This is a genomic window from Frigoribacterium sp. PhB116, from assembly GCF_004364285.1.
In the GTDB taxonomy this organism is placed as follows: Bacteria; Actinomycetota; Actinomycetes; order Actinomycetales; family Microbacteriaceae; genus Frigoribacterium.
In genome coordinates, this window is the sequence record NZ_SOBE01000003.1 from 225,897 (window position 1) to 281,070 (window position 55,174).

Here is a 55,174-nt window from a genome sequence, read left to right on the forward strand (position 1 = left end):
GGTGCGCGTGCGCGGCCGTGCCACCGTCGCGAAGAACCGGGTGCTCGTCGACGACCAGGTGCTCATCCGGCTGGACGACGTGGAGTCGGAGCCCGCGCCGGCCGCCTCCCTCGCGCTGCTCGCCGAGGCCGCGCTGGCGCAGGCCCACGGCGCCGACGCCGAGCTCGTCTGCGACTACGCCTCCGGGTGCCTCACCGGCCTCGTGCTCGACGCCCTCGTCGCCCGGCCCGCCGCCGACCGCCCCCCGCTCGTCGTGGTCGACGCGCACGACCTCGCTCCCTGGGCGCGGCTGCGGCCCGACCTCGTCACGCCGAACGCGGGCGAGAGCGGGGCCCTCGCGGGGATCGCGATCGGCGACTCGCTGCCCACCGACGTCCGCGTCGAGCGCGTCGAGGCCGCCGCCTCCTCGTTGCTCGAGCGCTCGGGGGCGGGCGCCGTCGTCGCGACGCTCGACCACGACGGGTCGATGCTGCTCGTGCACGGCGGCGCGACGGCGGGTCAGCCCGACGTCGCCCTCGACCGCGGCGACGGCAGCCCGCAGGAGGCGCGGGTGCAGCACCGGACCTGGGCGCGCCGGGCGCGCGAGCGGCAGGCCTCCGGCGCGGGCGACTCGTTCGTCGCCGCGCTGACCGTCGGACGGGCAGCCGGCCTCCCGCTGACGACGAGCGTCGACCTGGCGCAGGCGGCGGCGGACGTCGTCGTGCGGCGCTTCGGCACCTCCGTGTGCTCGACGGACGACCTCGTCGGGCACGTCGACCGCACCGGCGACCTCATGCTGGGCCTGGACGAGCTGGCGCGCCGGCTCGACGAGGAGCGGGCGGCGGGCCGACGCGTCGTCCTCACGAACGGCTGCTTCGACGTGCTGCACCGAGGCCACACCACCTACCTGACGCAGGCGAAGCAGCTCGGGGACGTGCTCGTCGTCGCGCTCAACGACGACGACTCGACCCGGCGTCTCAAGGGCCCCGGCCGACCGATCAACGCGCTGGCCGACCGGGCCGGCGTGCTGTCCGCGCTGAGCTGCGTCGACTACGTCACGTCGTTCGCCACGGACACGCCGATCCCCCTGATCCGTCGCGTCCGACCCGACCTCTACGCGAAGGGCGGCGACTACACGCCGCAGATGCTCGAGGAGACGGCCTCGGTCGTCGAGGGAGGCGGCGAGGTGCGCATCCTCGACTACGTCGCCGACCACTCGACGACGGGCATCGTCGACCGCATCCGCCAGTCGCACGGCGCCGGCGCCGATGGCGACGGCCCGGGACGGGGACGCGCGTGAGCGGCAGCCGGCGCTGGTCGGGGGCGTGGGCGTCGGCGTCGGGATCGGTCCTCGACGCGCAGGGGGCGCCTCCTGCGCTCGTCGACGTGCTCGTGCCCACCGCCGACCGCCCGGCAGAGCTGGCGGTCACGCTCGCCGGGCTCGCCGCCCAGGACGACCCGCCGTTCTCGGTCGTGGTCAGCGACCAGTCCGAGGGCGAGCCCGACTGGGCGCACCCGGCGGCGCAGGCCATGGTGCGGGTGCTGCGCGCGCAGGGACGCTCCGTCGAGACGCACGTCCACCTGCCGCGTCGGGGCCTCGCCGAGCACCGCCAGTCGCTGCTCGAGCGGGCGACGGCACCCGAGGTGCTGTTCCTCGACGACGACGACGTCTGGCTCGAGCCCGGCGCTCTCCACCGGATGCACGACGCCCTGGACCGGCTCGGCTGCGGCTTCGTCGGCTCGGCGGTGCAGGGCCTGTCGTACCTGGACGACGTCCGGCCGCACGAACGGGAGGCCTTCGAGCTCTGGTCCGGGGAGGTGCTGCCCGAGCGCGTCCGGCGGGACACGCCCGCGTTCTCCCGCTGGCGGCTGCACAACGCCGCGAACCTCGTCCACGAGGCGGCTCGGCTCGGCGTGCCCGAGGGCGACTGGGAGGCCTACCGGGTGGCCTGGGTCGGGGGCTGCGCGCTGTACCGCAGGGACGTCCTGCTCGAGGCCGGCGGCTTCGGGTTCTGGGACGACCTGCCGCGCGACCACGCGGGCGAGGACGTCGCCGCCCAGTGGCGCGTCATGCAGGCACGAGGAGGCGCGGGCATCGTCCCCAGCGGTGCCGTCCACCTCGAGGCGCCCACCACCGTGGAGCGCCGCGACGTCGAGGCGACAGACCTGGTCGACCTCGACACCCCGGCCGGACCCGGCCGGGCCACCCCGAGATGAAGGAGGCGACCGTCATGGCCGACACCCCGAACCCCATCCAGATGCAGAAGTACCTCAGCGGCGTGGACTACCCGGTCTCGAAGGAGGACCTGATCGCCACGGCGAGGGAGCAGGGCGCGCCCGACGACGTCGTGTCGGCGCTCGAGGCGCTCGACGGAGACTCGTTCGACGCGCCGACCGACGTCAGCAAGGGCGTCTCGGAGGAGTAGCTCGCCGCCGTGGGACACGGCACGGGACCGCCCGTCGTCGGGGACGGCGGGCGGTCCCGTGCGTTCGTCGACGCGGGTCAGACCTCGTCGGGCGAGGGCGCCTGCGTCGGGACGTCGTCGCCGCCCCGGTCGCCGTCGGCGCGCTGCTCGACGTCGTCGTCGACCGAGCCGTCGGCGTCGAGGTCGTAGTCCTCGCCCTTCAGCACCTGGTCCCACTTCTGGGCGTCGTCGGGGTTCGAGTCGGGGTTCTGCGGGGTGATGGGGACGCTGCTCATGGTGACCTCCTCGGTCGGTCGTGGTCCCCTCGACGGTAGGCGCGCCTCCCCGCGCTGTCCGCCCCCGGCTACGACGAGGTGCCGACGATGCGGACGTCGATCGTCGGGGCCGGCAGCTGCTGCGCCTCGAGGTGCCCGAGGAGGCGAGCCGCGACCGCCCGCGCGACCGCCGGCCCCGAGGCGGCGTCGTCCACGGCGAGGTCGAGCACCACCCGCGTCTCGTCGTCGGTGACGGCGAGCGTCACGAGCGGCCTCGGCCGACCCGGGGTCCCGTCGGCCGCGCCGGCCGAGGCGGGCACGCCGGCCGCGGCGGCACCGGTCACGACCGCGCCGGCCGCACCGGTCACGCTGGCGACGGCTGCCCGGAGTCCGCCGAGCGCCTGGCGGGCGATCTCGACCGCACCAGGCCGGGCGTGCACGCGGGCGACGCCGTCCGTCTCCGCCGCCAGCGCCCCGAGCTCGAGCGCGAGGTCGTCGAGCCGGTCCTGCGGCACGGTCGCGACGCCGTCGGCACCCACGGCCGGGCCTGCGCCCGTACCAGCACGGTCGTCGATCGTCGGGTCGTCCATCACAGTCCTGCCTCTCGGGCCTCGAGGTGCACGTCGCGCACGGTGACGTCGAGGGACTCGACGACGATCTCGGTCTGCCGAGCGAGCGCCTCGGACACGGCCTCGCGCACGAGCTCGGCGACTCGCCGCAGGTCGGCGCCGTAGACGACGCTCACCGCCACGTCGACCCGGATCGGCGCGTCGACGACGCCCACGTCGCCGGCCAGCCCGCACGAGATGACGACGGCACCCGGCACCGCGTCGCCGGCCTCGCGGACGAGCGAGCGCACCGCGCCCTCGGTGATGTGCAGGGTGCTGCGGACGTCGGGCGACGCGAGCGGGATGTCGCGCCCCGTGCGCGACTCGAGCCGGACGCGGTCCATGACGCTCGCGATCCACGACGGGTCGGGTGCCGGAGCCGTCGCGACGTCGCTCTCGACGAGCTCGGACGACAGCGCCCGCAGCCGCTCGAGCGCGAGGAGCTGCGCCAGGCACTCGGGGTCGTCCTCGATGAGCGGGTCGTACGGCTCACGGCCGGCGTCGAGGTAGTCGGCGAGCCGCTCGGTCGGGACCGAGTCGCCCCCCGAGCCCGAGCCGCCGCCCGTCAGCGGGCCCTCGGCGGGGCCGTCGCTCGGCTGCGCGGAGGGCGAGAAGGGCGTCGGGTCGCTCATCGCCAGGCCTCCATCTCTCGGGTCAGTGACTCTCGGGCACGGGCGAGCTGGCCCCTCACGGCGGTCACGGACGAGCCGGTCCGCTCCGCGATGTCAGCGTACGACTCGCCGCCGACCTCGCGCATGGTCCACACGCGGCGCTGGGCGGCGGGCAGCCGGCCGAGCGCCTGGCGCAGCGCGACCATCGCGTCGGACGACTGCGCCCGCCGTTCGGGGTCGTCGTGGGCGCCGTCGGTCGAGGGCACCTCCAGCTCGTCGACGTCGGCGGCGGGACGGCGACGACGGATCAGGTCGAACGCCTTGCGCGACACGATCGTCATCATCCAGCCGCGGACGGCGTCGGGGGCCTGCAGGCCCGGGAGCTCACGCCAGATGGTGATCGACGCCTCCTGCACCGCGTCGGAGGCGTCGGCCCGGGACGAGGTCAGCCGCGTCGCGTAGGCGGTCATCAGCCCGAGGTGGCGCCGCAGCAGCACCTCGAAGGCCCGTTCGTCGCCCTCCGCGGCACGGGACGCGAGCGTGCCGTCGGCAGCCTCGGTGAGGTCGATCGACACGGTGCCTCCTCTGTGCGGCGAGCCCCGGCAGGGCGTTCGATGGAACGACTGGGACGGATTCCGTGACGATCAGGTCGCGGCGTGCGTCTCGTCCATGACTACACCAGCCTCTCGCAGAACGGAGCCACCATGGCCGACACCACCCCGACCACCCCCACCGCCGCCACGACGCCGACCGGCCTCGCGACGGACGGCCCGACGCCCGGCCGCACGGTCGTCGCCGACGCCGTCGTCGCCAAGGTCGCGGGCATCGCCGCCCGTGAGGTGCCCGGCGTGCACGCCCTCGGTGGCGGGGCGGCCCGCGCCTTCGGCGCCCTCCGCGACGTCGTCGGCAGCACGGACCTCGGCCAGGGAGTCCGCGTCGAGGTCGGCGAGACCCAGGTCGCGGCCGACGTCACGATCGTCGTCGAGTACCCCGTCGCCATCAGCCAGGTCGCCGACCAGGTCCGCGAGTCCGTCGCGGCCGCCATCGAGCAGCTCGTCGGCATGGACGTCGCCGAGGTCAACGTGTCAGTCACCGACGTGCACATCCCGGGCGACGACGACGAGGTCTGACGTCGACCGGGCGCACGGCCCTCAGCGCACCGCCCTCAGCGCACCGCGAGCACGATCTTGCCGAGGTGCTGCCCCGCCTCCATGCGCTTGTGGGCGGTCGCGGCGAACTCGAGCGGGTAGACGCTGTCGAGCACCGGGCGCACCGTGCCGGCGGCGACGAGCGGCCAGACGTGCTCGCGGACCTCGGCCATGATCGCGCGCCGCTCCTCGAGGGGGCGGGCACGCAGGGTCGTGCCCCAGATGCGTGCGCGCGCGGCCATCAGCCGCCCCACGTCGATCGTCGCGGCCGTGCCGCCCTGCGTCGCGATCACCATGACGCGGCCCCCGGGGGCGACCGCCTCGACGTCGCGCGCCAGGTAGTCGCCGCCGACGAGGTCGAGCACGACGTCGACGCCGCGCCCGTCGGTGAGCTCGTGGACGACCTCGACGAAGTCCTCCTGCTTGTAGTCGATGCCGCGGGCCGCGCCGAGCTGCTCGCAGAACGCGGTCTTCTCGGCCGAGCCGGCGGTCGCGTAGACGGTGGAGCCGAGGGCCACGGCGAGCTGGATCGCGATCGACCCGATGCCGCTCGACCCGCCGTGCACCAGCAGGGTCTCGCCCGGCTGCAGCCCGGCTGACATGAACACGTTCGACCACACGGTCGCGAGCGCCTCGGGCAGACCCGCCGCCTCGACCAGGTCGAGCCCCTTCGCGTAGGGCAGCAGGAGGCCCTCGTCGACGGCCACGCGGTCGGCGTAGCCGCCGCCGGACAGCAGCGCCAAGACGTAGTCGCCCAGGGAGGCGCCCGTCACCTCGCTGCCCACGCTCACGACGGTGCCGCTCACCTCGAGCCCCGGCCACGCGGGCGCCCCGGCCGGCGACGGGTAGTGCCCCTCGCGCTGCGAGACGTCGGCGCGGTTCACGCCCGCGGCGGCGACGTCGATCACGACCTCGTGGGGGCCGGCGACGGGCTCGGGGACTTCGCTGACGACGAGGGCGGAGGGCCCTCCGGGAACGGGGACGGTGACGGCGCGCATGCCTCCATCCTCCCCCTGCGGGGCGGGACCAGGCTCGCCGGCTCCGTCCCGTGGCGCGACCGGCGCCTCCTACGGCCTGTCAGGCCAGGCGGCGACGAGCACCTTGCCGCTGACCGACGAGTCCCGGGCGACGTCGAAGGCCCGGGCCGCGTCGGCACTGTCGACGACGTGCGTGACGACCGTGCCGAGCGACGGGTCGGCGTCGAGCATCCGCACGGCCTCGTCGATCTCGTCCCGGAACCGGAAGACGCCGAGCACGGTGAGCTCCTTCGAGATCGCGGGCGCGAGGTTGACCGGGCGGGCGACGTCCGGCACCATCCCGACCTGCGCGACGACGCCGAGGCGACGGGCGGCGACGAAGGCGGCGCTGACGGCCGGCGCGGCGCCCGAGCACTCGAGCACGACGTCGAACGAGTCGGCGGGGACGGCGTCCTCCCCGAGCCGGAGGACTTGGTCGGCGCCCACGGCGAGCGCCCTGGCCAGGGGCTCGGGCAGGACGTCGACGACGGTCACGTGCGCCGCACCGCGGGCACGGGCCGCGGCGGCGGCGAGCAGGCCGATCGGGCCGGCCCCGGAGATGAGGACCCGGGCGCTCCGGACGTCGCCGACCCGGCTGACGGCGTGCAGGGCGACGGCGAGCGGCTCGGCCAGGGCCGCGCGCTCGAGCGGCAGCGTGGCGGGCAGAGCCCGCAGCATGCCCGCGTCGACCACGAGGTACTCGCTGAGGGCGCCCTGCGTGTGCGGGTGCGTCGAGGCGCTGCCCAGGTAGGAGCCGCCGGGCCACAGGTGCGGCGCCTCCTCGGTGCCCTCGGTCGGGGTGCCGAACCGGGCAGGGTGCACGGTGACGGGGGTCCCGGGTGCCCACTCGCCGCTCGGGTCGAGGTCGACGCGTCCCGACAGCTCGTGGCCGGGGGCGAGGGGCTCCTCGACGACGAAGGCACCGTTGGCACCCTCGAAGTAGTAGTGCAGGTCGGAGCCGCAGATGCCGACGAAGTCGACGCGGAGGCGCACCTCGCCCTCGCCGGGCTCGGGCGTCGGGACCTCGCGCTCCGTCAGGACGGTCGCGGAGTCGATCTGGATGGTCTTCACGGTCGTTCTCCTCTGTGGGCGGGTCGGTTCTGCGTGCTCGTCGGACGACGCACGGGGACGACGCGCGTCAGACGACGCCCGTCATGCCGCCGTCGACGAAGATGTTCTGCCCCGAGACGAAGTCGCTCGCGCTCGACGCGAGGTAGATCAGCGTCCCCGTGAGCTCCTCGACGCGGCCCCAGCGACGCGCCGGCGTGCGCTGCCGCAGCCAGGAGTCGAAGGTCTCGTCCTGCCAGAGGGCCGTGTTCATCTCGGTCGCGAAGTAGCCGGGCGACAGGGTGTTCACCTGGACCCCGTGCCGGGCCACGTCGGCCGCCATGCCGCGGCTCAGCTGGGCGACCCCGCCCTTGCTCGCCGAGTACGGCGCGATGGTCTCGCGCGCCAGCATCGACTGCACGCTCGCGACGTTGACGATCTTCCCCGAGCCGCGCTCGACCATGCCGGGCGCGACGAACCGCGAGACGTAGAACACGCTCGACAGGTTGGTGGCGACGACGGCGTCCCAGTCCTCGACGGGGAACTCGGTGAACGGCGCGCGCTTCTGCACGCCGGCGTTGTTGACCAGGACGTCGGGCACGCCGTGCTCGGCCACGAGCTCCCCGACGGCCGCCTCGACGGACGCGGCCTCGGTGACGTCGAAGACCGTCGTCGCGGGCCGCGTCCCCGTGGCCGCCTCGAGGGCGTCCTGGGTCTCGCGCAGCGCACCGGCGTCGCGACCGTGCACGATCACCTCGGCCCCCGCCTCCGCCAGCGCCAGGGCGAACGAGCGACCGAGTCCGCGGGAGGAGCCGGTCACGAGGGCGAGCCGGCCGGTGAGGTCGAACAGGGACGAGGTCATGGTTCTCCTTGGTGGTTCCGGGCGGTCCGGACGGTCGGCGTGGTCGATGCGGTCGGGACGGCCCGGGCCGTCGGGACGGCCCGGGCGGTCGGTCAGACCAGCGAGCCGACGGCGAAGACGAGCAGCGCCGCGGCGAAGCCGAGCACGGACTCGACGCCCTGCTGCACGGTCCACACGCGCAGGGTGGTCTTCACGTCCATGCCCATCAGCCGGCCGACGAGCCAGAAGCCCGAGTCGTTGACGTGGCCGGCGAAGACCGAGCCCGCAGCCGTGGCGAGCACGACGGCGGCCAGCTGGACGGCGTTGAGGTCGGCCAGGGCGACGGCCGGGGCCACGAGGCCCGCGGCGGTGACGAGGGCCACGGTCGCCGAGCCCTGGGCGAGGCGGAGGATCGCGGCGATGATCCACGCGGCCACGATGACCGGCAGTCCGAGGTCGCCCAGCACGTCGGCGAGGGCGTCGCCGATGCCCGAGGCGCGGAGGACGCCGCCGAACATGCCGCCGGCGCCGGTGATGAGCACGACCGAGCAGATCGGGCCGAGCGCGCTGTCGAGCACCTTCTCGAGAGCACTGCCGCCGACGCCGCGGGCCCGGCCCAGGACGACGGCCGCGACGAGGACGGAGATGAGCAGCGCGATGCCGCTGGTGCCGATCAGGACGAGCGCCTGCACCCAGGTGGCGTCGGGGTCGACGACCCCCACGGAGCCGAGCGAGCTGAGCCCGGTGTTCAGCAGGATCAGGACGAGCGGGACGGCGAGGACGGCCATGACCGTGCCGGCCTTGGGCGGGTTCGCGGCGTGGACGTCGTCCTTCTCGCTGCCGAAGAGGGACAGCACGGGCAGCGGGATGCGCTTGTTGACGTACTTGGCCCACAGGTAGCCCGACACGTACCAGACGGGGAACACGATGACGAGGCCCGCGACGAGCACGATGCCGAGGTCGGCGCCGAGCAGCTCGGTCGCCGAGACCGGGCCGGGGTGCGGCGGCAGGAACACGTGCATGACCGAGAAGGCCGCGGCGGAGCTGATGCCGTAGAGCAGCAGCGACTTGCCGCCCATGCGGCGGGCCACGGCGAAGACGATCGGCAGCATGACGATCAGCCCGGCGTCGAAGAAGATCGGGAAGCCCATGATCAGCGAGGCGAGGCCGAGGGCGAACGGCGCGCGCTTCTCCCCGAAGACGTCGACCATGCGGTCGGCGAGCACCCGGGCGCCGCCCGACGACTCGACGAGCCGCCCGAGCATGGCCCCGAGCCCGACGAGCAGCGCGACGGAGCCGAGGGTGCTGCCGAAGCTCGTGACGAGCAGGTCGGCGATGGCGCCCGTGGGGATGCCCGTCGCGAGGGCCGTGAGCGCCGCGACGATGACGAGGGTGAGGAACGCGTGCAGCTTGAACTTGATGACGAGCACCAGGATCAAGGCGATCGCCCCCGCGGCGATCGCGAGCAGCGGTGCCGCCCCCAGGGTCTGTGTCCAGTCGTCCATGTCGATCTTCTCCGTTGAATACCGTGGGCTGCGCCCGTCGAGTCCGTGGTCGAGGCGCACAGGAGGTGCGCGACCGCGGTGAAGGCCAGGGTGCCACCAAAGGTAGTACTTTTCAAGTCGTGCCGAGCTCGCGGCCTACGACAGGATGACCCTCATGACTTCTCGCCCCGGGCCCGAGGGGACGCACGCCCGGCTCGTGCAGGCCCTCGGCGGCCGCATCGCCTCGGGCGACCTGCCCGCGGGCACCGTGCTCACCCTCGCCGCCCTCGAGCTCGAGTTCGGGGCGTCCCGGACGTCCGTGCGCGAGGCGGTGCGCGTCCTCGAGTCGCTCGACCTGATCCGGTCGCGCCGACGGGTGGGGATGACCGTGCAGCCACGGGCGTCGTGGCGGGTGCTCGACGCGCAGCTCATCCGCTGGACCCTGGCCGGCCCGCTGCGGCAGCGGCACCTCGTCGAGCTGATGGAGCTGCGCGCCGCGCTCGAGCCGGTCGCCGCCCGGCTCGCGGCCCGGAACGCCACCGACGACCAGCGGGCGGGTCTCGTGCGCCTCGCCTCCGAGCTCGACGACCTCGGCCGGGCCGGGCGGGGCGACTCGTCCGAGTACCTCGCGGTCGACGTCGCGTTCCACTCGCTGCTGCTCACCGCCAGCGGCAACCTCCTGTACGCCGAGCTCGCCGCCCCGGTCCGCGAGATCCTCGGGGGGCGCGCCGACCTCGGCCTCACACCGGCCGTCCCCTGGCCGGGCACCCTCGACGCCCACGTCGCGGCCGCGCGCGCGGTCGCCGACGGCGACGGCGACGCGGCCGAGCACCAGGTGCGCACCCACATCGCCATCGTCAGCCACGAGGTCGAGGAGGCGCCGAGCGCCGAGGCGGACCAGGCGGCTGACTAGGCTGACCGCGTGCTGCTCTCCGACCACGACATCAAGCTCGAGCTCGACGCCGGGCGCATCGGCCTCGACCCGTACGACTCCTCGCTGATCCAGCCGTCGAGCATCGACGTGCGGCTCGACCGCCTGTTCCGGCTGTTCGACAACCACAAGTACCCGTTCATCGACCCGGCTGCCGAGCAGCCCGAGCTGACGCGCCTGGTCGAGACTCCCGCCGACGAGCCGTTCATCCTGCACCCGGGCGAGTTCGTCCTCGGCAGCACCTACGAGCGCGTCACGCTGCCCGACGACGTCGCCGCCCGCCTCGAGGGGAAGAGCTCGCTGGGCCGCCTCGGCCTGCTGACGCACTCGACGGCCGGCTTCATCGACCCCGGCTTCACCGGGCACGTCACCCTCGAGCTGTCGAACGTCGCGACGCTGCCGATCAAGCTCTGGCCGGGCATGAAGATCGGGCAGCTCTGCTTCTTCCGGCTGAGCTCGCCGGCCGACCACCCCTACGGCTCGGGCGAGTACGGCTCCCGGTACCAGGGCCAGCGCGGACCGACCGCGAGCCGCTCGGCGACGAACTTCGTCCACACGGACGTGTCCGCGCGCGACTGAGCCCCGGAGGGCTCAGCCCTGCAGGAGGCGCGGCTCGGCTGAGCAGGACGCTCGGCCGAGCTGCACCGATCAGGCCCCGGGAGGCGTGAAGGGCACCGGTCCGATCTGGGCCCGGAACGCGAGCACGTGGTCCATCACGACCAGGGCGAGCATCGCCTCCACGATCGGCGTCGCACGGATGCCCACGCAGGGGTCGTGCCGCCCGAAGGTCTCGACGCTCGTCTCGTTCCCCGCGCGGTCGATCGAGCGCTGGGGCGTCCTGATCGAGCTCGTCGGCTTGATCGCGACCGAGACCCTCAGGTCCTGCCCGGTCGAGATCCCGCCGAGCACGCCGCCCGCGTCGTTCGTCTCGAAGCCGTCGGCGGTCAGGGCGTCGCCGTGCTCGCTGCCGCGCTGCGAGACGCTGTCGAAGCCCGCCCCGATCTCGACGCCCTTGACGGCGTTGATGCCCATCATCGCGGCGGCGATGTCCGCGTCGAGCTTGGAGAACAGGGGCTCGCCGAGGCCCGCGGGCACGTTGCGGGCGACCACGTCGATGCGGGCGCCGCACGAGTCGCCGGCCCGGCGCAGCTCGTCCATGCGCTCCTCGAGCCGCGGCACGATCGCCGCGTCGGGGGCGAAGAACGGGTTCTGCGAGATCTGCGACTCGTCGGTGAAGGGGACGGCGATGTCGTCGAGCTGGCTCATCCAGCCGGTGAACGAGATGCCGCCCTGCTCCTGCAGCCACTTGCGCGCGACGGCGCCGGCGGCGACCATCGGCGCGGTGAGGCGGGCGGAGGAGCGGCCGCCGCCACGAGGATCGCGCACGCCGTACTTGCGCCAGTACGTGTAGTCGGCGTGGCCGGGGCGGAACGTGTCGAGGATGTTGCCGTAGTCCTTGCTGCGCTGGTCGACGTTCCGGATCATGAGGGCGATCGGGGTGCCCGTGGTCTGCCCCTCGTAGACGCCGGACAGGATCTCGACGGCGTCGGGCTCCCTGCGCTGCGTGACGTGGCGCGAGGTGCCCGGGCGGCGGCGGTCGAGCTCCCCCTGGATGTCGGCCTCGGTCAGGGCGAGGCCCGGAGGGCACCCGTCGATGACGCAGCCGATGGCGACGCCGTGCGACTCGCCGAAGTTCGTGACGCGGAAGAGTTCACCGAAGGTGCTGCCAGACATGGGACGACCTTACGGCCCCCACGTCTCGAGCGATGGAGAGAAGGGGGTGCGAGTGGGGACCCGACGCCCTCACCCGCACCCCTCGCAGCCGCGACCGGGACCCGACGTCCCTGCGCTTGCCGCGTGTACGACTCGCGATCCTGAACCCAAATCGCGAGGCCCCCTCATTCTGCGTCGTGTCGGGCCCTCCTGGCCACCAGGTGGTCACGAAACGAAGGAGGAGGACAGGGAGCGAAGGAGGCGCCGGATCGGGTCACCTGACGCCCTCGTCCCTGCCCCCGGTCCCGTCGACCGCTCAGGACTCGAGGGTCTCGCGCGGGGTCCGGCCGAACTGCGTCGAGTAGAGCGCGGCGAACCGCCCGGGGTTCGCGAAGCCCCAGCTCAGCGCGATCCCGGCCACGGTGTGCCCGAGCGTGGGGTCGCCGAGCACGAGGTCGGCATGCGCACCGCGCAGGCGAGCCGCGCGCAGGGCCGCCATCGGGGTCGTGTCGAGGTGGCGACGGAACGCCAGCTGCAGCCCTCTCGGGGTCAGGCGGGCCGCCTCCGCGATCTCGACGATCCCGATGTCGTCGTGCGCGTGCTCCTCGACGAAGGCGAGCGCTCGACGGACGGTGGACGGCAGGGCACGCGCGTCGGAGGACCGGCCCGTCCCCACCACGTTCGTGTCGTAGGCCTCGACGAACGCCGTCACGAGCGAGCGGAACGCGGCCGACCGCACCAGCGGGCTCGCCATCGCGGCGTCGTTCGAGAGCACCCCGTCGAGCACGTGCCGGGTCGTGCTGCCCCAGTGCTCGCCCAGGGCCTCGGAGACGGGCTCCATCGCGAGGGTCTGCAGCCCCTCCGGCGGCGTCGTGAGCGACAGGCCGGCGAGCTCGCGCTCCACGGCGGCCCGGTCGAGCATCACCTGGCCGAGGTGCATGTCGTCCCAGCGGTGCTCCTTGACGCGGTCGCTGGGGAACACGAAGCGGTCGCCCGTCTGTGCCCGCAGGTCGGCCCTGCCGTCCGCGAGGCCGTAGCGGCCGCCCAGGACGCGGCTGATGCAGAAGAACTCGGGCAGCGGCTCGCTGACGGCGTGCAGCTGTCCCCTGTAGTGGATCTGGCCCATCGCGAACCGGTCGTCGCCGGAGACGACCCGGCCGAAGCTGAAGTCGGGGCCGGCCTCGGGAGTGAGGTCGCGGAGACGGTAGATGCGGCTGATGATGGAGTGCGCGACCGCGGGGTCCGAGGTCTCGACGCCGCGCACCCGAGGGTCGTCGAAGTCCGGGCGACGGGAGCCCGCGCGGGTCCAGGCCGTGGGCGTCGCAGGACTGGCCATGCGCCCCTCCAGGCGGTGCGGCGGAGCACGAGGTGCTCTCGTGGGCGACGAGGCCCGTGGTCGACGCACCTCGCACGCATCGGCCTGATCCACCGATGCCGCGATGCTACCTCGCAGGCTCGTCTCGGGCGACTCTCACCCGACCGCCTGGTATCGAGCGTCTCCCGGTGCCGGGCCGACGCCTCCTCGGGCACGGCCACGAGCTCGCGGCGTAGCGTCGGGGCATGGACTACAGGACCCTCGGGAACAGCGGTGCCTCCGTGTCGGAGCTGACACTGGGCACCATGACGTTCGGCGCAGAAGCCGACGAGACCACCTCTCACCAGATCCTCGACGCGTTCGTCGCGGCCGGCGGCACGCTCGTCGACACCGCCGACGTGTACACGGCAGGGACCTCGGAGGAGATCATCGGGCGCTGGCTCGCCTCGCACCCCACGGAGGCGGCGCAGGTCGTGCTCGCGACGAAGGGGCGGTTCCCGATGGGGGACGGCCCCAACGACGTCGGCCTCTCGCGCCGGCACCTCGCGACGGCGCTCGACGCGTCGCTCAGCCGGCTCGGCGTGGAGCACGTCGACCTCTACCAGATGCACGCCTGGGACGCCTTCACCCCGATCGACGAGACGCTGCGGTTCCTCGACGACGCGGTCACCGCGGGCAAGATCGGCTACTACGGCTTCTCGAACTACCTCGGCTGGCAGCTGACGAAGGCCGTCGCCCGGGCCCAGGCGCTCGGCTTCGCGCCGCCCGTCACGCTGCAGCCGCAGTACAACCTGCTCGTCCGCGACATCGAGCACGAGATCGTGCCGGCCTCGCTCGACGCCGGCATCGGCCTGCTGCCGTGGTCGCCCCTCGCCGGCGGCTGGCTGAGCGGCAAGTACCGTCGCGACGAGGCACCCACCGGCGCGACCCGCCTGGGCGAGGACCCGGGGCGGGGCATGGAGGCGTGGGAGGCGCGCAACGGCGACGAGCGGACCTGGTCGGCCATCGAGGCCGTCGCCTCCGTCGCGGACGCGCACGGCGCCTCCTCGTCGCAGGTGTCGCTCGCGTGGCTGCTGCGGCAGCCCGCCGTGACCTCGGTGATCCTGGGCGCGCGCACGGTCGCGCAGCTCGACGACAACCTCGGCGCCTCCGACCTCGCGAAGCTGCTCACCGACGACGAGCTGGCCCGCCTCGACGCGTCGAGCAGCCCGCGCGTCGACGACTACCCGTACGGGACCGCCGGCGTCGCGCAGCGCGACCGCAAGCTGACCGGCGGCCGCTGAGCCGCTGATCCGCTGGTCCGCGGCCGCTGAGCCGCGCAGAGCGAGGCTCAGGCGACGCGAGAACGACGAACCGACGTGGGAGACCACGTCGGTTCGTCGTCCTGGCGGAGGGACAGGGCCTCTAGGAGGCGCGCGTCGCCTCCCCGCGGGCGCGGGCCGAGCCGCTCCGCTCGGCGCGCACCCGCAGCACGAGCACGACGACCAGCACGACGGCGGCGGCGACCAGCGCGGTGACCCCCGCGGCGGTGTCGAGGGGCTGCCCCGAGAACCGACCGACGGCGACCCACGCCAGGCCCCAGACCAGCGAGAGCATCGGGGCGATCCGCCCCCGTCCGACGACGGCGACCGCGACGCCCGAGAGCCCGGCGACCGCGAGGACGACCGTCGACCAGAGCCCGCTCGGCAGCCCGAACCCGTCGAAGCCGGACTCGACGAGGGCCGCGGCGACGTTGGCGGCCGTCGCGACCGACACCCAGCCAAGGTAGAGGCCCATCGTCCCGTCGGTGACGATCGCGTCGACCCGGCTGCGGGTGGGCGTGTGGACGACGAGCAGGAAGATCCGGACCAGGACGGCGAGCAGCGCGACGATCACGACGACGCTGAGCCAGACCTGGCCGAGCTGCACGGCGGCGAACAGCCAGCCCGCGTTGAGCAACATGGAGGCGGCGACCCAGTAGCCGAGGCGACGGTGCCGGTCGACGGCCCGCTGGCCGGGCAGCGCCTGGTAGACGGCGTAGGCGACGAGGCCGGCGTAGATGACCGACCAGATCGAGAAGGCCGTCGTCGCCGGGGCGATCGGCGTCGCGTCGGCGCTGAGCGCGCCGCCCGAGGCTCCCGACACCGAGGTGCCGCCGAAGGCCCCCGAGCCGACCGCGGCCAGGACGATCGCGAGCACGGCGCCCACGACGACGACGACCTGACGGACGACGTCGGCGGACGCAGGAGGTGCGGTGGCGGAGGCGGGACGGCTCGCTGCTGTGCTCATGCCGCCGACGCTATCCCCGCCCGATCTCTTAGCAACTGAATCATCAGCGATCTCCCAGCCCGCGCCTCCCGCGCCCGCCCCTTCGACAGGCTCTTCTCCGCAAATGCCGACCGTGAGTGCGCAGATCGCCCGACAAAACGGGGATCTCCCACTACAAGAGCCCCGACGGTCGGCATGTGCGGGCCTGCGCTCAGGCGGCGGGGCGCCAGCGGCGGAGGAGCTGCGCGTTCAGCGCCACGATGACCGTCGACAGGCTCATGAGCACCGCTCCGGCGGCCGGCGACAGCACGAAGCCGACCGGCGCGAGCACGCCCGCGGCCAGCGGCACCGAGAGCACGTTGTAGCCGGCGCCCCAGACCAGGTTCTGGATCATCTTGCGGTAGCCGACCCGCGACAACGAGATCACCGAGAGCACGGCACGCGGATCGCTCGAGGCGAGCACGACGCCCGCCGACTCGACCGCGACGTCGGTGCCCGCGCCGATCGCGATCCCCACGTCGGCCCGAGCCAGCGCGGGAGCGTCGTTGACGCCGTCGCCCACCATCGCCACGCGCTGGCCGCGCTGCTGCAGCTCGGCGACGCGGGCGTCCTTCTCGTCCGGGCGCACCTCCGCGAAGACCTCGTCGATGCCGAGCTCGCGCGCGACCGAGTCTGCGACCTGCCGCGCGTCACCCGTCACCATCGCGACGCGGACCCCGGCGTCGTGCAGCCGGCGCACCGCCTCGGCCGACTCGGGCCGGACCTCGTCGCGCAGCGCGAAGGCCGCCACGACGCCGCCCGAGCGCACGAGCCACAGCACAGCCGCGCCGTCACCGCGCCACGGCTCCGTCGCGGCCGCGAGGTCGGCGGGCGCCTCGAGCGCCAGGTCGCGGAGCAGCCCGGGACCTCCGACCGCGACGTCGACCCCGTCGACGCGGGCCGAGACGCCGCTGCCGGTCAGCGAGCGGAACGACTCGACCCGCGCCTCCTGCGGGGCAGCCGCAGCCTCAGCCGCCGCGGCACGCACCAGCGCGCGGGCGACCGGGTGCTCGCTGTCGCGCTCGGCGGCCGCGGCGAGGCGCAGGGCCTCGTCGCCCGTCAGCCCCCCGGACGAGGAGGCGGTGGCCACGTCCGTCACGCCGGGCTCGCCCTTCGTGAGGGTGCCGGTCTTGTCGAACAGCACGGTGTCGACCGTGCGCATGCGCTCGAGGGCGAGGCGGTCCTTGACGAGGACGCCCGCCCGGGCGGCGCGCTCGGTCGAGATCGCGATCACCAACGGGATCGCGAGCCCGAGGGCGTGCGGGCAGGCGATGACGAGCACGGTCACGGTGCGCGTGATCGCCTGGTCGAGGTCGCCGAGGAGGAGCCACACGACGAAGGTGACCACCCCGGCACCCGAGGCGAACCAGAAGAGCAGGGCGGCGGCGCGGTCGGCGAGCGCCTGGGCGCGCGACGACGAGGCCTGGGCCTCGGCGACGAGCCGCCGGATGCCCGCGAGGGCCGTCTCGTCGCCGACCGCGGTGACCCGGACCCTCAGGGCGCCGTCGGTCGCGACGGTGCCCGCGACGACGCGGTCGCCCTCGCCGCGCGCGACGGTCCGGGACTCGCCCGTGATCATCGACTCGTCCATCTCGGCGGAGCCGTCGACCACGACGCCGTCGGCGGGCACACGGGCGCCCGAGCGCACGAGCACGACGTCGCCCGCGACGAGGTCGGCGAGCGCCACCTCGGTCGTCGCGCCGGAGCCGGTGCCGGGGCCGGTGCCGTCGCCCGAGTCCGTGCCGGAGGTGCCGTCGACACGGTCGGCCGTGTCGGGCAGCAGCGCGGCGAGGGCGTCGAGGGCACCGGAGGCGGCGCCCAGGGCCCGCATCTCGATCCAGTGCCCGAGCAGCATGATGACGACGAGGAGCGCGAGCTCCCACCAGAAGTCGAGGTCGAGGCCGCCGATGCCGAGCGTCGTCGCCCAGCTCGCGACGAACGCGACGGTGATGGCCATCGCGATGAGGAGCATCATCCCCGGCTGCTTCGCCCGTGCCTCCGCGACGCCTCCGCTGAGGAACGGCCAGCCGCCCCACGCGAAGAGGAACGTGCCGAGCACCGGCGAGATCCACTCGGAGCCGGGGAACGACGGGACGTCGTAGCCGAGCAGCCCGGCGAACATCGAGCTGAAGGCGACCACCGGCACGGCGACGACGAGGCTGACCCAGAACTTGTCGCGGAACTGCGCGGCGTGGTCGCCGTGGCCTCCGTGGCCTCCGTGGCCGTGGTGGCCGGCGTGCGCGTCCTGCCCGGCGTGCGCGTCGTGGCCGGCGTGCGGGTCGTGCCCCGCGTCGACGCCCGCGGCCTCCTGGCCGTGGTCGGCCGTCGCGAGTCCCGAGTGGTCGGTGCCGACCTGCTCGTCGTCGCCGGGGGCGTGGTGGTCGTGCGCAGCGCTCATCCCCATACCCTAGGGGGGTATCGTGCGCGACGTCCAGGACTCGGGACGACCGCCTCCTCGACCGTCAGCCCCCTCTCTGTCAGCCCCCTCGACGGATCAGCCGCCGACGGGCGGGCCGACGATCAGCAGCAGGACGAAGACGACCACGACGGCCGCGAGCAGCAGCACGACCGCGAGCGCGAGGTGCCCGAGCACCCAGCGGAGGAGGCGGTCGAGCGGCCGGCGGTCGCGCGGGTCGCCGGTCGCCTCACGCCGCCAGTCGCCGTCGAGCCCGCTGCGGCGGTCGATCCAGCGCTCGACGGGCAGCGAGGCGAACGGCACGACGGCGCTCGCGAGGGCGAGCACGGTCACCCCCGGCGACCAGCGCTGGTTCACGGCGACGACGACCCCCGCGACCAGGTAGGCGAGGAACACGAACCCGTGGATCGGCCCCGCGACGCTGACGGGCCAGTCGCCCACCTTCGCGACGTACTTCAGCAGCATCCCGCCGATCAGCAGGGCCCAGGTCACGACCTCGGCGACAGCGAACGAGCGGAAGAGGGCGCGGGGCGACATGGCGGCTCCTGGTGAGGGGGTCGGTGGGCCTCCATGGTCGCAGCACCGCCCTGGACGCCGCCTCCCCCGGTGCAGCGCCTGCACCGCCGCCCGTCCCCACGACCACGAGAGGCCCCGGACCGACCTCCGAGCACCTCCGGACGTCGCTCCGAGGCCTCTCGACCCGACCCGAGGGGCGAAGGAGGCGCGGCGTACGGTGGACGGATCGACGACGACCACGAAGGGGACTCCATGAGCGACCGCGACGCCGAGCAGCACCGCCCGCACGACCGACACGAGCGCCCCGGTGCGACGCGCCCCGCCGCCGACGGTCGGTCGCGAGGCAGGCTGCGCCTGCAGTGGCCGACCTTCCGCGGGTCGCCGTTCCTCTGGGGCGTGCTCGCGTTCCCGCTGTTCCTGCACCTGGTCACGGCCGCCGTCTCGCTCGGCCGCGGCGAGGCGCCCACGCCGTTCGGCATCGTGTTCCTGGTGCTGGTCGCGGTCGTGTTCGTCGTCTGCCTGGTCGGCGTCGTGCAGACGCTCCGGCACCCGCGGCCCTCGCGGCCGTCGTGGCTCGACGAGGGCGACCCGCGCGCCTGACCCGGCCCGCGCCTCCTCCATCGCGACGGGCGGGCCAGGCGGGCAGGTCAGGCCGCGTCGCGGGCAGGCTCGGCGGGCTCGCGCAGGGCCGGGCAGTGCTCGGGCGTCGGGTGCCGCGCGATCTCGACCATGCGGTCGAGGGCGTCGCGCGCGGCCGAGAGGTCGGCCATCGCCGCGGTGATGCGCCGACGCTCCGCCTCGAGCACGGCGAAGACCTCGGGCGAGCTCGTGCCGGAGTCGACGCAGGGCAGCAGCTGCAGGATCGTGCGGCTCGGGAGCCCCGCCGTGAAGAACTGCTGGATCAGCTGCACCCGCTCGACCGCCGCCTCCGCGTAGCTGCGCTGGCCGCTGCTCGTGCGGTCGGACTCGAGCAGGCCCTGCTCTTCGTAGTACCGCAGCGCGCGCGTGCTGACGCCCGCTCGCTCTGCCACCTCGCCGATGCGCATCCATGCCCCTGTTCTTCTTGGAAGGCGTCTCGGCCTGGTCCGCGTGTCGGACTTGCCCTTGACGTCAACGTGAAGTCCTAGCGTAGCCGACGCCGGGCCAGCCGAGACTGCCCGGCCGACCGTCCACGACCAGGAAGACACCACGCATGAACATCGACATCACCGGCCAGACCGTCCTCGTGACCGGGGCCAACCGCGGCATCGGCCGCCAGTTCGTCCTCGAGGCGCTCGAGCGCGGCGCCGCCAAGGTCTGGGCGACGGCGCGCCGGACCGAGACCCTCGACTTCGCCGACCCTCGGGTCGTGCCGCTGCAGCTCGACCTCACCGACCACGACTCCGTGGTGGCCGCCGCCGTCGCGGCCCACGACGTGACCGTGCTCGTCGACAACGCCGGCATCGCGACCGGCGCGTCGCTGATCACCGGCGACCTCGTCGACGCCCGCCGCGAGATGGACACGCACTACTGGGGCACCCTCGACGTGATCCGCGAGTTCGCCCCCGTGCTCGCGGCCAACGGGGGCGGTGCGATCGTCAACGTCCTCTCCGCTCTCTCGTGGTTCGCCGCTCCCGGCAGCGGGGCCTACGCCGCCGCCAAGGCCGCCGAGTGGAACATGACCAACGCCGTCCGGCTCGAGCTCGCCGCCCAGGGGACGCTCGTCCAGGGCGTGATGCTCGGGGCCGCGGACACCGACATCACGGCGAACTACGACGGACCGAAGATCGACCCGCGCGACGTGCCCCGCAGCTCGTTCGACGGCCTCGCCGCCGGTGCGATCGAGGTCGTCGTCGACGACTGGAGCGCGATGGTGAAGGCGTCGCTCGCCGGCGACCCCGCCGAGTTCTACGCGAAGATGCGCGAGCTGCTCGGCTAGACGCCGCCGAAGCGCTCCGTACGGACGCGGGTCGGGTCGTGGCCGGCGTCGACCAGCCAGCCTGCGACGGTCTCGACGAACGAGTTCGTGCCGCAGACGTAGACGAGCGGGTGCACGGACGCCGGCAGCACGAGGTCGAGCAGCTCGTCACGGGTGAGCCTGCCGGAGGCGCGGGTCGCCCCTGCAGGAGCCTCCCGCGTGAAGACCCAGTCGACCTGCACCTCGCCCGCCGACTCCTCGGCGAGCGCCGCCAGCTCGTCGCCGAACCAGCGGTCGGCCGGCGTCCGGACGGAGCAGAGCAGCCGCATCGGCGGCGGCCCGGCCGAGCCGGCCGCACCGGCCGCACCGGCCGCACCGGCCGCAGCAGCGTCAGCGTCAGCAGCACCAGCCCCCGCGGCCCTGGCACGCACCATCGCGACGAGCGGGGCGATGCCCGACCCTCCCCCGATCAGCTGCACCGGCGACCGGCCCGGTGCCGGAGCCCCGTCCGGCTCGGGCAGCACGGCGTGCACCGCCGAGTCGGGGTCGAACTCGGTCGGCGGCCAGACGAACCAGCCGCCGATCGGGCCGCGCACCTCGACGGGGTCGCCGACCTCGGCCGCCGAGACGAGGTACGGCGAGACCTCGCCGTCGGGGAGCTCCTCGACGGTGAGCTCGATCTGCGGTGCCCGGCCCGCGCCTCCTGCGCTCGCCCGCACGTCCGACGACGAGTCGTCCGACGGCGAGACGTCCGACAGCGTGACGTCCGACAACGAGTACGAGCGGACGGCCTGGTAGCCGTCGTCCGCGGTGAGGCGGACGTCGACGTGCTGACCAGCCCGGGCCGGTCGCAGCCCCGGCACCTCGAGCACGATCGAGCGCCCGGTCGGCGTCTGCCCTGCCGCGGCGACGATCGTCGCCGGCATCCACCTGAAGGGGTCAGCGGGCAGCGACGCCGACGAGGAGGCAGGCGCGCCGTCGTCCGACGAGCTCACGCGTAGCGCTGTTCGCGCCAGGGGTCGCCGAGCGCGTGGTAGCCCATGCTCTCCCAGAAGCCGCGGCGGTCGGAGGCCATCGTCTGGATGCCCTGCACCCACTTCGCGCTCTTCCAGAAGTAGAGGCCGGGCACGAAGAGCCGGGCCGGGCCGCCGTGCTCGGACCCCAGGGGCTCGCCCTCGTAGGTGTCGACGACCCAGGCCTTGCCGCCCAGCAGCTCGCTCAGGGGCAGGTTCGTCGTGTAGCCGCCGTAGCTCGTCGTCATCGCGAACTCGTGCGTGGTGTCGAGGCCGTCGAAGAGGGTGTCGAGCGAGACGCCCGACCAGTGCGTGCCGAGCTTCGACCAGCTCGTGACGCAGTGGATGTCGGTCTCGATCTGCTCGTGCGGCAGCGCCTGGAAGTCGGCCCAGCTGAGCGAGCGGCTGCCCTGCTCGGTGCCGAGCTGCAGCTCCCACCGCTTGATGTTCGGGGTCGGGCCGGCCGACAGCACCGGGAACCCCTTCTCGAGGTGCTGCCCCGGCGGGAGGCGCGGGTCGGCCTCGCGACGTCGGCCGAAGCCCGTGAAACCTGCCATGGTGCGCCTCCTCGTGGTCGACGCCAGGCTAGCCGTCCCGACCGACACCTGGTCGGGCCGAACGGTCGGCGGCTCAGGCCCTACGGCAGCTCGAGGGAGACGGGCTCGGCGCCCTCCTCCGCGGGGACGACGTCGACCGTGACGGGACGACCGTCCACGCCGGCGGGGAGCTCGTGCTCGGACACGGCCGGCACGTAGTCCATCGTGCACATGCCCGGGTCGGCAGGCGCGAGCCGCACGGTCACGGCGTCGGCACCGGCCGCCTCGACCGACTCGACGGCAGGCGGGCAGGTCGAGCTGCCGAAGAGGGTCAGGGAGAACGACGTCCCCTCGTCGAGCCAGGCCACCGAGGGGCCGCCCTCGGCGGCGCCGTCGTCCGTGCCGTCGCCGTCGCCGTCGTCCGCCGGCCCCGACGGGGTCGACGACCCGGTCGGCGCCGCCCCCGCGTCGGGTGCGCCGCCCGGCCCGGCCTGCGCGCAGGCGCCCAGGAGGAAGGTCGCCGCGACCGCCACGAGGGCGATGCGGGCGGCGGCAGGTCGTCGGTGGGGTGTCGTCTCGGCCATTCAGCCATGGTGCCAGGGCCGTCCACGACCGCGCGCCTCCTCCGTGCCCGGCCGCGGTCGAGGCGAGCCCAGGAGCAGGCGAGCCTCAGGAGGTGGTGGCCTGGTCGGCCTCGGAGCCCTCGTCGACCATCTGCTGCCACCAGTCGGGGTGCAGGTCGACCAGGCGGACCCAGGCGTACCCGGCGACGACGCGGTCGACGTGCCCCGTCAGCTCGGCGAGCGCCAGCTCGCGCGCGTCGCCGACGTCGGCACCGCCGTCGAGGTCGCCGTCGCCCTGGACGTCGAGCATGCCCAGCGCGTCGACCACGGCGACGGGCACGCGCCAGGCGTCCGGCCCCTCGAGGTGCCGCGGGACGTCGTCGACGACGCCGAGCAGCACCGCCACCGCCGAGGCCGCCCCCGTCTCGCCCAGCGCCGCGACGACGTCGAGGTGCTCCTCGTGCCAGTCGCCGTCCCAGAGCTCGGCGAGCAGCGGCACGTGGTCGCCGTCGAGCCCGAAGACGACGCAGACCCGCAGCGCGGCCCACAGGTCGTCCTCGGCCCGCGACAGCACGACCTCGTGCAGCAGCTCGAGCCCGAGGTCGCGTCCGTCGCGGGCGCCGAACCAGAAGAGGAAGTCGGCGGCGGCGATCGGCTCGGGCAGGCTGCGGATCAGGTGCCGCTCCTGGTCCGTCAGGCGTCCCTCGTCGCGCGGCCTCTCGACGGGCGGGTGGTCGAGCACGGACAGCAGGGCCCGCATGCCCCGGCGACGCCGACCCGTCAGGCGGACGACGACGGCGGCGATCGACCAGAACAGCACGAGCGGGACGAGGTCCCCGAGCGCACGCGACGGCGAGGGCGTCGTCACCAGGATCCCCACGGACAGCACGACGGGCAGCACGCCGAACATCGCGAGGGTGAACCACCGCGCGAACCGCTGCGTGCCGAGCTCACGCCGCAGGGCCCGACGCCACGGGTCGAGGGGCACGTTGATCGGCAGCTGCCGTCGACGGGCGGCCTCGAAGACCTCGACTCGGGTGATCGGCATGTGCACGGTCCAGATCGTTGCAGACTCTGCATGCTCGGCCGGACACCGGCCCACGAGGCTGCGTCCCTGCTGGGAGTTGCTCGACACAGCACCCCACGGGAGTCGTACGGTGGACGGAGGTCAACTGCGAAAGGACTCCCACATGGCTGAGTACACCCTCCCCGATCTCCCCTACGACTACAGCGCCCTCGCGCCGCACATCAGCGCGACGATCATGGAGCTGCACCACTCCAAGCACCACAACACCTACGTCACCGGCGCGAACACGGCCAACGCCGCCCTCGCCGAGGCCCGCGAGACCGGCGACCTGGCGAACGTGAACAAGCTCGAGAAGGACCTCGCGTTCAACCTCGGCGGCCACGTCAACCACTCGATCTTCTGGACGAACCTGACCCCCGAGACCGGCGAGCCCACCGGCGACCTGCTCGAGGCCATCGGCCGCGACTTCGGCGACCTCGAGAAGTTCAAGGCCCACTTCACCGCCACCGCGCTCGGCGTGCAGGGCTCCGGCTGGTCGGTGCTCGCCTACGACGTGATCGGTCAGCGCCTCAGCGTCTTCCAGCTCTTCGACCAGCAGGGCAACGTGCCGTTCGGCCTCGTCCCGCTGCTGATGCTCGACGTCTGGGAGCACGCTTACTACCTCGACTACCAGAACGTGCGCGCCGACTACGTCAAGGCCTTCTGGAACATCGTGAACTGGGACAACGTCGGCCAGCGCTACGCGGCCGCGACCAGCAAGACGCAGGGCCTGCTGACCTTCTAGCAGCAGCCTGTCCTCCGAGGAGGCGCGGTGCGGGATCTCCTGCACCGCGCCTCCTTCGTGTTCCTGTCCTCGATCTTCGTGATTCAGGAAGTCGTCGCCTCGGGCTCCTGAACCGTGCACGACTCAGGACGATGCGTCCCCTCCTCGCGAGGATCAGGACCGATCTTCCTGAATGAGGAGAGGCGACGACGCGTCCGACCTCGGGATGAAAACCCGGGGCAGGAGGCGCGCCGCACGCGGCCCTGCACCTAACCTGGCGCACATGGCGGACGCGAGGCGGTGGGGGCGGCACGTCGTCGCGCCGGCCGCCGCCCTCGTCTACTTCGTCTTCTGGGTCGCCAGCTCGTGGGGCCGCGGCGGCGTCGCCGACAACACGGTGGTCTTCGGCCTCTTCGCGATCGCGATCGCCCTCGCCTGGTGGATCCCGACCACGTCGCTCGCGCTCGTCGTGGTCGTCCCGGTGCTGCAGCTGCTCGGGCTCGCCGAGGCCCCGTCGCAGGACACCTGGACGGCCTACGTCGCCATCGCCCTGGTGATGGCCTTCGTGGCGGTGAAGCCGTCGCCCTGGCTCCGTCTCGCCGCGCTGCTCGTCGCCGGCGTCGCCGCCGGCCTCGCCGCGTGGCTGCTGGCCGTGCCGACCCTGACGCGGCCGCAGAGCTGGAGCACCTGGGTCGGCGCCGGCACGACGGGGCTCCGCATCGAGTTCTCGCTGCTCACCGCGGCCTTGTTCGGCGTCTTCGCCGGTGCGTGGGCGATCGGGGTCGCGTTCGCGAGCATCCGCCGGGTGCTCGTGATCCGGCAGGCCCTGGAGGCGACCGAGACACGGTTCGAGGCGACCGACCTCGAGCTGCGGCTCGCCCAGGACAGGGCGCGGATCTCCCGCGACGTGCACGACGCTCTGGCGCACTCCCTCGCGGTCGTGGTCTCGCAGGCCCAGGGCGGGCTCGCCCTGCAGGCGACCCGCCCCGAGGTCGCCGAGGAGTCGCTGCGCACCATCGCCGAGGTCGGCCGCACGGCCCTGCTCGACGTGCGGCGCCTCGTCGAGCGCATCACGCAGGACGACGACGTCACCGCTCCGCGCGAGACGCTCGCCGACGTCGACGCCCTCGTCGTCGCGATGCGCGAGGTCGGGATGGAGGTGGACGTCACGACCGAGGGAGCCCCCGGGCCCCAGGGGCCGGTCGGCGCCCTCGCCCCCTCGCAGGAGCTCGCCGTCTACCGCATCGTGCAGGAGAGCCTGACGAACGCGCTGAAGCACGCGGGCACCTCGAGCCGCGTCGCGGTGCAGCTCGACTGGCGCGGCCGCGGGCTCACGCTGCAGGTCACGTCGCGGGGCCGCGGAGCCCCGCTCGTCGCGGCCCGCACCGGGGCCGACCGCGGCGCCGGCGTCCGCGGCATGACCGAGCGTGCCCGACTCGCGGGCGGCTGGCTCACGGCGCAGCCCTCGGCGGACGGGACAGCCTTCGAGGTGACCGCGTTCGTGCCGACGACCGGCGCCTCCTCGGTCGTCGCGCCCGACGCCTCCTCCGCACCTGCACCTGCACCTGCATCTGCCTCTGCCTCTGCCCCCACCGAGAGAAGCTCCTCATGACCGACTCGCCCGCCGCCGGCACCGCCAGCCCGGCCGTCATCACCGTCGCCGTCGTCGACGACCAGCCGCTCTTCGCCTCCGGCCTGCGGATGCTGATCGAGGCGCAGCCGGACCTGCGCTGCGTCGGCACCGCCGTCGACGGGCGCGAGGCGCTGGCGCTGGTCGAGCGCGAGCACCCCGACGTGGTGCTGATGGACCTCCGCATGCCCGTGATGAACGGGCTGGAGGCGACGGCCCGAATCCTCGAGGGCGTCTCGCCCGACGACCTGCCCCGGGTGGTCGCGCTGACGACCATCCAGCGCGACGAGGCCGTGTTCGGGGCCCTCAAGGCCGGGGCCTACGCGTTCCTCACGAAGGACGCGACGCCCGACGAGGTGCTCACGACGATCCGCGCGGCGTGGGCGGGCGACCCCGTGCCGACCGCCGCGGCCGCGCTCGACGTCGTGCACGAGTTCGCCGTGCCGACGACCCCGGCTCCCCGCGTCGACCCGCTCGAGCCGCTGTCGCCGCGCGAACGCGAGATGTTCACCCTCGTCGCCCGGGGGCTCAGCAACATCGAGATCGCGGGCGAGGCGTACCTGAGCGAGGCGACGGTGAAGAGCCACGTCCGCTCGGTGCTGCAGAAGCTCGGCATGCGCAACCGCGTGCAGATCGTCGTCTTCGCCTACGAGAACGGCCTCGTGCCCGCCTCCGACGGCGGGCCGAGGCCGCGCCGGTGAGGGCCGGTCGCCGAGGGGCGGGCCGGTGAGGGGCCGGCCGGTGAGGGCCGGCGGCCGGGAGCGCGTCGCGAAGCGGGTCACCGTCGTCGCGGTGGCCGCGCTCGTCGCCGGGGTCGTGGCCGTCGGCATCCCCGCCAACGCCGCCTGGACCCTGCCCGACCTGCCCGAGAAGGACCAGGCGTCGTGGACGATGCCCCTCGACCAGTACGTCGGGGTCGGCGTCGTCCGCCTCAACTACGCGACCGAGCTGCTCATCCAGGACTGCATGGTCGACGCCGGCCACGACGACGCGGTCGTGCCCTGGCGCGACGTCGACGCGGCCACGAACGCCACCGAGCGCCAGCCGCTCCGCGCCTTCGACCTCGCCGCCGCCCGCGAGCGCGGCTACCACGTGCCTCCCACCGTCGACGCCGGTGCCGACGCCTGGCGGGCCTTCGAGTACCGGGAGACCTCGCCCGACGAGGCGGCCGACCGCGCGACCTGCCTCGAGCGCGCCTACCGCCAGCATCCCGAGCTGTTGACGGGCGCCTCCGCGTCGTCGACCACCGGCTCGGTGGGCGACGTCGCCATCCGGCTGAGCAACGCGGCGTTCCTCGAGGCCCGGCAGGACGCCTCCGTGCGCCGGGCTGCCGACGCGTGGCACGCCTGCATGATCGACCAGGGCGTGGGCGCCGGGCCCTGGGCCGACGACCTGCCGGACGACCCGGCGGACATGCCCACCACGCGGATGGCCCAGACCTTCACCTCGTACGACCCCGCGACCGCCGTCGGCGACGAGGAGCGCGACCTCGCCGAGACCGACGCCGCCTGCCGTGCCGCCTCGGGCTACCTCGACGCGCTCTACGAGGCCGAGTGGCAGCAGCAGCTGACTGTGCCGCACGACTACGGCGAGCGCCTCGCCCAGATCGACACGGGCCCCCTCGTCGCGGCGCAGCAGCTCGTCGACCGCACGATCGAGCGGCTCGGGCCCGAGCGGCCGAGGGGCCTGTAGGAGGCGAGGAGGGCTCGGCCCTCCGACGGGGGGTTACGAAACAGGTCGCGGAGTATGCATGATGGGGTACAGAGGAACACTGACGGGGCGGGGGCGCCTGCCGGTCGGCTGACGCTGGTCAGTCGATCGGGGGACGGTCCGTCGGCCTGATCAGCTCGGCGAGCTCGTCGGCGAGGCCGGCGGACCGCGGCGACAGGAACGACGGCAGCACGAAGCGCATCATGTCCTGCAGCCGCTCGAAGACGTCCGCGTGGCCGGTGCTGAGGGCCGAGAAGGTCTGCACCCCGCTGAAGGCGCCGACGACGAAGCGCGCCGCACGGTCGACGTCGAGGTCGTCGCGGAACGTCCCCTCCGAGACCGCGCGCGACACGTGCCCCGCGGTCTCGTCGACCCAGGCGAGCGCCGCGGGCGCCCGGCTCGGCACCTCGCCGATCGACTCGGTCGACAGCCGCAGGCCGGCCGCGACCATCGGCTCGGTCGAGAGCTGCGTCGCGAAGGAGGCGCACGCCAGCATCAGCGCACCGGCCGCAGACGGCGCACCCGCGATCGCGAGCTCGGTCCACGCCCGCGACAGGCGCTGCTGCTCGGCGACGACCGCCCCGGCCAGGTCGGCCTTCGAGCGGAAGTGGAAGTAGAGGGCACCCTTGGTGACCCCGGCCGCGTCCGTCACCTGGTCGAGCGACGTCTCGGCGTAGCCCCGGGCGAGGAACACCGAGGAGGCGCCCTGCAAGATGGCCGCCCGCGTCTCGCGGGCCCTGCGCTGCTGCGCCACGGTCGCCTCCTGCCCTCTGCTCGTCGTGTGCGTGTTGCTCGTCACGTGCGCGCTGCGGGTCGCGCGCCCGTGGTCGGCGGGCGCCGGCGTCGGCAGCCGTGACGAGGCTGACCCCAGGGTAGGGCCCCCGGGCGGTACCGTCGGGGCATGACGACCGTGCTCCGCCTCATGCCCGACGACCGGCTCGGCCCCTGGATCGCCTGCTCGCAGGCCGAGTACGAGCGGTCGCGGCTCGCGTCGGGCGAAGCGGCCGAGATCGCGGCGGAGGCGGCGCGCGCCTCGTTCGAGCGGAACTTCCCCGGGGGCCGCCCCGCGCCGGGGCACCTCGTGCACGACGTGGTGGTGACGGCGTCCGGCACCGACGGCGAAGGAACCGGAGTCGGAGACGGCGAGGACGGCGGCAGTGACGGCCGCGGCACCGTCGTGGGCGTCCTCTGGATCGGGCCGTTCGCCGGGGGCAGCGACGCGTGGTGGGTGTGGGACGTCGAGATCGACGAGCAGCACCGCGGCGCCGGCCACGGCCGTGCGGCGATGCAGCTCGCCGAGGAGGAGGCGGCCCGCCACGGCGCCGCCACCCTCGGCCTCAACGTGTTCGGCTACAACACGGCCGCCCGGGCGCTCTACGAGTCGCTCGGCTACGAGACGACGGCGGTGCAGATGCGCAAGCCGGTCGGCGCTGCTGCTGCTGCTGCCGCCGCTGTGGCTGCTGCTGAGTCGGCGCAGTGACCACCGTTGCATCACGTTCCGAGCGTCGCGTCCCGTCGCGGCGAGACGTGATGCTCGGAACCTGATGTGACCGCCCCGCTCCCGGCAGCAGCAGAGGCAGCGCGTCCCCCGAGCGGCGGGCGGCTCGCGAACAGCACCCCGGCGACGACGACGACCCCGGCGCACACCTCCACGAGGTCGGGCACCTCGTCGAAGGCGACCCACGATGCGGCCACGCCGACGACGGGCACCAGCATCGAGAAGGGGGCGACGGTGCTCGACGGGTACGCCGCGAGCAGGCGGGTCCAGAGCCCGTAGCCGAGCACGGTCGCGACCAGCACCACGTACAGCAGGCCGATCACCGACGGCAGGGCCGCGACCGTGAAGGCGCCCGCGAGGCTGTCGCCGATGCGCTCGGGACCCTCGACGACGAGCGAGAGCGCGAGCATCGGCACGGGCGGCACGACAGACATCCACAGCGTCAGGCGCAGCGGGTCGGGGGCGGCCGCACGCCGGACCGCGACGTTGCCGAGGCCCCAGCCGACCGCCGCGCAGAGCGTGAGCACCACCGGCAGCAGGGCCGCGACCTGCGACCGGTGCGCGGCGATCACCGCGAGCGCCAGCACGGCGACGCCGATGCCGATCGCCTGTCGCCGCGTGATGCGCTCGCGCAGCCAGATCGCCGCGATCACGACGGTGGCGGGCGCCGACGCCTGCAGCACGAGCGACGCGAGGCCCGACGGCATGCCCGCGGCCATGCCGAGGTACAGGAACCCGAACTGCAGGATGCCGAGCCCGAGGCCCACCATCAGCAGCCGCGACCACGGGATCGCCGGCCGTGGCACGAACAGCAGGGTCGGCACCGCGAGCAGCGCGAACCGCAGCGCCACGAGGAAGATCGGCGGGAAGTGGTCGAGCGCCAGCGCCGTCATCGGGAAGTTGACGCCCCAGCACACCACGACGACGAGGGCGAGGAGGCGGTCGCGGGGGCTCATGGGACCACCTTGCCGGAGGTGCGGATGCAGGACCAGCGCAGGTCTCGTCATCGACGATGTAGCGTCCCTTCATGGAGATCCAGCACCTCGACCTGCTCCGCGAGCTCGCGGACCGCGGAAGCGTCACCGCGGTCGCCGCGGCCGTGCACCGGTCGCCGAGCGCGGTGTCGCAGCAGCTGCGGACGCTGCAGCGCCAGCTCGGGGTCGAGCTCGTGCGACGGTCGGGACGCGGGGTGCAGCTGACCGACGCGGGGCTGGTGCTGGCACGCGCCTCCGTGGCGGTCTCGACGGCGGTCGCCGAGGCGGAGGCGGCCCTCGAGGCGCACCGCGGCGGCCGGGTCGGCGTGGTGCGGCTGGCGCTGTTCCCCTCCGCGGCGGAGCTGCTGCTGCCCGGCCTGCTCGTGCGGATGCACGAGCACACAGGGATCGAGCTCGAGATCAGCGACCGCGACGTCTCCGAGGACGAGTTCGCACAGCTCACGGCCGACGTCGACGTGGTGATCGGGCACCGCTCCGACGGCGTCGTGCCGGTCGAGCACCCCGACCTCACCGTCGTGCCCCTGCTGCGCGAGCCGCTCGAGGTCGCCCTGCCGCTCGACCACCCGCTGGCCGGACGCGAACGCGTCACCGTGGCCGACGTGATCGGCGAGCCCTGGGTCGGCGTGCCCGAGGGGTACCCCATCGATCGTGTGCTCGTCTCGATGGCGCTGCAGTCGGGGGTCGTGCCGCAGGTGGTGCACCGCACGGTGCACCTGCCCGTGATCGAGGCGATGGTCGCCGCGGGGCTCGGCGTCGCGCTCGTGCCCCGGCACACGTCGGCCGGGCGGGCGCCGGGGCGGTTCCGCCTGGCGACGCTCGACAGCGTGCAAGCCGGCCGTCACGTCGAGGCGCTGATGCGGCCGGAGCGGGCGGCACGGCCCGTCGTGCAGACGGTGGTCGCGGAGATCGCGGCCGAGGCGCGGGCGACCGAGGCCGCCTCCGAGGAGGCGCGTCGCGCCTCCTGAGACCGGGTCGCGTCGCACTGAGGCCGGGTCGCGTCGCCCGGGACGAGGGATGGCCCCCGGCTCACGGGAAACGAGTCGGGAGCCGTGCCGCCGGACGGGGCTCCGGCGCGGCGGGCCCGGGGGCCCGTCGACGATGACGGTACGCCGCCGGTCGGCCCCGCGGAAGGGGCCTAGCGCACGCCCTTCGTGGCGAGGAAGGCGACCGGGTCGGTCGCGATGCCGCCGCGACGGATCTCGAGGTGCAGGTGGCAGCCGGTCGAGCCGCCGGCGGTGCCGACGCCGGCGATGTTCTGGCCGGCCGCGACCGTCTGGCCGTTGGCGACGTAGATGCCCGAGCGCTCCATGTGCCCGTAGGCGCTGCTGATGCCGTTGCCGTGGTCGATGATGATGAGGTTGCCGTAGCCGCCGGCCACGCCCGCGTAGGTCACGGTGCCCGCCGCGACCGAGTAGATCGGGGTGCCGCAGCTGGCGCCGAAGTCCGCTCCGGCGTGCAGCTTGTACTCACCGGTGATGGGATGCACCCGGTAGCCGTACGCCTGGTACGAGGAGTACGAGCGGATGCCCGCGACCCAGCCCGTCCCCGGGTCGGGCACGGACGTGCCGGGCGAGCCGGGGCCGACCGGGCGCGATCCGCCGCCTCCCCGGGGAGGTGCGGGCGCGGCAGCGGCGGCACGGGCAGCAGCAGCGGCTGCCGCGGCCTCGGCAGCCGCTTTGGCCTGGGCGGAAGCGTAGGCCTGCTCGAGGGTGAGCCGGTCGTCCTGCAGCGCCTCGGCCTGTGCGGCCAGGGTCGCCTTCTCCTCGTCGACGGCCGCGACGTCGCGCTGCGCGGTGTCGCTCGCGGCCACCGCCGCGTCGAGGGCGTCGGAGGCCTCGTCGGCGAGCTTGTCGCGCTCGGCCAAGGCGACCGCAGCCTGGTCGGCGAGCGAGGTCGCGAGGTTCTCGGCCGAGACGGCGCGCTCGCGCAGCGTGCTCAGGTTCTCGCCGATCTTGGTCGACATGCTCAGGCCGCGCAGCACCGTCTCGGCGTCGTCACCGGACGACAGCAGGTCTCCGGTGAGCCCCCCGCTGCCCGGACGGGCGAGCAGCGCGGCGGCCTGGCCGACCACGACCTGCGCAGCGTCGGCGTCGGCCCGGGCGGCAGCCGCCTTCTGCTGCACCGTCTCGTACTCGCCGGTGGCCTCGTCGACGGCGAGCTGCGCCTCCGTCAGGGCGGCACCGGCCTCGTCGGCCGCCGTCTGGGCGTCGGCGGCCCGGGTCGACGCGGCCTCGAGGGCGACCTGGATGTCGGCGAGCGCCGCCTTCTTCGCCTGCTCGGAGCCGCGGGCGTCGAGCACCTGCTGCCAGCTCGGGCCGGCTGCCTGAGCCGGGGCGGGAGCGGCCAGCACGGGGACGGCAGCGAGGCCCACGACGAGCAGGGCGGCGATCGCCGCTCGCGACGCGACGCGGGAGGCGCCGGCGCGGAACGAGGGGGGGACGGCGGGGAGCGGGGCGGACGAGGGGGCAGGGCGGCGGAGCATGGTTCTCGGTTCGTCGTGTGGCGGCGGCAGGACCGGAGGTGGGCCGGTCGTGATCACGCGGCTCGGGCGCGGCGGTCCGTCCACCCTACCGACCGCCTCCTCGTCGCACCTCCCCCCGTGAGCGGTACACGACACCTGTGGACCATCCCGCCCCTGTGCAGGACTGAGCCCACCCGCCCCGTCGGTTCCGCAGATGCCGACCGTGGGCCCCTCGCGAGCCTCAGGACAACGGCATTTCCCGTCATTGCAGCTCCTCTGGTCGGCATCTGCGGAAGCAAGCCGCGCGTCGGGGACAGCCGATGTCCCCCGAAGCGCCCCCTGCGCCCGAGCGCCCGCCGTGCTGTCATGGAGGTCCACCATCGTCGGGGCCCTCCCCCACGGCGCCCGGGAACGGGATCGATGCCGCACCTGACGCCGCACCTCCTGCGCACCGCCCTCGGCACGCTCGTCGTGGCCGCGGCCCTCGGCGTGGGCGGGTGCACCTCCGCCGACCGTGACGCAGCAGGCCCGACGGCGGGCGCCACGGCGAGCCCGAGCCCGACCGACGACACGTCCGACGAGGCGACGGGCACGCCCGCCCCCACCGGGGACGCAGCCCCGCGGCCCTTCGGCGCGATCACTCCGGACACGATCCGCTCCGCCCCCAACACCCTCGTCTTCGACGGCGGCCTGGCGGTCGAGCCGAACTCCCTCGCCGCCCGGGCCGCGGACCGCCTCACGGCCGACGGCGACGCCGACGCCGCCCGGGCCGCCGAGCTGATCGCCGAGCGCCCCGTCGCCCTCTGGCTCGGCGACGGCCACGACGACGCCGCGCTCGTGGACGAGATCACCGACTACCTCGTGGCGGCCGAGATCCAGGACGCGACGCCCGTCTTCGTCACGTACGCGATCCCCGACCGCGACTGCGGCAACTACTCCGCGGGAGGCCTCGCGGCCGACGACTACCCCGCCTGGAACCAGCTCGTCGCCGACACGCTGCGCGGCCACCGCGCGGTCGTGATCGTCGAGCCCGACTCGCTGGGCATGCTCACGCGCTGCCCCGACCTCGCCGAGGAGAGGCTCCCCCTGATCCGGGAGTCGGTGACCGCGTTCTCCGACGCGGGGGTGCCCGCCTACCTCGACGGCGGCAACTCGAACTGGGTGCCCGCTCGGGAGATGGCCGAGCGCCTCGAGCAGGCCGGGATCGAGCGCGCCCGCGGCTTCTACACGAACGTCGCGAGCTTCTACCCGGTCGACGACGAGCGCGCCTACGCCGAGCGGGTCAGCGAGCTCACCGACGACAGCCGCTACGTCATCGACGTCTCGCGGAACGGCCAGGGGTGGCGCGGCACCTGGTGCAACCCCGAGGGAGCCGGCCTCGGCCAGGACCCGCACGTCACCGGCGGCAGCAAGGGCCTCGACGCGTTCCTGTGGGTGAAGACGCCGGGCATCAGCGACGGCACCTGCAACGGCGGACCGCCCGCCGGCGAGTGGTGGGCGTCGTTCGCCGAGGGCCTCGTCGAGCGCCGGAGCGACTAGCCCGAACGAGGAGCCGGTGCGGCTGGCCGACGAGGCTTGCCGGAACGTCAGGCCGGAGCCGCAGGCTGGCGCGAGCGTCGATGCCTCCTCTGTCGTTCCCTACAGCTTCGATATATCTGATGTGTTGTACTTTCCTCGATCGCGGACATCGTCCGCAGCGAGAGGAGACACGACATGACGACAGAGACGACAGGTCGGCGACCCGGGAGGCGCCGCCGGGCGGTGACCATCGTCGTCGCCGGGGTCGCAGTGGCCGGCGCCGTGGCAGGCGGCCTCGCGATCGTCGGGACGCCCTGGTCGTCGACCCCGGCCGCAGCCGAGCCGACCCCGGCCACGGGGCTGACGACCGTGGCCGTCGAGAGCCGCGTCCTGCAGCACACCGTCGCGGCCAGGGGGACGATCGGCCACGAGACCCGGGGCAAGCTCACGACGCAGCGTGGCGGCACGGTGACGACGGCCCCGTCAGCCGGCACCGTGCTCGCCCCGGGCACCGTCGTCGTGCGGATCGACGACGCGCCCGTGATCGCCCTCCGGGGCGAGCTGCCCGCCTGGCGGGCCTTGGAGCCCGGCATGACCGACGGCAACGACGTCCGTCAGCTCGAGCAGGCGCTCGGCGACGCCGGCATGTCGCCGGGCAAGGTCGACGCCACGTTCACGACCACGACCGAGGCCGCCGTCAAGCGCTGGCAGAAGGCCGTCGGCGCGGAGCAGACCGGACGCATCGCGCTCGGCGACGTCGTGTTCCTCCCCGAGGACCTCCGGGTGGCCACGACGAGCGTCGAGGCCGGTGACCGCGTCGAGGCAGGGGCGCAGCTCGGCTCCCTCGGGGTGCAGTCGCCCTCCCTCTCCGTGGTGCTCCAGCCCTCCGACGGCGAACGCGTGCACGCCGACGCGCGCGTCTCCGTCTCGCTGCCGTCCGGGACGACCACCCCCGGCACGGTGGTCACGGTCGGCCCGGTCCGCCAGCCGGCGACCGCCTCGAGCGGCAGCAGCGGCTCCGGTCCCGACGCCGGTTCGGGCTCCGGGTCGGGCTCCGGCTCCGGCTCCTCCAAGCCCGAGCTCCCGGTCCTGATCCGCTTCGACGACCCTGCCGCCGTCGAGGGGCTCGACCAGTCCGTCGTGAAGGTCGACATCGACGCCGGGGCCGAGCCCGAGGGGCTCGTCGTGCCGGTGGCGGCGATCCTGGCCGCGGCGCGTGACTCCTCTGCCGTGCAGGTGGTCGCGAAGGGCACCGTGACCACGCGCGTGGTCGAGCTCGGCGCCACGGCGGGCGGCGACGTCGTCATCTCGTCCGGCCTCCGCGAGGGCGAGCTCGTGGTGGTGCCGTCGTGAGCGACGACGTCATCGCCCTGGAGTCCGTCGTGAAGCAGTACGGCTCTCCGCCCGTGACGGCGGTGGACGACGTGTCGCTCACCGTCCGGAGGGGCGAGCTCGTCGCGATCGTCGGCCCGAGCGGATCCGGCAAGTCGAGCCTGCTCAACATCATGGGCACCCTCGACCGTGCCGACTCCGGCCTGGTGGCGGTCGACGGCCACGACGTGGCCGCGCTCAGCGACGACCAGCTCTCGGCCCTGCGTGCGCACCGGATCGGCTTCGTGTTCCAGCAGTTCCACCTCGACGAGGGCTCGGCAGCGCTCGACAACGTGGCGGACGGCATGCTCTACAGCGGCGCCACCGTGCCCGACCGCCGGGCGCGGGCCGCCGAGATGCTCGATCGCGTCGGCCTGGCGAAGAGACAGGACCACCGGCCGAACCAGCTCTCCGGCGGCGAGCGACAGCGCGTCGCCATCGCCCGGGCTCTGGTGGCCGACCCTCCGCTGATCCTCGCGGACGAGCCGACCGGCAACCTCGACCAGCACTCCGGCGCCGCCGTCGTCGAGCTCCTGCACGAGCTCAACGCGAGCGGCACCGCCATCGTCGTCATCACCCACGACGTCGAGCTCGCCGCTGCGCTGCCCCGACGGGTGTCGATCCGCGACGGCCGTGTCGTCGGCGACGAGAGGGGCGCGTCGTGACCGCCACCGCCTCCTTCGACGTCCCGCCGTCGCGGCTGCGGCGCTCCGACGCCGTGCGCCTCGGGGCCGCGGGACTCCGGGCAAGGCCCAGCCGGATCGTGCTCAGCGCGCTGGGGATCGCGATCGGCATCGCGGCCATGATCGCGGTCGTCGGCATCTCGACGTCGAGTCGGGCCGCCCTCGACAGCGAGCTCGAGCGGCTGGGCACCAACCTGCTCCGCGTCGAGGCGAGCGAGCGAGGCGAGACGATCCGGCCGCTGCCGGCCGACGCCGCCCTCCGGGTCGAGCGGCTCACGGGCGTCACCGGGGCCGCGGGCGTCGCCGAGCTGCCCGGCACGGTCTACCGCTCGCCCCTCACGCCCCGGGGCGAGACGAACGCCCTCGTCGTCCGCACGGCAGACGAGTCGCTGGCCGGCCTGCTCGAGGCCTCCGTCGACTCGGGTCGCTGGCACGACCGGGCGACGGACGGTCTCGGGACCGTCGTCCTCGGCTCCCTCGCCGCGGAGCGACTCGGCGCGCCCGCCGTCGGCACGAGGGTCTTCGTCGGAGATCTGCCGGTGACCGTCGTCGGGTCGCTCCGACCCCTCGAGCTGGCACCCGACCTCGACACCGGCGTGTTCGTCGACGGGACCACGGCACGCGACGAGCTCGGCTGGGACGGCGTCCCCGACGCCGTGTTCGAGCGCTCCTCCGACGAGCTCGTCCGCGACGTCCGGGAGAGGGTCCCCGGCACGGTCGCGCCGGACATGCCGAGCAGCGTCTCGGTGTCCCGCCCCTCGGACGCGCTGGCGGCGAAGGACGCGGCCGACTCGGCCTTCACCGGCCTGCTCGTCGGGCTCAGCGGGGTCGCGCTCCTCGTCGGCGGCGTGGGCGTCGCCAACACGATGGTCATCACCGTCCTCGAGCGCCGTCGAGAGATCGGCCTCCGCCGTGCGCTCGGTGCGACCCGCGCCCACGTGCGGAGCCAGTTCCTCGTCGAGGCCCTGCTCCTGTCGCTCGTCGGCGGCGTGGTCGGCATCGTCCTCGGGACGGCCGTCGTCGCCGCGGTGGCGCTCGGCAACGGCTGGGCCTTCACGGTCCCTTGGACGGCCTACGTCGCCGGCCTCGGCGCCACGCTCGCCATCGGCGGAGTCGCCGGCGTGTTCCCCGCCGTCCGAGCGGCCCGCACCTCTCCCACCGTCGCGCTGACCGCGTGACCGACCTGATCGAAGAAGGAAGAAGAAGAACGATGATGAAGACCTCTGTGACACGCACCCTCCCCGTCGCCCTCGGGATCGTCCTCCTGGGCGCCGCCCTCGCGGGCTGCACGAGCCCGGGGGACGAGGCCGGAGCCTCGGCCTCGTCCGGCGGCACCGACATGCAGGCCTACGAGAAGTGGGAGTCCGACTACCGCGCCTGCTTCTCGAAGGCCGGCTTCGAGCTCCCGATGGACGGACAGATCGACTTCGGCGACCGTCAGGGCGAGTACGAGAGCGTCATGGCGCAGTGCGACGACGAGGTCGGTCCCCCGCCGGGCGCCGACCGGGAGGAGACCCCCGAGGAGAAGGCCGCCGCGAAGGAGGCGAGCGCCGCCGAGGAGAAGTGCTACCTGGACGCCGGGTACACCCCCGGGACGAGCGACGACCCCGACGCCTTCTCGCACCCGGAGGACGCCCCCGACGACCTCGTCTCCCGCTGCGCGGACGTCTACGTCGACACCGCCGAACGCGCCCTCGACCGCTGACCTCGACCCTCGCCGACGGGACGGAGACCGCCCAGGTCCCCGTCCCGTCGGCATGCCACGGAGCGGGAACGGGCACAGGGCACCGACCCCGCAGGAGGCGCGGGCCGGGCCCGCAGGACCGCGTCAGCGGCTGCGCAGCAGCTCCAGGAACTCGTCGGCCATGGCGAGCTGCCGCTCGAGCCGGGCCCGGCGCTCGGCGGCGTCGGCGATGAAGGCGTCGAGACGGGCGCGGGTGTCGTCCACCGCGCCTCCACCGCTCTCGGCGCTGTCGGCGTCCGCCGCCCCCAGGGCGTCGACGACGCGCAGCAGCTCGGCCATCTCGTCGAGCGAGAAACCCAGCGGCTTCATGCGTCGGATCACCATCAGCCGCGAGAAGTCGGCGTCCGTGTAGAGGCGGAACCCGCCGTCGCTGCGCCCCGAGGGGGTGAGCAGCCCGACCTCGTCGTAGTGCCGGATCGTGCGCAGCGACATCTCGGCACGGTCGGCCAGCTCGCCGATCTGCATCATCGGTGCGTCGGCGTCCGTCATGCTCACTGGCCCATCTCTACCCTCACGTGAGGGTAGGGTCGATCACACGGCAGTGTCGCCGGTCCCCCGATCTTCTCACCACACCACCCGGAGCACACCGTGACCGTCGACTCCCCCCAGCCCCGCGCTGTCGCGCCCGCTCGTCCCGACGACAGCGTGCGCGCGGTGCTCCGCTCCCCGCGCCTCCTCACCCGGGAGGCGCTGGCCGGCATCGTCACCACCCTCGCCCTCGTGCCCGAGGTGATCTCGTTCTCGGTCATCGCCGGCGTCGACCCGATGGTCAGCCTGGTCGCGTCGGTCGTGCTCGCCGTGGTGATGTCGCTGCTCGGCGGCCGACCCGCGATGGTGACCGCCGCAGCGGGCTCGGTCGCCCTCGTGATCGCGCCGCTCGTGCGCACTCACGGCGTCGAGTACGTGCTGCCGACCGTGCTGCTGGCCGGCGTCGTCCAGATCGTCTTCGGCACCGCCGGCCTCGCCCGCCTCATGCGGTTCATCCCGCGCTCGGTGATGATCGGCTTCGTCAACGCGCTCGGCATCCTGATCTTCGTCGCGCAGGTGCCGCACCTGATCGACGTGCCGTGGATCGTCTACCCGCTCTTCGCCCTGACCATCGCGATCGTCGTCCTGCTGCCGCGGTTCACGACCGTCGTCCCGGCGCCGCTCGTGGCGATCGTGGTCGTGACCGTCATCGTCGTGGCCGCGGGTCTGACCGACGTGCACACCGTCGGCGACGAAGGACCGATGGGAGGCGGCCTGCCGGGACTCACCCCGTGGCTGGTGCCCTTCAGCCCGGAGACCCTCGGCATCATCCTGCCCACCGCGCTCAGCGTCGCGTTCGTCGGCCTGATGGAGACGCTCCTCACCGCGAAGCTCGTCGACGACATCACGGAGACGCCCTCGCACAAGGGCAAGGAGTCGTGGGCCCTCGGCGTCGCGAACATCGCCGCGGGCGCCTACGGCGGCATCGCGGGCTGCGCCATGATCGGCCAGACCGTCGTCAACGTGAAGATCGGCCGCGCACGGACGCGGGTCTCGACGCTCGCCGCCGGGCTGTTCCTCCTGCTGCTGGTCACCGGGCTCAGCTCGGTGATGGCGCGGATCCCGATGGTCGCCCTCGCCGCCGTGATGATGGTGGTCGCGATCACGACCGTCGACTGGCACAGCGTCCGGCCGTCGACGCTGAGGCGCATGCCCGTGCCGGAGACACTGGTCATGGTGGTCACGGTGGGGGTCGTCGTCGCGACGAACAACCTCGCGATCGGGGTCGCCGTCGGCGTGCTGCTCGCCATGGTGCTGTTCGCCCGGCGCATCGCGCACGTCATCCGGGTCGAGCGGACCGTCGAGCCCGCGACCGCCGACGGCGACAGCGACAGCGCCGGCCCGGGCGCGGACGGCTCCGCCCGCCCGCGCGCTCGCGTCCGCTACGACGTCGTGGGCCCGCTCTTCTTCGGCAGCAGCAACGACTTGGTCGAGCACTTCGCGTACGCGGACGACGCGGCCGTCGCCGGCGACTCGGCGCACTCCACGACCGTCCTCGTCGACCTGAGCCGCGCCTCCGTGTGGGACGCCTCGAGCGTCGCGGCCCTCGACTCGGTCGAGACGAAGTTCGCCGCGCACGGCCTCCCCGTCGAGTTCGTCGGCTTCGACGAGCGCAGCGGCTCGTTCCACGGACGCCTCACGGGCCAGCTCGGCGGCTGAGCGCGCGGCGGGCGGTGCGCTACACGCCGATGCGCACGAAGTGGTGCGGCGAGTCCCAGATGGGCCGCACGCTGACGGACCCGCCGGGCTTCGGTGCGTCGAGGATCATCCCGTTGCCCGCGTAGATGCCGTCGTGGGCGAGGTTGTCGAAGACGACGAGGTCGCCCGGCACCGCGTCGGCGGCCGGGACCCGCGTGCCCTCCGTGTCCTGCGCGGGCACGTAGTGGGTCAGCGAGATGCCGAACTGCGCGTACACGAACGTGATCAGGCCCGAGCAGTCGAACTTCGTCGGATCTTCGCCGCCGTGCACGTAGGGCGTGCCGATGTACTGCATCGCGACGGCGAGCACCTGGTCGCGGTCGAGGGTGTCGTAGAGAGGGTCGGCCAGGTAGGAGGCGGTGGTCCGGCCGTCCCACTCGCTCGAGCTCGCCGCCTTCGCGTTGCGGAGCAGCTGCGTCTGAGCGTCGACCATCGACGTCGCCGAGTACCCGTCGCGCTCGACGTCGTCCAGGACGACCGCCGCGTCGACGGAGAGGTGCTGCTGCCCGCTCGCGGAGGCGCCGGCGGAGAAGCCCGAGCCGCCGGCCGCGGCCTGCGCCTCCTGGTCGGAGCCGGCGATGAGCGGGAGCGTGCCGCTGGCGGCGAAGCCCACGAGCGCCGCGACGACGGAGACCTTCTTGACGACGGCGACGAGCCGACGCGATACGGGAGCAGGCGACGCCGAGGCAGGCGAGGACGGCGCATCCGCGGACGACGACCGGCCGGCGGGCGCGTCCCGTCGGGCCAGCGCGAGCAGCCCGCGGCGCTCGGCACGGGCCGACAGGGCGGCACGGGCAGCGCGTCGGCCGCTCAGCCCGGGCACCGTCACGACGGCGGCCTCGGCGGCGGCGACGGACGCGTCGACGAGCGCCTCGGGCTGCACGAACGAGGCCCGGCAGCTCTGCGGCAGCACGGCGGCCTCGGCCCGACGGCGACCTCGGGGACGCAGCAGCGGGGCGGCCTCTCCGCCTCGTCCGTGCGCGTCGTGACCTGACGGGCTCGGGGAGGCGGTGGTCGTCACGCGGGCGGTCCTCACGGTAGGTCGGTCAGCAGGGAACGTTCGACTGTATCGCGGTTCGTCCCCCGAGCCGAGTCCGCTCCCAGGTTCATCCGGGTCAGCGGCGGCGGGTGAGCCGTCTCACCCGTCGCGCCGTCGCCTCCTCAGCTCACGACGGAGCGCGCGTCGTTCGCGCCAGGTCGGCGGGGCAGGCGGGACCGCAGCGGCGCGGGCCGCGCGACGGTCCTCGCGGCGCTCGCGCCACCTCCTCAGCTCGTCGTCGACGTCGCGGGTGGGAGTCACGACGGGAGGTCCGCCGGTCAGCTGGCGCCGCGCCTCCACGATGCGGGAGTTGAAGTCGTCGAGGTGCGCGCGCACCGCGGCTTCGGTGCCGAGGCCGTCGAGCACGTCGTCGAGCTGCTGGTGCTCGGTGCGCAGCGAGAGCGCAGGAGGCGCCAGGCCGGTGAGCCCCTCCCTCTCGATCAGGCCACGGATCCACCAGTCGGGGTCGACCGTGCCGCCGGCGAGGCCGGGCAGCGGCTTGCCTGCCAGGGGCAGGTCGTCGAACTCGCCGCGCTGCACGGCCAGGTCGATGGCGGTGCGGGCCCAGGCGCGCATCTCGGCGGCGGTGCGGGTGTCGCGCGGGGCGTCGTCGGGCGGGCGCTCGCCCTCGGCCCGGTAGCGGGCTGCGGCGACTCGCGGGTCGCTGCGGCGCGGGTCGCTGCGCGCCGAGTCGTGCCGGGCCGCCGATCCGCCCTCATCCGCTGACATGCCGTCGAGGGTACGCCGCGCCTGCCGGGTCGTCCCAGCGGTCACGAGGCGGGCTACAGGTCGCGCACGCTCACGACCGCACGCAGCGCCGCGATCGCGTCCGGGTCGCCCGAGCCCAGCCCGTGGCGGGTCACGTTCAGCGCGCCGGCCGCGGTGCCCGTGACGACCGCCTCCTCCAGTCCGCCGCCCGCGGCGAGCACGGCGGCGACACCGGCCGTGAGCGAGTCGCCCGCGCCGCGGGTGTCGACGACCTGCATCGACGGCACGCTCACCTCGAACACGCGCGCGCCGGGCCCGTCGAGCACGAAGGTGGGCAGGTCCGAGCAGGTGACGACGACCGACGACGCCCCGCGCAGCCGCAGGTCGCGCATGGCCTCGACGATCCGCTCGGGGGTGCTCTCGGTGATCAGCTCGTCGGCGAGCAGCTCCTGGTCGCTGACCTTGAGCACGTCGACGCCGCCCTCGAGCACCGCCTCCAGCCGCTCGCCGGCGAGGTCCGCGACGACGACGCGGTCCACTGCCCGCAGGTCGGCGGCGAGACGCCGGTAGACGTCGACGGGCAGGGTGTCGTCGCCGGACGGGCCGCTGAGCACCGTGACGTCCGACTCGAGCCCGGCCCGCAGCGCGAGTCCGTACAGCTCGTCGAGGTCGTGTCGGCTGAGGGCGTCGCCGGGGGTCTCGACGAGCTCGTCCCGCTCGCCGTCGCGGCGGTCGTGCACGTAGGCCGCGCCTCGGCCCTCGCGGCGGACCGACAGCAGCGGCACGCCCTCGTCGTCGCAGAGGTGCCCGACGACCGCGCCCGTCTCGCCGACGAGCGCGGCGACCACGACGACCTCGGCCCCGAGCGTCTGCAGCATCCGCGCCTGCCAGAGCCCCTGCCCGCCCGCGTGCACGTGCACGTCGGCGCCGGAACCGTGGTCCTCGACGGTGACCGTGAGCACGGGAGAGGGGGCGAAGACGGCGACTCGGCCTGCCATGGTGGTCCGTTCTGTGGGGCCCCGCGGGTGCGACGGCTGACAGGCAGAACGAACCACGTGGTGCGGTGCGCGGCTCCCAGCGGTCTCCCGGGCGGCTCTGTGATCACGCGCGGGCCTGCATGAGGAGAGACCGAGCCGAGGAGGCGCGGTGCAGCGCCCGCAGGCCGACCAGTCCCCCGAGCGGGTGACTCCGAACCATCCTCATGACCACCACAGCGAGCGCGATCCGCGAGGGAGTGACGACGGCGTCCCTCGAGCGGGCGTGGGAGATCGGGACCCCGATGACGCCGGTCGGGTTCTACCCGCGCTCCGGCCCCCTGCCTGCCGTCGTCGCCGTCCACGGACAGACCGGCCCCTGGGACGCCCCGGGCCAGACCCGCCGACTCGAGCTCTCCGGCGGCGGCCAGCTGGTCGAGACGCTCGTGACAGTGGCCCGTCCGGCGTTGTTCGTCTACGAGCTGACCGACTTCCGCGGCCCGCTCCGCTCGCTCGTCGAGCGCGGCCGCGCCGAGTGGTGGTACGAGCCCCTCGACCGTCAGGACGAGGAGGGATCGGGCACCCGCGTCTGCTGGCAGTACTCGTTCGACGCGAAGCCCGGCCGCGGCCTGCTGGTGCGTGCCGTGGTCCGGCTGCTCTGGGGGCCGTACATGACGAAGGTGCTCGGGGGCGTGACCGCCGAGATCGACCGGGTCGCCGCCTCCTCGGACCAGGCTCCCACCGCCTGAATCCAGCCAGGCCCCTACCGCCTGAAGCTTGCAGCGACCGCAGCTTCACAGCAGTGTCGGGGCAGCTTGGGGGCACGCTGACAGCGCCGATCGACTTACCGTCGATCAGACCCCCTTCGCCGCGCGTGCGCAGGGCCCGCTGCCTCACAGCCCGACCTCTGCGGAGAGACCTCCCGTGAACATCACCCTGACCACCTGGCTCATCACCATCGGTGTGACGATCGCCTTCTTCGTCTACGAGTTCTTCACGCACGTGCGCAAGCCGCACGAGCCCACGATCGGCGAGTCCGCTCGCTGGTCGGCCTTCTACATCGGCCTCGCGTTGCTCTTCGGCGTCGGCATCGGCTTCACGAGCGGCTGGGGCTTCGGCGGCGAGTACTTCGCCGGCTACCTGACGGAGAAGGCGCTGTCGATCGACAACCTCTTCGTGTTCCTGCTGATCATGACCGGCTTCGCCATCCCGCGGATGTACCAGCAGAAGGTGCTGATGATCGGCATCGTCATCGCCCTGATCATGCGTGCCGGCTTCATCGCCGCCGGCGCCGCGCTGATCGAGAACTTCTCGTGGGTCTTCTACATCTTCGGCGCCCTGCTCTTCGTGCTGGCCTACCAGCAGCTCAAGGGCGACCACGGCGGCAACGCGGCCGACAACATGTTCGTGCGCGTCGCCCGCCGCGTCCTGCCGGTGCACGACGACTTCAACGGCGACAAGTTCACCGTCAAGGTCTCGGGCAAGCGCTTCGTCACGCCGCTGCTGCTCTGCGTCATCGCGATCGGCTTCGTCGACCTCGTCTTCGCGCTCGACTCGATCCCCGCGATCTACGGCCTCACCAACGAGGCGTACATCGTCTTCACGGCCAACGCGTTCGCGCTGATGGGCCTGCGTCAGCTGTACTTCCTGATCGGCGGGCTGCTCGAGCGCCTCGTCTACCTGTCGCAGGGCCTCGCGGTCATCCTGGCCTTCATCGGCGTCAAGCTCGTGTTCCACGCCCTGCACGTCAACGAGGTGCCCTTCATCAACGGCGGCGAGCCGCTGCTCTGGGTGCCCGAGATCCCGATCTGGCTGTCGCTGCTCTTCATCGGAGCGACGATCACCGTCGCGACCGTGGCCAGCCTCGCCAAGACCCGGGGCGATGCCGAGAAGAAGAAGCGCGACAAGATCGAGGGCGAACCGATCACGCACGCACACGACTCCTCCGCCTCGAAGAAGGACGACAGCGCGGCGCACTAGCCCGCACCGCTCGTCTCCTCCTCGCACCGCACCGCACCGCCGCAGAGCGCCGCGTCCCCGTCTCGGGGACACGGCGCTCTGCCGTTCCCGGGGCCCCGCCTCCTACGGCCGCGCCCCACGGAACACCGCGTTGTGGACCGAGCACCCCGAAACAAGGGGGTGTTTCGTCCACAACGGGGTGTTCCCGCCCCTCGGGCGCGGTGCAGACGCGTGCAGCCACAGCCACAGGCACAGGCACAGGCACAGGCACAAGCACAGACGAAGGAGGCGCGGTGCCGGTCAGACCGACACCGCGCCTCCTGCGCGCACCTGCCCCGCGCACCCTGCCTCAGCAGCAGCGCGCGGGGCTCGGGCTCACGACGTGGCTGCCGCCTCCTTGGCGCGCTTCGCCGCGGCGTCCGCCTCGGCCTTCTCGGCAGCGAGGCGCTCGTCACGCTTCGCGCCGGGCACCCAGCCGCCGTCGACGAGCTTGATCTGGTAGATCGAGGCGCCGATGACGAGGGCCGCACCGATGACGAGGCTCAGGATCACGCCCACCATCGGGCTGCCGAGGAAGCTCGCGCCGATCAGCGTGCCGAACCAGCCGAAGTCCGCGTCGCCGAACGTGCTGTTCGCGAAGCCGAGGTTGCCGAGCACGAGCAGCAGGATCGCGGGCAGGAACGTGATGATCAGGCCGTTGACGAACCCGCCGACCATCGCGCCGCGACGTCCGCCGGTCGCGTTGCCGAAGACGCCCGCTCCACCACCGGTGAAGAAGTGGGGCACCATGCCGGGCAGGATCAGCGCGAGGCCGAACACCGGGTTGAGCCACGCGGCGAGCACGCCGAGGGCGACGAGGCCTCCGGCGAACGACGAGAGGAACCCGATCAGCACGGCGTTGGCGCCGTACGGGAACACCAACGGGATGTCGAGCGCGGGCTTGGCGCCCGGCACGACCTTCTCGGCGATGCCCTGGAACGCGGGGACGAGCTCGCCGAGCACGGTGCGCACGCCGTAGAGGATGATCGCGACGCCGACGCCGAACTGCAGCGCCTGGGCGAAGCCGGCCATGATGAACGCGCCCGCGTCCGTGACGCCGAAGATCTCGAAGGCCTCGGCCTGCGGCAGGCTGATCAGGCCCCAGATCGTGAAGACCAGGTAGATCAGCACCATCGACAGGCTCGTGGCGACCATCGAGTCACGCAGGAACTTCAGGCCCTGGGGGAACTTGATCTCCTCGGTCGACTTGCTCTTCTTGCCCACCGCGATGCCGGCCGAGGCCGCCGCGACGTAGCCGAGGGTGCCGAAGTGGCCGATGGCGATCGAGTCGTCACCGGTGATCTTCTTCATGAAGGGCTGCGCGAACGCCGGCATGACGACCATGATCACGCCGAGCAGCACGGCGCCGAGCAGCACGGTGAGCCAGCTGAGGCCGTCGCCGAGGCCGACCGACAGCACGACGGTGAGCAGCACCGACATGAACACCATGTGGTGCCCGGTGAGGAAGATGTACTTCAGCGGCGTGAAGCGCGCGAGCGCGAGCATCACGAGGAAGCCCAGCACGAGCACGTAGGCGCTCTGCGCGCCGTACTGCTCCTGCGCGACGGCCGCGATGACCTCGTTGGTGGGGATGACGCCCTGGGCGCCGGTGACCGCGAGGATCAGCGTGCCCAGCGGGTCGAGCGCCCCGGTGACGACGGTGGCGCCCGCCCCCAGGATCAGGAAGCCGATGGCCGCCTTGAGCGCGCCTCCCACGACCTGTCCGGCGTTGCGACGCAGGGCGATCAGTCCGATCGCCGTGATGATGCCGATCAGGTAGGCAGGCACGTTGAGGATCTGCTTGCCGATGAAGTCGAGTACGACGACCAGCCACTCCATTGGGACTCCTTAGTTGTTGGTGTTCGGGACCGACTGACCGGGGGTCAGGCGATCGAGTCCTGGATCTTCTGCTGGATCTCGGCGACGTTCGTGAAGTTGTCGATGACGACGACCTTCGCCGGGACCTGGCCGAGCTCCTCGACGAGGTCCTCGCTCGTGAGCACGAGCTCGGCGGTGCGGGCGGCGCCGCGGGCGGTGCCGATGTCGGCGGCCTCCACGTCGGCGTCGATGTCGAGCGCGCGGAGCGCCTTCTCGGCGTTCATCTTGAGCAGCACCGAGGTGCCGATGCCCATGCCGCAGACGGTGATGATCTTCATGGTGCTGTCCCTTCCGGGGGGTCGAGTGCTGGTGTTCGTGCGTTCGGGTGTCCGTGGTGCGGAACCGGCGCCGAGGAGGCGCGGGTCGCATCGGCCTCGGGAGGCCGGTCGGCTAGACGGCCGCGGCCTGCGCGAGCTCGTGCAGGGTGGCGAGCACCTCGTCGGGCGTCTGCGCGGCACGGAGGCGGGCGAGGCCCTCGTCGTCGGCGAGCACGCCGGCGAGCGCCGACATGACCTCGATGTGGCCGTCGTGGTCGAGGGCGGCGAGGCCGATGACGAGGTCGACCGGGTCGTTCGTCTTGTGGCCGAAGGCGACGGGCTCGGCGAGGCCGACCCAGGAGAGGCCGGTGCGCGCGACGGCGGGCGACGGGCGGCTGTGGGCGAGCGCCAGGCCGGGGGCGATCACGATGTAGGGGCCGAGCTCGTCGACCGCCGCGATCATCTCGTGCGTGTAGGCGTCGGTGGTGGCGCCCGAGGCGACGAGGCCGGCGCCGGCGAGGCGGATCGCCTCGCGCCAGTCGGCGGCGTGCGCCGCGGTGGTCACGGCCTCGACGGAGAGTTCTTCGGCCAGGTCGACGGTCATGGGCGGGCTCCTTCGCTCGGCGCCGCGGGGGCGCGTGCCTGCTCACGCGAGCAGGGTCGCCCGACAGGTGTCGACGGGCGCGCCCCGACTCTAGCTCGGATCGAGCCTTTTGACCACTCGTGTTCCAAAGTCGACGCCGTCTCGACAGCGCGACGCCGAGGCCGGGGCCCCGGCAGGGCCGGATCCGCCGGGAGCGCGGGAGGCGGGGGCGGGACGAGGAGGCGCGGGCTACGCGCCCGGGGCGCGTCGGCTCGTCGCGGCGCTCACGCGGGCCACGTCGAAGAGCTCGTCCTGCGCCATAAGGGAGGCGCCGCGCACCCCGGCCTTGTCGCCCAGCCGGGCCCGCTCGACCACGAGGCCGCGGCGCGAGAAGTCGTGCGTGCCCGTGAGCAGCGCCGACCGGATGCCCGCGACGAGACGCTCGCCCGTCTCGGCGAGGTTGCCCCCGACGATCACGGCCTGAGGGTTGAGCAGCCCCACGACGTCGGCGAGCGCCTCGCCGATGCGGGTGCCCACGGCGTGCAGCTGCTCGAGCACGAGCGGGTCGTGGGCCCGCGCGGCGGCGACGATGTCGGCGCTGGTGGCCACGTCGTGCCCGGCGTCGCGGAGGGCGCTGCGGATGGTCGCGCCGCTCGCCTCGAGCTCGAGGCGGTGGAGCGGCTCGTGGGAGGCGCGCGGCGCGCTCAGCTGGCCCGCGCCTCCTCGGGCCCCTCGGTACACGTGCCCGTCGAGCACGAAGGCGCAGCCGACGCCCATGCCGACCTTGACGACGGTGAGGTGCGAGTACTCGGGCCAGCTGAGGCGGGACTCGCCCACGGCGAGGATGTTGACGTCGCGGTCGACGGCGAAGACGGCGTCGAAGCCGGCGAAGTAGTCGTCGACCCGCACCTCCTCCCAGCGGGGGTCGAGCTGCGGGCTGCCGAGCCGGCCGGTGACCGCGTCGACCGGCCCGGGCACGCCGACGCCGATCGCGCGCACCTCGGCGCGGCTGCGACCGAGGTCGGCGAGCAGGAAGTCGAAGACCTGGATCGCCCAGCTGAAGATCTCGTCGGGGCCGTCGTGCAGGCCGATGTCGGCCTCGTCCTCGCTGAGCACGGTCGAGACGAGGTCGGTCACGCCGACGCGGGTGTGCGAGCCGCCGATGTCGATCGCGAGGATGACGCCGGCGTCCGCGGCGACGGCGAACTCCTCGGGCGGACGGCCGCCGCTGCTGCTGAGCTGGCCGGCGCTGACGATGAAGCCCGCCTCGAGCAGGTCGTCGAGCCGGCGGGCGAGGGTGACCCGCGACCAGCCGAGCTGCTCTATCAGGTCACTGCGAGTCGTCGCCTCGCCGCGGCGGATCAGGTCGAGCACGATGCCGGAGCCGGTGGAGGGCGTCCTGGGGGTCATCACCACGCTGCGCTCCTCTGCGATCGGTGGGCGTCGACTCGTCGGGCCGAGCTCGGTTGACTTCAGTCTAGGTGTAGACGAAAGTGGGGCCATGGCCGACGACGTCCCCTCGACTCCCCCGACAGACACTAGCCGTGAGGCCGCGACCGACGGCGCCGCTGCCTCCGCCGCACCCGCCGCCTCGCGCGGCGACGCGGCCGCCGAGGCCGACGCCCTCGAGGCCCGTGCCGTCGCCGCCGCGATCATGATCCCCGCCCAGGTGGTCCAGGCGAAGGGCCACGGCCACGCCGGCACCGCGATGGCGCTGGCTCCCCTCGCGCACACGCTGTTCCAGCACGTGCTCCGCCACGACCCCGCCGACCCCGAGTGGACCGGGCGCGACCGCCTCGTGCTCTCGGCCGGCCACGCCAGCCTGCTGCTCTACGTGCAGCTCGCGCTGACCGGCTACGGCCTGGGCCTCGACGAGCTCGCCCTCAGCCGCACCCTCGGGTCGCGCACCCCCGGCCACCCCGAGCTGCACCACACGCCCGGCGTCGAGATGAGCACCGGGCCCCTGGGCCAGGGGGTCGCCTCCGCCGTGGGCCTCGCACTCGCCGCACGCCGCGACGAGGCGCTGCACGGTGCGGGCACGGGACTCTTCCGCAGCACGACCTGGGTGATCGCGGGCGACGGCTGCCTGCAGGAGGGGGTCTCGGGCGAGGCGTCGAGCCTCGCCGGCACCCTCGGCCTCGACGAGCTCGTGCTGATCTGGGACGACAACAGGATCACGATCGACGGCAGCACCGACATCACCTTCGGCGAGGACGTCCGGGCCCGCTACCGCGCCTACGGCTGGCGGGTGCTCGAGGTCGACGACGCCGCCGACCTCGACGCGCTGCGCTCGACCCTCGAGCAGGCGCGCGAGCGCGAGGGCGGCGCCGGCCGCCCGACGCTCGTCGCCGTCCGCTCCGTGATCGGCGCCCCCTCCGCCCTGCGCGGCGGCACCTCCGCGGCGCACGCGGGCGGGTTCGGCGACGACGAGGTGGCGGCGGTGGCGACCTCCCTCGGGTTCGCGGCGGGCGCCTCCTTGGCTGACTTGCTGCCGGACGACGTGCGCGACTGGGCGCTGGGCGCCCGCGACCGCGGAGCCCGGCTGCACGCCGAGTGGGACGAGCGCGAGGCCGCCTGGCGCCGCGAGCACCCGGCGGCGGCCGACCGGCGCGACGCGGTCGCCGCGGGCGCGGACGAGGAGGCGGTGGCCGCGGCCCTCGCGACCGTCGCGGTCGACGACGGCGCCGCCACGCGCACCACCTCGGGCGCCGTGCTCAGCGCGGTGCACGAGGCCGCCCGGCTCTGGGGCGGCTCGGCCGACCTCTCGTCGTCGACGAACGTCGCGATCCCGGGCGAGGCCGTCGGCGCCGACCGGCCCGGCGGGGACTTCGTGCACTTCGGGATCCGCGAGCACGCGATGACGGCGATCCTGTCGGGAGTCGCGCTGCACGGGCTGTGGCGGCCCTACGGCTCGACCTACCTCGCGTTCAGCGACTACGCGCGGCCGAGCATCCGCCTCGCGGCGCTGATGCAGCTGCCGGCGCTGTACGTGTACACGCACGACTCGGTCGCCGTCGGCGAGGACGGGCCGACGCACCAGCCGGTCGAGCAGGTCGCGTCGCTGCGGACCGTGCCGGGGCTGGACGTCGTGCGTCCCGCAGACGCGCGGGAGGTCGTGGCGGCGTGGGGGCGCCTCCTCGGCTCGGGATCGAGTTCGGGGTCGAGCTCGGGCGGCCGGCCCGCCGGCTCGGAGCGGACGGTCGCGCCGACCGCGCTCGTCCTCTCGCGCCAGGCCCTTCCCGACCTCGAGGGAGGCGACGCCACGGAGCAGGGAACGCCCCGAGGCGGTTACGTCCTCTGGCAGCAGGGAGGCGGTGGCGACCTGGCCCTGATCGCCACCGGCAGCGAGGTGCAGGTCGCGCTCCGCACCGCGCGGCTGCTCGCCGACGAGGGCGTCGACGTGCGCGTCGTGTCGCTGCCGTGCCTCGAGTGGTTCGAGCAGGAGTCCCGGGCCTACCGGGACGAGGTGCTGCCGCCGTCGCTGCGGGCCCGGGTCACGGTGGAGGCCGGCTCGCGGCAGCCGTGGGGCCGCTACGCGGGGCTCGACGGCATCAGCGTCGGCATCGACGAGTTCGGCGAGTCGGGCTCGGGCCCGGAGCTGCTGCGCCTCCGCGGTGTCGACGACGCCGCGGTGCTCGCCGCCGCCCGCGAGGTCCTCGCCCGCTAGCCGCGCGTCCTCGCCCCTCCCCCGCACATGCCGACCGTGACGCCCGGACACGCCCGGGATGCACCTCAGCACGCGGCGTGTCGGCGCAGCATGGTCGGCATCTGCGGACGTGGACGGGTTGCCGACACCCGTCGCCCCGGATAAGGTAAGGCACACCTAACACGGCGATCACCCGTGAGAGCCCCCGCGCCGGACAGCACCGGCGAGAGGGGCTGTCCGTCGACGCGGCACGCACCCGGCGTGCCCTCCCGGCACCGGGCGATCCGTCGTGCCCCCGGCACGTCCGCCACGCCTCCCGCAGCCGTGGCACTCGCCGCGGCAGGTCCGCACCGCCTCGACCGCACCTCCTCCCCTCGCCCCACCTCCGGAAGGCCCCCATGTCCCGCACCTCGCGCCTCCTCGCCCTGAGCGCCGCCTCCGTCCTCGCCCTCGGCCTGACCGCCTGCTCGACCGGAGCCGGCTCCGGCACCGACGGCGGCAGCACCGACGGCGCGGCCGGCGACTTCACGCCAGTCACGATCGAGCACGCGCTCGGCACGACGACGATCGACGAGAAGCCCGAGCGGGTCGCCACGGTGAACTGGGCCAACCAGGAGGTGCCCCTCGCGCTGGGCGTCGTCCCGGTCGGCATGGCGCGTGCGGACTTCGGCGACGACGACGGAGACGGCATCCTGCCGTGGGTCAGCGAGAAGCTCGACGAGCTCGGCGGCGAGGCCCCCGTGCTGTTCGACGAGACCGACGGCGTCGACTTCGAGGCCGTGGCCGACACCGAGCCCGACGTGATCCTGGCCGCGTACTCCGGCCTGACGCAGGAGGACTACGACACGCTCAGCGAGATCGCGCCCGTCGTCGCCTACCCCGAGACCGCGTGGGGCACCTCCTGGCGCGACATGATCGCGTTCAACAGCCAGGGCATGGGCATGGCCGCCGAGGGCGAGCAGCTCGTCGCCGACCTCGAGGGCGAGATCGCCGAGGTCGCCGACGCGCACCCCGAGCTGACCGACTCCACCGCGATGTTCCTCACGCACGTCGACACGACCGACCTCAGCGAGGTCAGCTTCTACACGACGCACGACACCCGCGTGCAGTTCTTCGACGACCTCGGGCTGGAGCAGCCCGCGAGCATCCGGGAGGCGTCCGACTCGACCGACCTGTTCTCGCTCACCCAGAGCGCCGAGACGGCCGACACGTTCGACGACGTCGACGTGATCGTCACGTACGGCGACGACGAGCTCGTCCAGACCCTCGAGGGCGACCCCGTCCTGTCGCAGATGCCGGCCGTCGCGAACGAGGCGATCGTCGCGCTGCCGAGCACCGGCCCGCTGGGCACGGCCGCGAACCCGACGCCCTTGTCGATCTCGTGGATCCTCGCCGAGTACGCCGACCTCCTCGCCGAGGCGTCGCAGAAGTAGCCCCCGGCCGAGCCGTCGAGAGCAGTCAGCAGCAGCGTGACCGTCACCACCACCTCCGGGGCCGCCTCGGACGTCGCCGCCGTGCGTCGTCCGAGGCGTCTCCGTGCCGTCTGGCTGCTCGCGCTGCTGGGCGTGCTCGTCGTGGTGATGGTGCTGTCGCTGACGATCGGCTCGAGGTCGGTGTCGATCGACGACGTGCTCGCCGCGCTGGGAGGCGCGACCGACGGCTTCGACCGCGCCTCCGCCGCGAAGCGGATCCCCCGCACCCTGCTCGCCGTCGCGGCGGGGGCGGCCCTCGCCGTCGCCGGGGCCGTGATGCAGGGGGTGACGCGCAACCCGCTGGCCGACCCGGGGATCCTCGGGGTCACGACCGGCGCCTCCCTCGCGGTCGTCACCGGCCTCGCGTTCTTCGGCCTGAGCGCCGCGACGAGCATCGTCTGGGTCGCGATCGTCGGCGCCGCCGCGACGGCCCTGTTCGTGTACACGGTCGGATCCCTGGGACGAGGAGGCGCCACCCCCCTCAAGCTGGCCCTGGCCGGGGCCGCGACCTCGGCCGCGCTCGCCTCGTTCATCACCGCCGTCGCGCTGCCCCGCGGCGACATCTCGGCGAACATCCGCTCGTGGCAGATCGGCGGCGTGGGCGGCGGCACGTTCTCGAGCCTCGGCCAGGTGCTGCCGTTCCTCGCCGTCGGGCTCGTCGTCTGCCTGCTCTCGGCCAAGGCGCTGAACTCTCTGGCACTCGGCGACGAGCTCGCGGCCGGCCTCGGCGAGCGCGTCGCGGTCGTCCGCGGGCTGTCGGCCCTCGGCGCCGTCGTGCTCTGCGGGGCGGCGACCGCCGTCACGGGCCCGATCGGCTTCGTCGGCCTCGTCGTGCCGCACGCCTGCCGACTGCTGACCGGCGTCGACCACCGCTGGCTGCTGCCGTTCTCGGCGGTCGGGGGCGCGGTGCTGCTCACCGCCGCCGACGTCGTGGGGCGGGTCGTCGCCCGGCCCGCCGAGATCGACGTGGGGATCGTCACGGCGCTGATCGGCGCCCCCTTCTTCATCTGGATCGTCCGCCGCGCGAAGCTGAGGGCGCTGTGAGCGGCGCCGACCTGCGCTCCGCGAGGGGCGCCTCCTCGACGGCTGCCGGTGCCGAGCGCATCGCGAGCGTCGCCTCCGACGTCGCCCGCGGCCGCGCCCGCCGGGGCCGCCGCCGTCGGGCCGTGATCGGCCTGCTGGCCGCCGCCGTGCTGGTCGTCTTCGTGCTCACCCTCATGGTCGGGCGCACCTTCTACGGGCCGGGCGAGGTGCTCGGCGTGGTCCTCGGGCAGGACGTGCCCGGCGCCTCCTTCACCGTCGGCCGCCTGCGACTGCCGCGTGCCGTGCTCGCGATCGCCGCCGGCCTCTGCTTCGGCCTGGGCGGCGTGACGTTCCAGACGATGCTGCGCAACCCGCTCGCGAGCCCGGACATCATCGGCATCAGCTCGGGCGCCAGCGCCGCCGCCGCGTTCGCCATCGTGACCCTGTCGCTCGACGACGCGCAGGTCTCTGCCTTCGCCATCGCCGCGGGGCTCGCCGTCGCGGTGCTCGTCTGGCTGCTGTCGAAGAAGGGCGGCGTCGCGGGCACGCGGCTCGTGCTCGTCGGGATCGGCGTCGCGGCGATGCTCGACAGCCTGACGGCGTACGTGCTGTCGGGCGCGGCGCAGTGGGACCTGCAGGAGGCGCTGCGCTGGTTGACGGGGAGCCTCAACGGCACGAGCTGGCCGCAGGTCGTCCCGGTGCTGGTCGCGCTCGTCGTGCTGACGCCCGTGCTGCTCTCGCGGTCGCGCGACCTCTCGGTCACGCAGCTCGGCGACGACACGGCCTCGGCCCTCGGGGTGCGGGTCGACCGCACGCGGCTGGTGGTCATCCTCGCGGCCGTGGGCCTCATCTCGTTCGCGACCGCGGCCTGCGGGCCGATCGCGTTCGTGGCCTTCCTGTCCGGCCCGATCGCAGCACGCATCATCGGTCCGCACGGCTCGCTGCTCGTGCCCTCGGCGCTCGTCGGGGCGCTGCTCGTGCTCGTCGCCGACGTCGTGGGGCAGTTCGCGCTCGGCACCCGGTTCCCCGTCGGGGTCGTCACCGGGGTGCTCGGCGCCCCGTACCTGATCTACCTCATCGTCCGCACCAACCGTGCCGGAGGCTCGTTGTGACCACCGACCACTCGCTCGTCGCCCGACGACTCACCCTCGGCTACGGCGACCGCGTCGTCGTCGACGACCTCGACCTCGCCGTGCCGCCCGGCCGCATCACCGCGATCGTGGGGGCGAACGCGTGCGGCAAGTCGACGCTGCTGCGCTCGATGTCGCGCCTTCTCCGGCCGCGTGCCGGGCAGGTCGTACTCGACGGCGCCGAAGTGCACCGGACGCCCGCGCGGCAGCTGGCCCGCACCCTCGGCCTGCTCCCCCAGT

Annotated in this window: 57 protein-coding genes (2 of these 57 only partly in view); 28 read left to right on the plus strand and 29 right to left on the minus strand. The window is 73.8% G+C overall.

The genetic code is table 11. The annotated features are described in order from the left end of the window. The 3 genes in view from rfaE2 to EDF20_RS12390 are tightly spaced (at most 14 nt apart) and all read left to right on the plus strand, a layout consistent with a single transcriptional unit that may run on beyond the window. On the plus strand, nt 1–1,279 hold the 3' portion of the coding sequence (gene rfaE2, locus EDF20_RS12380) for a D-glycero-beta-D-manno-heptose 1-phosphate adenylyltransferase (protein ID WP_243833479.1). 332 nt of this gene lie to the left of the window's left edge; 1,279 of the gene's 1,611 nt are visible here — the last part of the coding sequence; its start codon lies beyond the left edge, outside the window; the stop codon is at nt 1,277–1,279. Next, nucleotides 1,276–2,196, plus strand: a complete 921-nt coding sequence (locus tag EDF20_RS12385) for a glycosyltransferase family A protein (RefSeq protein ID WP_133738868.1) — start codon at nt 1,276–1,278, stop codon at nt 2,194–2,196. Before rfaE2 ends, EDF20_RS12385 begins: the two co-directional genes overlap by 4 nt. Before the next feature lie 14 nt (nt 2,197–2,210). Continuing rightward, nucleotides 2,211–2,405 carry a DUF2795 domain-containing protein gene (locus EDF20_RS12390; RefSeq protein WP_123548582.1) on the plus strand — a complete coding sequence of 65 codons (195 nt, stop codon included), beginning with the start codon at nt 2,211–2,213 and terminating at the stop codon, nt 2,403–2,405. A gap of 77 nt (nt 2,406–2,482) precedes the next feature. Here the strand turns inward: EDF20_RS12390 and EDF20_RS12395 are convergent, their stop codons facing one another. The 4 genes from EDF20_RS12395 to EDF20_RS12410 form a co-directional block, all read right to left on the minus strand. Continuing rightward, a complete protein-coding gene (locus EDF20_RS12395) occupies nt 2,483–2,680 on the minus strand; it encodes a hypothetical protein (RefSeq protein ID WP_133738869.1) in 198 nt (65 codons plus the stop codon). A gap of 68 nt (nt 2,681–2,748) precedes the next feature. Next, the gene (locus EDF20_RS12400) at nt 2,749–3,249 is read right to left on the minus strand and encodes a hypothetical protein (RefSeq protein WP_133738870.1); all 501 of its coding nucleotides are present in this window, start codon (nt 3,247–3,249) and stop codon (nt 2,749–2,751) included. After that, on the minus strand, nt 3,249–3,899 hold the full coding sequence (locus EDF20_RS12405) for an Asp23/Gls24 family envelope stress response protein (RefSeq protein WP_133738871.1): 651 nt from the start codon (nt 3,897–3,899) through the stop codon (nt 3,249–3,251). The genes EDF20_RS12400 and EDF20_RS12405 overlap by 1 nt, the downstream gene beginning before the upstream one ends. After that, nucleotides 3,896–4,453: a sigma-70 family RNA polymerase sigma factor gene (locus tag EDF20_RS12410; protein WP_133738872.1), complete on the minus strand. Its 558-nt coding sequence runs from the start codon at nt 4,451–4,453 to the stop codon at nt 3,896–3,898. Before EDF20_RS12410 ends, EDF20_RS12405 begins: the two co-directional genes overlap by 4 nt. Nucleotides 4,454–4,582: 129 nt before the next feature. Here EDF20_RS12410 and EDF20_RS12415 point away from each other — a divergent pair, with 129 nt between their 5' ends. After that, complete coding sequence (locus tag EDF20_RS12415) at nt 4,583–5,008, plus strand: Asp23/Gls24 family envelope stress response protein (RefSeq protein ID WP_133738873.1); 426 nt, start codon at nt 4,583–4,585, stop codon at nt 5,006–5,008. A 35-nt stretch (nt 5,009–5,043) separates the two neighbouring features. Here EDF20_RS12415 and EDF20_RS12420 read toward each other — a convergent pair whose 3' ends face one another. From EDF20_RS12420 to EDF20_RS12435, 4 genes are all read right to left on the minus strand, one after another. Further along, entirely contained in the window at nt 5,044–6,024 is a 981-nt protein-coding gene (locus EDF20_RS12420; protein WP_133738874.1) for an NAD(P)H-quinone oxidoreductase, read from the minus strand. Nucleotides 6,025–6,093: 69 nt separating this feature from the next. Further along, nucleotides 6,094–7,113, minus strand: coding sequence for a zinc-binding dehydrogenase (locus EDF20_RS12425; protein ID WP_133738875.1), 1,020 nt, complete (start codon nt 7,111–7,113; stop codon nt 6,094–6,096). Nucleotides 7,114–7,180: 67 nt separating this feature from the next. Continuing rightward, on the minus strand, nt 7,181–7,951 hold the full coding sequence (locus EDF20_RS12430) for an SDR family oxidoreductase (protein ID WP_133738876.1): 771 nt from the start codon (nt 7,949–7,951) through the stop codon (nt 7,181–7,183). A 92-nt stretch (nt 7,952–8,043) separates the two neighbouring features. Next, nucleotides 8,044–9,435 (minus strand): GntP family permease, encoded by a 1,392-nt coding sequence (locus tag EDF20_RS12435; protein ID WP_123548405.1) that lies wholly within the window; start codon nt 9,433–9,435, stop codon nt 8,044–8,046. Nucleotides 9,436–9,589: 154 nt separating this feature from the next. Here EDF20_RS12435 and EDF20_RS12440 point away from each other — a divergent pair, with 154 nt between their 5' ends. Both EDF20_RS12440 and dcd read left to right on the plus strand, forming a co-directional pair. After that, entirely contained in the window at nt 9,590–10,327 is a 738-nt protein-coding gene (locus EDF20_RS12440) for an FCD domain-containing protein (protein ID WP_133738877.1), read from the plus strand. Between the two features lie 9 nt (nt 10,328–10,336). After that, a complete protein-coding gene (gene dcd / locus EDF20_RS12445) occupies nt 10,337–10,924 on the plus strand; it encodes a dCTP deaminase (RefSeq protein WP_123548404.1) in 588 nt (195 codons plus the stop codon). A gap of 69 nt (nt 10,925–10,993) precedes the next feature. On the opposite strand, the gene aroC is transcribed toward dcd, so the two are convergent. Further along, nucleotides 10,994–12,079, minus strand: a complete 1,086-nt coding sequence (gene aroC / locus EDF20_RS12450) for a chorismate synthase (RefSeq protein WP_123548403.1) — start codon at nt 12,077–12,079, stop codon at nt 10,994–10,996. A gap of 295 nt (nt 12,080–12,374) precedes the next feature. Continuing rightward, nucleotides 12,375–13,394: a helix-turn-helix transcriptional regulator gene (locus EDF20_RS12455; RefSeq protein ID WP_133738878.1), complete on the minus strand. Its 1,020-nt coding sequence runs from the start codon at nt 13,392–13,394 to the stop codon at nt 12,375–12,377. A 224-nt stretch (nt 13,395–13,618) separates the two neighbouring features. Between EDF20_RS12455 and EDF20_RS12460 the strand changes: the two genes are divergently transcribed. After that, nucleotides 13,619–14,656: an aldo/keto reductase gene (locus tag EDF20_RS12460; RefSeq protein WP_133738879.1), complete on the plus strand. Its 1,038-nt coding sequence runs from the start codon at nt 13,619–13,621 to the stop codon at nt 14,654–14,656. Between the two features lie 121 nt (nt 14,657–14,777). Here EDF20_RS12460 and EDF20_RS12465 read toward each other — a convergent pair whose 3' ends face one another. From EDF20_RS12465 to EDF20_RS12475, 3 genes are all read right to left on the minus strand, one after another. Next, nucleotides 14,778–15,641 (minus strand): tryptophan-rich sensory protein, encoded by an 864-nt coding sequence (locus EDF20_RS12465; RefSeq protein ID WP_133738880.1) that lies wholly within the window; start codon nt 15,639–15,641, stop codon nt 14,778–14,780. 190 nt (nt 15,642–15,831) lie between these two features. After that, nucleotides 15,832–18,057: a heavy metal translocating P-type ATPase gene (locus tag EDF20_RS12470; RefSeq protein ID WP_133738881.1), complete on the minus strand. Its 2,226-nt coding sequence runs from the start codon at nt 18,055–18,057 to the stop codon at nt 15,832–15,834. A 96-nt stretch (nt 18,058–18,153) separates the two neighbouring features. Then, entirely contained in the window at nt 18,154–18,612 is a 459-nt protein-coding gene (locus tag EDF20_RS12475; RefSeq protein WP_123548399.1) for a DUF3817 domain-containing protein, read from the minus strand. Between the two features lie 231 nt (nt 18,613–18,843). Here EDF20_RS12475 and EDF20_RS12480 point away from each other — a divergent pair, with 231 nt between their 5' ends. Next, entirely contained in the window at nt 18,844–19,191 is a 348-nt protein-coding gene (locus tag EDF20_RS12480; RefSeq protein ID WP_123548398.1) for a hypothetical protein, read from the plus strand. Between the two features lie 47 nt (nt 19,192–19,238). Here EDF20_RS12480 and EDF20_RS12485 read toward each other — a convergent pair whose 3' ends face one another. Then, nucleotides 19,239–19,637 (minus strand): MerR family transcriptional regulator, encoded by a 399-nt coding sequence (locus EDF20_RS12485; RefSeq protein WP_123548397.1) that lies wholly within the window; start codon nt 19,635–19,637, stop codon nt 19,239–19,241. A 152-nt stretch (nt 19,638–19,789) separates the two neighbouring features. Between EDF20_RS12485 and EDF20_RS12490 the strand changes: the two genes are divergently transcribed. After that, nucleotides 19,790–20,509 carry an SDR family oxidoreductase gene (locus EDF20_RS12490; RefSeq protein WP_123548578.1) on the plus strand — a complete coding sequence of 240 codons (720 nt, stop codon included), beginning with the start codon at nt 19,790–19,792 and terminating at the stop codon, nt 20,507–20,509. On the opposite strand, the gene EDF20_RS12495 is transcribed toward EDF20_RS12490, so the two are convergent. From EDF20_RS12495 to EDF20_RS12510, 4 genes are all read right to left on the minus strand, one after another. Continuing rightward, nucleotides 20,506–21,483 carry an oxidoreductase gene (locus tag EDF20_RS12495; RefSeq protein ID WP_233569175.1) on the minus strand — a complete coding sequence of 326 codons (978 nt, stop codon included), beginning with the start codon at nt 21,481–21,483 and terminating at the stop codon, nt 20,506–20,508. The genes EDF20_RS12490 and EDF20_RS12495 overlap by 4 nt on opposite strands. After that, nucleotides 21,480–22,058 (minus strand): molybdopterin-dependent oxidoreductase, encoded by a 579-nt coding sequence (locus EDF20_RS12500; RefSeq protein WP_123548396.1) that lies wholly within the window; start codon nt 22,056–22,058, stop codon nt 21,480–21,482. Before EDF20_RS12500 ends, EDF20_RS12495 begins: the two co-directional genes overlap by 4 nt. Before the next feature lie 80 nt (nt 22,059–22,138). Next, the gene (locus EDF20_RS12505) at nt 22,139–22,621 is read right to left on the minus strand and encodes a hypothetical protein (protein ID WP_123548395.1); all 483 of its coding nucleotides are present in this window, start codon (nt 22,619–22,621) and stop codon (nt 22,139–22,141) included. An 85-nt stretch (nt 22,622–22,706) separates the two neighbouring features. Beyond that, nucleotides 22,707–23,648, minus strand: a complete 942-nt coding sequence (locus tag EDF20_RS12510) for a hypothetical protein (RefSeq protein ID WP_133738882.1) — start codon at nt 23,646–23,648, stop codon at nt 22,707–22,709. Nucleotides 23,649–23,790: 142 nt separating this feature from the next. On the opposite strand from EDF20_RS12510, the gene EDF20_RS12515 reads away from it, so the two are divergent. The 4 genes from EDF20_RS12515 (at nt 23,791) to EDF20_RS12530 (ending at nt 27,712) form a co-directional block, all read left to right on the plus strand. Beyond that, nucleotides 23,791–24,411, plus strand: a complete 621-nt coding sequence (locus tag EDF20_RS12515; protein ID WP_123548393.1) for a superoxide dismutase — start codon at nt 23,791–23,793, stop codon at nt 24,409–24,411. Nucleotides 24,412–24,673: 262 nt separating this feature from the next. After that, a complete protein-coding gene (locus EDF20_RS12520; RefSeq protein WP_166644819.1) occupies nt 24,674–26,002 on the plus strand; it encodes a histidine kinase in 1,329 nt (442 codons plus the stop codon). Then, on the plus strand, nt 25,999–26,721 hold the full coding sequence (locus EDF20_RS12525; protein WP_123548391.1) for a response regulator transcription factor: 723 nt from the start codon (nt 25,999–26,001) through the stop codon (nt 26,719–26,721). The genes EDF20_RS12520 and EDF20_RS12525 overlap by 4 nt, the downstream gene beginning before the upstream one ends. Nucleotides 26,722–26,761: 40 nt before the next feature. Then, nucleotides 26,762–27,712, plus strand: a complete 951-nt coding sequence (locus tag EDF20_RS12530; RefSeq protein ID WP_123548390.1) for a hypothetical protein — start codon at nt 26,762–26,764, stop codon at nt 27,710–27,712. A gap of 118 nt (nt 27,713–27,830) precedes the next feature. Here the strand turns inward: EDF20_RS12530 and EDF20_RS12535 are convergent, their stop codons facing one another. After that, nucleotides 27,831–28,484: a ScbR family autoregulator-binding transcription factor gene (locus EDF20_RS12535; RefSeq protein WP_158614684.1), complete on the minus strand. Its 654-nt coding sequence runs from the start codon at nt 28,482–28,484 to the stop codon at nt 27,831–27,833. Nucleotides 28,485–28,631: 147 nt separating this feature from the next. On the opposite strand from EDF20_RS12535, the gene EDF20_RS12540 reads away from it, so the two are divergent. After that, nucleotides 28,632–29,210 carry a GNAT family N-acetyltransferase gene (locus EDF20_RS12540; RefSeq protein ID WP_133738885.1) on the plus strand — a complete coding sequence of 193 codons (579 nt, stop codon included), beginning with the start codon at nt 28,632–28,634 and terminating at the stop codon, nt 29,208–29,210. Nucleotides 29,211–29,221: 11 nt separating this feature from the next. On the opposite strand, the gene EDF20_RS12545 is transcribed toward EDF20_RS12540, so the two are convergent. Then, complete coding sequence (locus EDF20_RS12545) at nt 29,222–30,184, minus strand: EamA family transporter (RefSeq protein ID WP_123548388.1); 963 nt, start codon at nt 30,182–30,184, stop codon at nt 29,222–29,224. A gap of 71 nt (nt 30,185–30,255) precedes the next feature. Between EDF20_RS12545 and EDF20_RS12550 the strand changes: the two genes are divergently transcribed. Further along, the gene (locus EDF20_RS12550) at nt 30,256–31,188 is read left to right on the plus strand and encodes a LysR family transcriptional regulator (protein ID WP_123548387.1); all 933 of its coding nucleotides are present in this window, start codon (nt 30,256–30,258) and stop codon (nt 31,186–31,188) included. A gap of 170 nt (nt 31,189–31,358) precedes the next feature. On the opposite strand, the gene EDF20_RS12555 is transcribed toward EDF20_RS12550, so the two are convergent. Next, nucleotides 31,359–32,705 (minus strand): M23 family metallopeptidase, encoded by a 1,347-nt coding sequence (locus EDF20_RS12555; protein WP_133738886.1) that lies wholly within the window; start codon nt 32,703–32,705, stop codon nt 31,359–31,361. A gap of 399 nt (nt 32,706–33,104) precedes the next feature. Between EDF20_RS12555 and EDF20_RS12560 the strand changes: the two genes are divergently transcribed. The 5 genes from EDF20_RS12560 (at nt 33,105) to EDF20_RS12580 (ending at nt 37,961) form a co-directional block, all read left to right on the plus strand. After that, entirely contained in the window at nt 33,105–34,223 is a 1,119-nt protein-coding gene (locus tag EDF20_RS12560) for a glycoside hydrolase family 6 protein (protein WP_166644820.1), read from the plus strand. Between the two features lie 174 nt (nt 34,224–34,397). Further along, entirely contained in the window at nt 34,398–35,555 is a 1,158-nt protein-coding gene (locus tag EDF20_RS12565) for a peptidoglycan-binding protein (RefSeq protein WP_133738888.1), read from the plus strand. Further along, nucleotides 35,552–36,238 (plus strand): ABC transporter ATP-binding protein, encoded by a 687-nt coding sequence (locus EDF20_RS12570; RefSeq protein ID WP_133738889.1) that lies wholly within the window; start codon nt 35,552–35,554, stop codon nt 36,236–36,238. Before EDF20_RS12565 ends, EDF20_RS12570 begins: the two co-directional genes overlap by 4 nt. Then, nucleotides 36,235–37,434: an ABC transporter permease gene (locus tag EDF20_RS12575; protein ID WP_133738890.1), complete on the plus strand. Its 1,200-nt coding sequence runs from the start codon at nt 36,235–36,237 to the stop codon at nt 37,432–37,434. The genes EDF20_RS12570 and EDF20_RS12575 overlap by 4 nt, the downstream gene beginning before the upstream one ends. A gap of 47 nt (nt 37,435–37,481) precedes the next feature. Further along, nucleotides 37,482–37,961 carry a hypothetical protein gene (locus EDF20_RS12580; protein WP_166644821.1) on the plus strand — a complete coding sequence of 160 codons (480 nt, stop codon included), beginning with the start codon at nt 37,482–37,484 and terminating at the stop codon, nt 37,959–37,961. A 123-nt stretch (nt 37,962–38,084) separates the two neighbouring features. Here EDF20_RS12580 and EDF20_RS12585 read toward each other — a convergent pair whose 3' ends face one another. Continuing rightward, nucleotides 38,085–38,489, minus strand: coding sequence for a MerR family transcriptional regulator (locus EDF20_RS12585; protein ID WP_123548575.1), 405 nt, complete (start codon nt 38,487–38,489; stop codon nt 38,085–38,087). Between the two features lie 156 nt (nt 38,490–38,645). Between EDF20_RS12585 and EDF20_RS12590 the strand changes: the two genes are divergently transcribed. After that, entirely contained in the window at nt 38,646–40,187 is a 1,542-nt protein-coding gene (locus tag EDF20_RS12590) for a SulP family inorganic anion transporter (RefSeq protein WP_233569190.1), read from the plus strand. 19 nt (nt 40,188–40,206) lie between these two features. Here EDF20_RS12590 and EDF20_RS12595 read toward each other — a convergent pair whose 3' ends face one another. The 3 genes from EDF20_RS12595 to EDF20_RS12605 form a co-directional block, all read right to left on the minus strand. Beyond that, complete coding sequence (locus EDF20_RS12595) at nt 40,207–41,247, minus strand: C40 family peptidase (protein ID WP_133738892.1); 1,041 nt, start codon at nt 41,245–41,247, stop codon at nt 40,207–40,209. Nucleotides 41,248–41,364: 117 nt separating this feature from the next. Beyond that, on the minus strand, nt 41,365–41,994 hold the full coding sequence (locus EDF20_RS12600) for a DUF1992 domain-containing protein (RefSeq protein ID WP_133738893.1): 630 nt from the start codon (nt 41,992–41,994) through the stop codon (nt 41,365–41,367). Nucleotides 41,995–42,047: 53 nt separating this feature from the next. Further along, the gene (locus EDF20_RS12605; RefSeq protein ID WP_133738894.1) at nt 42,048–42,971 is read right to left on the minus strand and encodes a PfkB family carbohydrate kinase; all 924 of its coding nucleotides are present in this window, start codon (nt 42,969–42,971) and stop codon (nt 42,048–42,050) included. A 203-nt stretch (nt 42,972–43,174) separates the two neighbouring features. Between EDF20_RS12605 and EDF20_RS12610 the strand changes: the two genes are divergently transcribed. Further along, entirely contained in the window at nt 43,175–43,696 is a 522-nt protein-coding gene (locus EDF20_RS12610; RefSeq protein WP_133738895.1) for an SRPBCC family protein, read from the plus strand. 175 nt (nt 43,697–43,871) lie between these two features. Next, on the plus strand, nt 43,872–44,927 hold the full coding sequence (locus tag EDF20_RS12615; protein WP_123548379.1) for a TerC family protein: 1,056 nt from the start codon (nt 43,872–43,874) through the stop codon (nt 44,925–44,927). A gap of 354 nt (nt 44,928–45,281) precedes the next feature. Here EDF20_RS12615 and EDF20_RS12620 read toward each other — a convergent pair whose 3' ends face one another. From EDF20_RS12620 to EDF20_RS12635, 4 genes are all read right to left on the minus strand, one after another. After that, nucleotides 45,282–46,784: a PTS ascorbate transporter subunit IIC gene (locus EDF20_RS12620; RefSeq protein ID WP_133738896.1), complete on the minus strand. Its 1,503-nt coding sequence runs from the start codon at nt 46,782–46,784 to the stop codon at nt 45,282–45,284. A 44-nt stretch (nt 46,785–46,828) separates the two neighbouring features. Continuing rightward, nucleotides 46,829–47,101, minus strand: coding sequence for a PTS sugar transporter subunit IIB (locus EDF20_RS12625; RefSeq protein ID WP_123548377.1), 273 nt, complete (start codon nt 47,099–47,101; stop codon nt 46,829–46,831). A 112-nt stretch (nt 47,102–47,213) separates the two neighbouring features. After that, on the minus strand, nt 47,214–47,684 hold the full coding sequence (locus tag EDF20_RS12630) for a PTS sugar transporter subunit IIA (RefSeq protein ID WP_133738897.1): 471 nt from the start codon (nt 47,682–47,684) through the stop codon (nt 47,214–47,216). A 228-nt stretch (nt 47,685–47,912) separates the two neighbouring features. After that, nucleotides 47,913–49,073, minus strand: coding sequence for an ROK family transcriptional regulator (locus tag EDF20_RS12635; protein ID WP_123548574.1), 1,161 nt, complete (start codon nt 49,071–49,073; stop codon nt 47,913–47,915). A 91-nt stretch (nt 49,074–49,164) separates the two neighbouring features. Between EDF20_RS12635 and EDF20_RS12640 the strand changes: the two genes are divergently transcribed. The 5 genes from EDF20_RS12640 to EDF20_RS12660 all read left to right on the plus strand — a co-directional run. Beyond that, nucleotides 49,165–51,330 carry a transketolase gene (locus tag EDF20_RS12640; RefSeq protein WP_166644822.1) on the plus strand — a complete coding sequence of 722 codons (2,166 nt, stop codon included), beginning with the start codon at nt 49,165–49,167 and terminating at the stop codon, nt 51,328–51,330. 377 nt (nt 51,331–51,707) lie between these two features. After that, on the plus strand, nt 51,708–52,742 hold the full coding sequence (locus EDF20_RS12645; RefSeq protein WP_123548374.1) for an iron-siderophore ABC transporter substrate-binding protein: 1,035 nt from the start codon (nt 51,708–51,710) through the stop codon (nt 52,740–52,742). Nucleotides 52,743–52,778: 36 nt separating this feature from the next. Beyond that, on the plus strand, nt 52,779–53,825 hold the full coding sequence (locus tag EDF20_RS12650) for an iron ABC transporter permease (RefSeq protein ID WP_243833480.1): 1,047 nt from the start codon (nt 52,779–52,781) through the stop codon (nt 53,823–53,825). Nucleotides 53,826–53,884: 59 nt separating this feature from the next. After that, a complete protein-coding gene (locus EDF20_RS12655; RefSeq protein WP_133738917.1) occupies nt 53,885–54,916 on the plus strand; it encodes an iron ABC transporter permease in 1,032 nt (343 codons plus the stop codon). Continuing rightward, a protein-coding gene (locus EDF20_RS12660) for an ABC transporter ATP-binding protein (RefSeq protein WP_123548373.1) crosses the window boundary here: on the plus strand, nt 54,913–55,174 show its 5' end (the start). It continues 584 nt past the right edge of the window; only the first 262 of its 846 coding nucleotides appear in the window; the start codon lies at nt 54,913–54,915; its stop codon lies off the right edge, out of view. The genes EDF20_RS12655 and EDF20_RS12660 overlap by 4 nt, the downstream gene beginning before the upstream one ends.

Coding starts and splice junctions, on each gene's coding strand:
- EDF20_RS12390 (WP_123548582.1), top strand. CDS start 2,211: ATGGCCGACACCCCGAACCCCATCCAGATGCAGAAGTACCTCAGCGGC.
- EDF20_RS12395 (WP_133738869.1), bottom strand. CDS start 2,680: ATGAGCAGCGTCCCCATCACCCCGCAGAACCCCGACTCGAACCCCGAC.
- EDF20_RS12400 (WP_133738870.1), bottom strand. CDS start 3,249: ATGGACGACCCGACGATCGACGACCGTGCTGGTACGGGCGCAGGCCCG.
- EDF20_RS12405 (WP_133738871.1), bottom strand. CDS start 3,899: ATGAGCGACCCGACGCCCTTCTCGCCCTCCGCGCAGCCGAGCGACGGC.
- EDF20_RS12415 (WP_133738873.1), top strand. CDS start 4,583: ATGGCCGACACCACCCCGACCACCCCCACCGCCGCCACGACGCCGACC.
- EDF20_RS12420 (WP_133738874.1), bottom strand. CDS start 6,024: ATGCGCGCCGTCACCGTCCCCGTTCCCGGAGGGCCCTCCGCCCTCGTC.
- EDF20_RS12430 (WP_133738876.1), bottom strand. CDS start 7,951: ATGACCTCGTCCCTGTTCGACCTCACCGGCCGGCTCGCCCTCGTGACC.
- EDF20_RS12435 (WP_123548405.1), bottom strand. CDS start 9,435: ATGGACGACTGGACACAGACCCTGGGGGCGGCACCGCTGCTCGCGATC.
- EDF20_RS12440 (WP_133738877.1), top strand. CDS start 9,590: ATGACTTCTCGCCCCGGGCCCGAGGGGACGCACGCCCGGCTCGTGCAG.
- aroC (WP_123548403.1), bottom strand. CDS start 12,079: ATGTCTGGCAGCACCTTCGGTGAACTCTTCCGCGTCACGAACTTCGGC.
- EDF20_RS12455 (WP_133738878.1), bottom strand. CDS start 13,394: ATGGCCAGTCCTGCGACGCCCACGGCCTGGACCCGCGCGGGCTCCCGT.
- EDF20_RS12460 (WP_133738879.1), top strand. CDS start 13,619: ATGGACTACAGGACCCTCGGGAACAGCGGTGCCTCCGTGTCGGAGCTG.
- EDF20_RS12465 (WP_133738880.1), bottom strand. CDS start 15,641: ATGAGCACAGCAGCGAGCCGTCCCGCCTCCGCCACCGCACCTCCTGCG.
- EDF20_RS12470 (WP_133738881.1), bottom strand. CDS start 18,057: ATGAGCGCTGCGCACGACCACCACGCCCCCGGCGACGACGAGCAGGTC.
- EDF20_RS12475 (WP_123548399.1), bottom strand. CDS start 18,612: ATGTCGCCCCGCGCCCTCTTCCGCTCGTTCGCTGTCGCCGAGGTCGTG.
- EDF20_RS12480 (WP_123548398.1), top strand. CDS start 18,844: ATGAGCGACCGCGACGCCGAGCAGCACCGCCCGCACGACCGACACGAG.
- EDF20_RS12485 (WP_123548397.1), bottom strand. CDS start 19,637: ATGCGCATCGGCGAGGTGGCAGAGCGAGCGGGCGTCAGCACGCGCGCG.
- EDF20_RS12500 (WP_123548396.1), bottom strand. CDS start 22,058: ATGGCAGGTTTCACGGGCTTCGGCCGACGTCGCGAGGCCGACCCGCGC.
- EDF20_RS12505 (WP_123548395.1), bottom strand. CDS start 22,621: ATGGCCGAGACGACACCCCACCGACGACCTGCCGCCGCCCGCATCGCC.
- EDF20_RS12510 (WP_133738882.1), bottom strand. CDS start 23,648: ATGCCGATCACCCGAGTCGAGGTCTTCGAGGCCGCCCGTCGACGGCAG.
- EDF20_RS12515 (WP_123548393.1), top strand. CDS start 23,791: ATGGCTGAGTACACCCTCCCCGATCTCCCCTACGACTACAGCGCCCTC.
- EDF20_RS12520 (WP_166644819.1), top strand. CDS start 24,674: ATGGCGGACGCGAGGCGGTGGGGGCGGCACGTCGTCGCGCCGGCCGCC.
- EDF20_RS12525 (WP_123548391.1), top strand. CDS start 25,999: ATGACCGACTCGCCCGCCGCCGGCACCGCCAGCCCGGCCGTCATCACC.
- EDF20_RS12540 (WP_133738885.1), top strand. CDS start 28,632: ATGACGACCGTGCTCCGCCTCATGCCCGACGACCGGCTCGGCCCCTGG.
- EDF20_RS12545 (WP_123548388.1), bottom strand. CDS start 30,184: ATGAGCCCCCGCGACCGCCTCCTCGCCCTCGTCGTCGTGGTGTGCTGG.
- EDF20_RS12550 (WP_123548387.1), top strand. CDS start 30,256: ATGGAGATCCAGCACCTCGACCTGCTCCGCGAGCTCGCGGACCGCGGA.
- EDF20_RS12555 (WP_133738886.1), bottom strand. CDS start 32,705: ATGCTCCGCCGCCCTGCCCCCTCGTCCGCCCCGCTCCCCGCCGTCCCC.
- EDF20_RS12560 (WP_166644820.1), top strand. CDS start 33,105: ATGCCGCACCTGACGCCGCACCTCCTGCGCACCGCCCTCGGCACGCTC.
- EDF20_RS12565 (WP_133738888.1), top strand. CDS start 34,398: ATGACGACAGAGACGACAGGTCGGCGACCCGGGAGGCGCCGCCGGGCG.
- EDF20_RS12585 (WP_123548575.1), bottom strand. CDS start 38,489: ATGACGGACGCCGACGCACCGATGATGCAGATCGGCGAGCTGGCCGAC.
- EDF20_RS12600 (WP_133738893.1), bottom strand. CDS start 41,994: ATGTCAGCGGATGAGGGCGGATCGGCGGCCCGGCACGACTCGGCGCGC.
- EDF20_RS12605 (WP_133738894.1), bottom strand. CDS start 42,971: ATGGCAGGCCGAGTCGCCGTCTTCGCCCCCTCTCCCGTGCTCACGGTC.
- EDF20_RS12610 (WP_133738895.1), top strand. CDS start 43,175: ATGACCACCACAGCGAGCGCGATCCGCGAGGGAGTGACGACGGCGTCC.
- EDF20_RS12620 (WP_133738896.1), bottom strand. CDS start 46,784: ATGGAGTGGCTGGTCGTCGTACTCGACTTCATCGGCAAGCAGATCCTC.
- EDF20_RS12625 (WP_123548377.1), bottom strand. CDS start 47,101: ATGAAGATCATCACCGTCTGCGGCATGGGCATCGGCACCTCGGTGCTG.
- EDF20_RS12630 (WP_133738897.1), bottom strand. CDS start 47,684: ATGACCGTCGACCTGGCCGAAGAACTCTCCGTCGAGGCCGTGACCACC.
- EDF20_RS12635 (WP_123548574.1), bottom strand. CDS start 49,073: ATGACCCCCAGGACGCCCTCCACCGGCTCCGGCATCGTGCTCGACCTG.
- EDF20_RS12640 (WP_166644822.1), top strand. CDS start 49,165: ATGGCCGACGACGTCCCCTCGACTCCCCCGACAGACACTAGCCGTGAG.
- EDF20_RS12645 (WP_123548374.1), top strand. CDS start 51,708: ATGTCCCGCACCTCGCGCCTCCTCGCCCTGAGCGCCGCCTCCGTCCTC.